Annotated in this window: 50 protein-coding genes (1 of these 50 running past the window's edge); 20 read left to right on the top strand and 30 right to left on the bottom strand. The window is 68.2% G+C overall.

Annotated features, from left to right (window positions below; all coding sequences use genetic code 11):
- Positions 1-119: 119 nt before the first annotated feature.
- The 6 genes from gltX to folC form a co-directional block, all read right to left on the bottom strand.
- A complete protein-coding gene (gltX, locus tag IAE24_RS23335) occupies positions 120-1526 on the bottom strand; it encodes a glutamate--tRNA ligase (protein ID WP_065347882.1) in 1407 nt (468 codons plus the stop codon).
- Positions 1523-2737, bottom strand: coding sequence for an O-succinylhomoserine sulfhydrylase (locus tag IAE24_RS23340; protein WP_063325851.1), 1215 nt, complete (start codon positions 2735-2737; stop codon positions 1523-1525). Before IAE24_RS23340 ends, gltX begins: the two co-directional genes overlap by 4 nt.
- A gap of 214 nt (positions 2738-2951) precedes the next feature.
- Positions 2952-4460 carry an amidophosphoribosyltransferase gene (gene purF / locus IAE24_RS23345; RefSeq protein ID WP_034395856.1) on the bottom strand — a complete coding sequence of 503 codons (1509 nt, stop codon included), beginning with the start codon at positions 4458-4460 and terminating at the stop codon, positions 2952-2954.
- Between the two features lie 133 nt (positions 4461-4593).
- Positions 4594-5085, bottom strand: a complete 492-nt coding sequence (locus tag IAE24_RS23350; RefSeq protein WP_012206569.1) for a CvpA family protein — start codon at positions 5083-5085, stop codon at positions 4594-4596.
- A 49-nt stretch (positions 5086-5134) separates the two neighbouring features.
- Positions 5135-6061, bottom strand: coding sequence for an SPOR domain-containing protein (locus tag IAE24_RS23355; RefSeq protein WP_199961836.1), 927 nt, complete (start codon positions 6059-6061; stop codon positions 5135-5137).
- Between the two features lie 70 nt (positions 6062-6131).
- Positions 6132-7454, bottom strand: coding sequence for a bifunctional tetrahydrofolate synthase/dihydrofolate synthase (folC, locus tag IAE24_RS23360; protein WP_013801586.1), 1323 nt, complete (start codon positions 7452-7454; stop codon positions 6132-6134).
- A gap of 79 nt (positions 7455-7533) precedes the next feature.
- Here folC and IAE24_RS23365 point away from each other — a divergent pair, with 79 nt between their 5' ends.
- The 4 genes from IAE24_RS23365 to argG all read left to right on the top strand — a co-directional run bounded on the left by IAE24_RS23365 (position 7534) and on the right by argG (position 10680).
- Positions 7534-7911 carry an ArsC family reductase gene (locus tag IAE24_RS23365; protein ID WP_199961837.1) on the top strand — a complete coding sequence of 126 codons (378 nt, stop codon included), beginning with the start codon at positions 7534-7536 and terminating at the stop codon, positions 7909-7911.
- Between the two features lie 127 nt (positions 7912-8038).
- Complete coding sequence (locus IAE24_RS23370) at positions 8039-8782, top strand: glycine zipper 2TM domain-containing protein (protein ID WP_199135872.1); 744 nt, start codon at positions 8039-8041, stop codon at positions 8780-8782.
- A gap of 127 nt (positions 8783-8909) precedes the next feature.
- Positions 8910-9227, top strand: coding sequence for a pyrimidine/purine nucleoside phosphorylase (ppnP, locus tag IAE24_RS23375; protein ID WP_012206574.1), 318 nt, complete (start codon positions 8910-8912; stop codon positions 9225-9227).
- 118 nt (positions 9228-9345) lie between these two features.
- Positions 9346-10680: an argininosuccinate synthase gene (gene argG, locus IAE24_RS23380; RefSeq protein ID WP_013801583.1), complete on the top strand. Its 1335-nt coding sequence runs from the start codon at positions 9346-9348 to the stop codon at positions 10678-10680.
- Between the two features lie 201 nt (positions 10681-10881).
- On the opposite strand, the gene IAE24_RS23385 is transcribed toward argG, so the two are convergent.
- Positions 10882-11781 carry a LysR family transcriptional regulator gene (locus IAE24_RS23385; RefSeq protein ID WP_199961838.1) on the bottom strand — a complete coding sequence of 300 codons (900 nt, stop codon included), beginning with the start codon at positions 11779-11781 and terminating at the stop codon, positions 10882-10884.
- A gap of 138 nt (positions 11782-11919) precedes the next feature.
- Here IAE24_RS23385 and IAE24_RS23390 point away from each other — a divergent pair, with 138 nt between their 5' ends.
- Together IAE24_RS23390 and IAE24_RS23395 are read left to right on the top strand one after the other, a co-directional pair.
- A complete protein-coding gene (locus IAE24_RS23390) occupies positions 11920-12789 on the top strand; it encodes an MBL fold metallo-hydrolase (RefSeq protein WP_099751910.1) in 870 nt (289 codons plus the stop codon).
- A gap of 98 nt (positions 12790-12887) precedes the next feature.
- Positions 12888-13253, top strand: a complete 366-nt coding sequence (locus IAE24_RS23395) for an SPW repeat protein (protein ID WP_034395872.1) — start codon at positions 12888-12890, stop codon at positions 13251-13253.
- 96 nt (positions 13254-13349) lie between these two features.
- On the opposite strand, the gene murB is transcribed toward IAE24_RS23395, so the two are convergent.
- Positions 13350-14450, bottom strand: a complete 1101-nt coding sequence (gene murB, locus IAE24_RS23400; protein ID WP_013801580.1) for a UDP-N-acetylmuramate dehydrogenase — start codon at positions 14448-14450, stop codon at positions 13350-13352.
- 104 nt (positions 14451-14554) lie between these two features.
- Between murB and IAE24_RS23405 the strand changes: the two genes are divergently transcribed.
- Genes IAE24_RS23405 through IAE24_RS23415 form a run of 3 tightly spaced genes read left to right on the top strand, consistent with a single transcriptional unit; the run spans position 14555 to position 16769 of the window.
- On the top strand, positions 14555-15040 hold the full coding sequence (locus IAE24_RS23405) for a YajQ family cyclic di-GMP-binding protein (protein ID WP_012206580.1): 486 nt from the start codon (positions 14555-14557) through the stop codon (positions 15038-15040).
- A gap of 33 nt (positions 15041-15073) precedes the next feature.
- A complete protein-coding gene (locus tag IAE24_RS23410) occupies positions 15074-15739 on the top strand; it encodes a retropepsin-like aspartic protease family protein (RefSeq protein ID WP_013801579.1) in 666 nt (221 codons plus the stop codon).
- A 40-nt stretch (positions 15740-15779) separates the two neighbouring features.
- Entirely contained in the window at positions 15780-16769 is a 990-nt protein-coding gene (locus IAE24_RS23415; protein WP_199961839.1) for an HD-GYP domain-containing protein, read from the top strand.
- Positions 16770-16806: 37 nt separating this feature from the next.
- Here the strand turns inward: IAE24_RS23415 and IAE24_RS23420 are convergent, their stop codons facing one another.
- The 7 genes from IAE24_RS23420 to ybaK form a co-directional block, all read right to left on the bottom strand.
- Positions 16807-18573, bottom strand: a complete 1767-nt coding sequence (locus IAE24_RS23420) for an FAD-dependent oxidoreductase (protein WP_199961840.1) — start codon at positions 18571-18573, stop codon at positions 16807-16809.
- A complete protein-coding gene (locus tag IAE24_RS23425; protein ID WP_013801576.1) occupies positions 18552-20096 on the bottom strand; it encodes a polyamine aminopropyltransferase in 1545 nt (514 codons plus the stop codon). Before IAE24_RS23425 ends, IAE24_RS23420 begins: the two co-directional genes overlap by 22 nt.
- Positions 20097-20183: 87 nt before the next feature.
- Positions 20184-22337 (bottom strand): TonB-dependent receptor, encoded by a 2154-nt coding sequence (locus IAE24_RS23430; RefSeq protein ID WP_199961841.1) that lies wholly within the window; start codon positions 22335-22337, stop codon positions 20184-20186.
- Between the two features lie 189 nt (positions 22338-22526).
- The gene (locus tag IAE24_RS23435) at positions 22527-22745 is read right to left on the bottom strand and encodes a DUF350 domain-containing protein (protein ID WP_013801574.1); all 219 of its coding nucleotides are present in this window, start codon (positions 22743-22745) and stop codon (positions 22527-22529) included.
- Positions 22746-22763: 18 nt separating this feature from the next.
- On the bottom strand, positions 22764-24296 hold the full coding sequence (locus tag IAE24_RS23440; RefSeq protein WP_199961842.1) for a DUF4178 domain-containing protein: 1533 nt from the start codon (positions 24294-24296) through the stop codon (positions 22764-22766).
- A 98-nt stretch (positions 24297-24394) separates the two neighbouring features.
- Positions 24395-25075 (bottom strand): glycerol-3-phosphate 1-O-acyltransferase PlsY, encoded by a 681-nt coding sequence (gene plsY, locus IAE24_RS23445; protein WP_013801572.1) that lies wholly within the window; start codon positions 25073-25075, stop codon positions 24395-24397.
- A gap of 168 nt (positions 25076-25243) precedes the next feature.
- Positions 25244-25738, bottom strand: coding sequence for a Cys-tRNA(Pro) deacylase (gene ybaK, locus IAE24_RS23450; RefSeq protein ID WP_012206589.1), 495 nt, complete (start codon positions 25736-25738; stop codon positions 25244-25246).
- A gap of 57 nt (positions 25739-25795) precedes the next feature.
- Between ybaK and IAE24_RS23455 the strand changes: the two genes are divergently transcribed.
- From IAE24_RS23455 to IAE24_RS23465, 3 genes are read left to right on the top strand one after another with little or no spacing between them, the layout of a single operon-like run.
- The gene (locus IAE24_RS23455; RefSeq protein WP_199961843.1) at positions 25796-26344 is read left to right on the top strand and encodes a DUF2975 domain-containing protein; all 549 of its coding nucleotides are present in this window, start codon (positions 25796-25798) and stop codon (positions 26342-26344) included.
- A gap of 2 nt (positions 26345-26346) precedes the next feature.
- Entirely contained in the window at positions 26347-26562 is a 216-nt protein-coding gene (locus IAE24_RS23460) for a helix-turn-helix domain-containing protein (protein WP_013801570.1), read from the top strand.
- Positions 26559-27182, top strand: coding sequence for a hypothetical protein (locus IAE24_RS23465; RefSeq protein WP_199961844.1), 624 nt, complete (start codon positions 26559-26561; stop codon positions 27180-27182). Before IAE24_RS23460 ends, IAE24_RS23465 begins: the two co-directional genes overlap by 4 nt.
- A gap of 17 nt (positions 27183-27199) precedes the next feature.
- Here the strand turns inward: IAE24_RS23465 and IAE24_RS23470 are convergent, their stop codons facing one another.
- The 3 genes from IAE24_RS23470 to IAE24_RS23480 form a co-directional block, all read right to left on the bottom strand.
- Positions 27200-28261 (bottom strand): aldo/keto reductase, encoded by a 1062-nt coding sequence (locus IAE24_RS23470; protein WP_043819649.1) that lies wholly within the window; start codon positions 28259-28261, stop codon positions 27200-27202.
- Between the two features lie 104 nt (positions 28262-28365).
- On the bottom strand, positions 28366-29460 hold the full coding sequence (hppD, locus tag IAE24_RS23475; protein ID WP_063325866.1) for a 4-hydroxyphenylpyruvate dioxygenase: 1095 nt from the start codon (positions 29458-29460) through the stop codon (positions 28366-28368).
- Between the two features lie 21 nt (positions 29461-29481).
- The gene (locus IAE24_RS23480) at positions 29482-30906 is read right to left on the bottom strand and encodes an amino acid permease (RefSeq protein WP_199961845.1); all 1425 of its coding nucleotides are present in this window, start codon (positions 30904-30906) and stop codon (positions 29482-29484) included.
- Between the two features lie 320 nt (positions 30907-31226).
- On the opposite strand from IAE24_RS23480, the gene IAE24_RS23485 reads away from it, so the two are divergent.
- A complete protein-coding gene (locus IAE24_RS23485; RefSeq protein WP_199961846.1) occupies positions 31227-31871 on the top strand; it encodes a TetR/AcrR family transcriptional regulator in 645 nt (214 codons plus the stop codon).
- Here the strand turns inward: IAE24_RS23485 and IAE24_RS23490 are convergent.
- The 4 genes from IAE24_RS23490 to IAE24_RS23505 all read right to left on the bottom strand — a co-directional run bounded on the left by IAE24_RS23490 (position 31847) and on the right by IAE24_RS23505 (position 37090).
- Positions 31847-32755 carry a LysR family transcriptional regulator gene (locus IAE24_RS23490; protein WP_199961847.1) on the bottom strand — a complete coding sequence of 303 codons (909 nt, stop codon included), beginning with the start codon at positions 32753-32755 and terminating at the stop codon, positions 31847-31849. The genes IAE24_RS23485 and IAE24_RS23490 overlap by 25 nt on opposite strands.
- Positions 32756-32838: 83 nt before the next feature.
- Complete coding sequence (locus IAE24_RS23495) at positions 32839-33930, bottom strand: ABC transporter ATP-binding protein (RefSeq protein WP_012206598.1); 1092 nt, start codon at positions 33928-33930, stop codon at positions 32839-32841.
- 6 nt (positions 33931-33936) lie between these two features.
- The gene (locus IAE24_RS23500; protein ID WP_016451410.1) at positions 33937-35676 is read right to left on the bottom strand and encodes an ABC transporter permease; all 1740 of its coding nucleotides are present in this window, start codon (positions 35674-35676) and stop codon (positions 33937-33939) included.
- An 85-nt stretch (positions 35677-35761) separates the two neighbouring features.
- Positions 35762-37090, bottom strand: coding sequence for an ABC transporter substrate-binding protein (locus tag IAE24_RS23505; RefSeq protein WP_013801562.1), 1329 nt, complete (start codon positions 37088-37090; stop codon positions 35762-35764).
- 201 nt (positions 37091-37291) lie between these two features.
- On the opposite strand from IAE24_RS23505, the gene IAE24_RS23510 reads away from it, so the two are divergent.
- The 3 genes from IAE24_RS23510 (at position 37292) to IAE24_RS23520 (ending at position 39085) form a co-directional block, all read left to right on the top strand.
- Entirely contained in the window at positions 37292-37606 is a 315-nt protein-coding gene (locus IAE24_RS23510; RefSeq protein WP_013801561.1) for a type II toxin-antitoxin system HigB family toxin, read from the top strand.
- Between the two features lie 5 nt (positions 37607-37611).
- A complete protein-coding gene (locus IAE24_RS23515; RefSeq protein WP_199961848.1) occupies positions 37612-38004 on the top strand; it encodes a helix-turn-helix domain-containing protein in 393 nt (130 codons plus the stop codon).
- Positions 38005-38107: 103 nt separating this feature from the next.
- Positions 38108-39085, top strand: coding sequence for an alpha/beta fold hydrolase (locus IAE24_RS23520; protein WP_199961849.1), 978 nt, complete (start codon positions 38108-38110; stop codon positions 39083-39085).
- Between the two features lie 49 nt (positions 39086-39134).
- Here IAE24_RS23520 and IAE24_RS23525 read toward each other — a convergent pair whose 3' ends face one another.
- On the bottom strand, positions 39135-41669 hold the full coding sequence (locus IAE24_RS23525; protein WP_199961850.1) for a penicillin acylase family protein: 2535 nt from the start codon (positions 41667-41669) through the stop codon (positions 39135-39137).
- A 185-nt stretch (positions 41670-41854) separates the two neighbouring features.
- Between IAE24_RS23525 and IAE24_RS23530 the strand changes: the two genes are divergently transcribed.
- A complete protein-coding gene (locus IAE24_RS23530) occupies positions 41855-42235 on the top strand; it encodes a hypothetical protein (protein ID WP_012206605.1) in 381 nt (126 codons plus the stop codon).
- A 149-nt stretch (positions 42236-42384) separates the two neighbouring features.
- Here IAE24_RS23530 and IAE24_RS23535 read toward each other — a convergent pair whose 3' ends face one another.
- The 4 genes from IAE24_RS23535 to IAE24_RS23550 all read right to left on the bottom strand — a co-directional run bounded on the left by IAE24_RS23535 (position 42385) and on the right by IAE24_RS23550 (position 47115).
- A complete protein-coding gene (locus IAE24_RS23535) occupies positions 42385-43134 on the bottom strand; it encodes a sterol desaturase family protein (protein WP_065348044.1) in 750 nt (249 codons plus the stop codon).
- A gap of 19 nt (positions 43135-43153) precedes the next feature.
- The gene (locus IAE24_RS23540; protein ID WP_013801556.1) at positions 43154-44146 is read right to left on the bottom strand and encodes an LD-carboxypeptidase; all 993 of its coding nucleotides are present in this window, start codon (positions 44144-44146) and stop codon (positions 43154-43156) included.
- A gap of 313 nt (positions 44147-44459) precedes the next feature.
- Positions 44460-45887 carry a tRNA adenosine(34) deaminase TadA gene (tadA, locus tag IAE24_RS23545; RefSeq protein ID WP_199961851.1) on the bottom strand — a complete coding sequence of 476 codons (1428 nt, stop codon included), beginning with the start codon at positions 45885-45887 and terminating at the stop codon, positions 44460-44462.
- The gene (locus tag IAE24_RS23550) at positions 45856-47115 is read right to left on the bottom strand and encodes a branched-chain amino acid ABC transporter substrate-binding protein (protein ID WP_199961852.1); all 1260 of its coding nucleotides are present in this window, start codon (positions 47113-47115) and stop codon (positions 45856-45858) included. Before IAE24_RS23550 ends, tadA begins: the two co-directional genes overlap by 32 nt.
- Positions 47116-47618: 503 nt before the next feature.
- On the opposite strand from IAE24_RS23550, the gene IAE24_RS23555 reads away from it, so the two are divergent.
- Positions 47619-49625, top strand: coding sequence for a peptidase U32 family protein (locus tag IAE24_RS23555; RefSeq protein ID WP_199961853.1), 2007 nt, complete (start codon positions 47619-47621; stop codon positions 49623-49625).
- Here the strand turns inward: IAE24_RS23555 and IAE24_RS23560 are convergent.
- Both IAE24_RS23560 and IAE24_RS23565 read right to left on the bottom strand, forming a co-directional pair.
- Positions 49589-49870, bottom strand: a complete 282-nt coding sequence (locus IAE24_RS23560) for a hypothetical protein (protein WP_012206611.1) — start codon at positions 49868-49870, stop codon at positions 49589-49591. The two genes, IAE24_RS23555 and IAE24_RS23560, sit on opposite strands and share 37 nt — an antisense overlap.
- A 10-nt stretch (positions 49871-49880) precedes the next feature.
- Complete coding sequence (locus IAE24_RS23565; protein ID WP_199961854.1) at positions 49881-52223, bottom strand: FdhF/YdeP family oxidoreductase; 2343 nt, start codon at positions 52221-52223, stop codon at positions 49881-49883.
- A gap of 128 nt (positions 52224-52351) precedes the next feature.
- On the opposite strand from IAE24_RS23565, the gene IAE24_RS23570 reads away from it, so the two are divergent.
- Positions 52352-52810: a GNAT family N-acetyltransferase gene (locus IAE24_RS23570; RefSeq protein WP_199961855.1), complete on the top strand. Its 459-nt coding sequence runs from the start codon at positions 52352-52354 to the stop codon at positions 52808-52810.
- A gap of 12 nt (positions 52811-52822) precedes the next feature.
- Here the strand turns inward: IAE24_RS23570 and IAE24_RS23575 are convergent, their stop codons facing one another.
- Positions 52823-55597, bottom strand: coding sequence for a LuxR C-terminal-related transcriptional regulator (locus tag IAE24_RS23575; RefSeq protein WP_199961856.1), 2775 nt, complete (start codon positions 55595-55597; stop codon positions 52823-52825).
- Positions 55598-55779: 182 nt separating this feature from the next.
- On the opposite strand from IAE24_RS23575, the gene IAE24_RS23580 reads away from it, so the two are divergent.
- Positions 55780-56489 carry the 5' portion of an SDR family NAD(P)-dependent oxidoreductase gene (locus tag IAE24_RS23580; protein ID WP_034395951.1) on the top strand. The gene runs 73 nt beyond the window's last position, so the window shows 710 of its 783 coding nt (coding positions 1-710); its start codon is at positions 55780-55782; its stop codon lies off the right edge, out of view.

The following is a 56489-nucleotide window of genomic DNA, read 5'->3' on the forward strand; positions in this document are numbered from 1 at the left end:
TGACCTCTTGCATGCCATGCAAGCGCTCTCCCAGCTGAGCTATACCCCCTTCATGCTGCAATCGCTGCTTCTTGTTAGTTGCTGCGTTTGCATCAGAGACTCGAATTATAGACAGGTTTTTAGCGGTTTTTCAAACGGGCCAGAATTTTTTCACGACCCAGCAGCTCCAGCACCGCGTCCACCGAAGGCGTGTGCGCCGTGCCCAGCGTCAGCACGCGCACCGGCATGGCCAGTTGCGGCATCTTCAGGCCCTGGGCCTTGAGCACTTCCTTGATCAGGGCGGCAATGGCTTCCTTGCTCCACTCCACCGAGGCGATGCCTTCGGCGAAGGCGTCCAGGGCGGGCGCCACGGCGTCGGTCACATGCTTGGCCAGGTCTTCGGCGTTGCGGTCGAAGGCGTCCACATAGAACAGGCGCACCCAGCCGGCCAGATCGACCAGGGTTTCGCAGCGGTCCTTGAACAGGGCGCAGATGCGCGGCAGGCGGTCGTCGGCATCGAGCAGCGCCTGGTCCAGACCCGTCTTGAGCACGAAGGGGCGCACCAGCTCTGCCAGGGCCGCATCGTCCAGGGCCTTCAGGTGCTGGGCGTTGACCCAGCGCAGCTTGGCCTCGTCGAACTGGCCTGCGCTGCGGCCCAGGTGGTCGAGGTTGAACCACTCCAGGAACTGGGCGCGGCTGAAGATTTCGTCATCGCCGTGGCTCCAGCCCAGACGGGCCAGGTAGTTGACCATGGCGTCGGGCAGGTAGCCTTCGTCGCGGTACTGGGTGACGGCCTTGGCGCCGTTGCGCTTGCTCATCTTCTCGCCCTGCTCGTTGAGCACGGTGGGCAGGTGGGCGAACACGGGCACGCTGGCGCCCAGCGCCTCGAAGATGTGGATCTGGCGCGGCGTGTTGTTGACGTGGTCGTCGCCACGGATGACATGGGTGATGGCCATGTCCATGTCGTCCACGCAGACGCAGAAGTTGTAGGTGGGCGTGCCATCGGGACGCGCGATCACCAGGTCGTCCAGCTCGCTGTTCTGGAACTCGATGCGGCCCTTGCACTTGTCTTCCCAGGCCACGACGCCGCCCTGCGGCGTCTTGAAGCGCAGCACGGGGCGCACGCCTTCGGGCACGGGCGGCAGCACCTTGCCTTCTTCAGGGCGCCAGGTGCCGTCGTAGCGCGGCTTTTCCTTGTTGGCCATCTGGCGCTCGCGCAGGGCGTCGAGTTCTTCCACGCTCATGTAGCAGGGGTAGACATGGCCCGAGGCCTGCAGGCCTGCCAGCACCTCCTTGTAGCGGTCCATGCGCTGCATTTGATAGAACGGACCTTCGTCATGGTCCAGCTGCAGCCAGGCCATGCCTTCGATGATCACGTCCACCGAGGCCTGGGTGGAACGCTCCACGTCGGTGTCCTCGATGCGCAGGATGAAATCACCACCCGTGGCGCGTGCGAAGGCCCAGGGATACAGGGCCGAGCGGATGTTGCCCAGGTGGATGAAGCCCGTGGGAGACGGGGCAAAACGGGTTCGTACTTTTTGTGTCATTGCAGGGTATCCAGTCCGCGGGACAGATCGTTCTTGATGTCGCCCAGGTATTCCAGTCCGACGGAGATGCGCAGCAGGCCCTGGCCGATGCCGGCGACGCGGCGCTGCTCTTCGCTCAGGCGGCCATGCGAGGTGCTGGCCGGGTGGGTGATGGTGGTCTTGACGTCGCCCAGGTTGGCCGTGATCGAGCACACCAGGGTGCTGTCGGCCACATGGAAGGCATTGGCGCGCAGTTGCTCGGCGCCCTCGCCCACCACGTCGAAGGACAGCACGCCGCCGCCCATGCCGTTTTGCTGGCGCATGGCCAGCTCGTGCTGCGGGTGGCTGGCCAAGCCCGGGTAGTAGACACGGGCGACCTTGGGATGGGCCTCCAGCCAGGTGGCCAGCTCCAGCGCGGCGGCGCTTTGCGCCTTGACGCGCAGGGACAGCGTCTCCAGGCCCTTGAGCACCACCCAGGCGTTGAACGGCGCCAGGTTCAGGCCGCCGCTGCGCAGGAAGGTGCCCATGACCTTGTCCACCAGCGCCGTCGTGCCACAGACCGCGCCCGACATGACGCGGCCCTGGCCGTCCAGCAGCTTGGTGCCGGAGTGCACGACCAGGTCGGCACCGAACTGCGCGGGCCGCTGCAGCGCGGGCGAGGCAAAGCTGTTGTCCACCGCCAGCAGCGCGCCATGGGCGTGCGCCAGTTCGGCCAGCGCGGCGATGTCGCACAGGTCGGTCAGCGGGTTGGTCGGCGTCTCGGCGAACAGCAATCGCGTGTTGGGACGGATGGCGGCCTTCCAGGCCTGCACATCGGTCTGCGAGACAAAGCTGGTCTCGATGCCGAAGCGCGCCATCTCGCCGCCCAGCAGCTTGATGGTGGAGCCGAACATGGACTGCGAGCAGATCACATGGTCGCCCGCCTTGAGCGTGGTCAGCGCCACCAGCAAGATGGCCGACATGCCGGTGGACGTGGCCACGGCGCATTCCGTGCCTTCCATGGCGGCCAGGCGCTGCTCGAAGCTGGTCACCGTGGGGTTGGAGGTGCGGCTGTAGGTGTAGCCGGGCTCTTCGTTGGCGAAGCGGCGCGCTGCCGTTGCGCAGTCGGGCTGCACGAAGCTGCTGGTCATGTACAGGGCTTCGCTGTGCTCGCCCCACTGGCTTCGTTCCACGGCCACGCGCAGGGCCAGCGTATCGGGATGCAGGCCTTCGGGAAGTGTCTTGTTCGTCACGTTGATGGTCCTTGGGGTCGGGCGCGGCCCGCCGATGGCGGCGGTGCCCGGAAAAAAGGAGCTAGAAACACTTGTCACCTGGGGACTTGCTGGGCGTTGCAGCCTGCAGTCCTCCAGCACCAGCGCTTTTAGCTCATTTGTCAAAAAAGGGCGGGCCTCAGGCCCGCCCCCCGTATTGTCACTGAAGCCTAATCGCTCGGACTCAGGCTCGGGCTCAGGCTTCCTGGGCGTTGGGCAGGGACAGGCGCGAGGCGTCGCTGGACTCTTCCTCGCCGCCGCGGTTGCGGCCTTCATTGAGTGCCGTGACTTCGTCCTCGGAGATGTCGCCCGTGATGTAGACGCCATCGAAGCACGATGCCTCGAAGCCCTGCACCTGCGGGTTGATCTTGCCCACGGTCTGCTTCATGGCGGCCACGTCCTGGTAGATCAGCGCGTCGGCACCGATGACCTGGCGGATTTCCTCGACCGTGCGGCCATGCGCCACCAGTTCGGCGCGCGTGGGCATGTCGATGCCGTAGACGTTGGGATGGCGCACCGGAGGCGCTGCCGAGGCCAGGTAGACCTTGACGGCACCGGCATCACGCGCCATCTGCACGATTTCCTTGGAGGTGGTGCCGCGCACGATGGAGTCATCCACCAGCAGCACCTTGCGGCCCTTGAACTCGCTGCCGATGGCGTTGAGCTTCTGGCGCACCGATTTCTTGCGCGAGGACTGGCCCGGCATGATGAAGGTCCGGCCCACGTAGCGGTTCTTGACGAAGCCTTCGCGGTACGGAATGCCCAGCAGCTGGGCCAGCTGCATGGCGCTGGGGCGGCTGGATTCGGGAATCGGGATGATGGCGTCGATCTCGTTGGGCGGCACGGTGGAGACCACGCGCTTGGCCAGCGTCTCGCCCATGTTCAGGCGGGCCTGGTAGACGGAGATGCCATCCAGCACGGAGTCCGGGCGGGCCAGGTACACGTATTCGAACACGCAGGGGTGCAGCTCGCTCTTTTCAGCGCACTGGCGGGTTTCGACCTGGCCGTCGCTGTGCACGAACACGGCCTCGCCCGGGGCGACATCGCGCTCGAGCTGGTGCAGCGTACCTTCCAGGGCCACGGACTCGCTGGCCAGCATCACCGAGCCGTCGGCACCGCGGCCCATGCACAGGGGGCGGATGCCGAACGGGTCGCGGAAGGCCAGCAGGCCGTAGCCGGCGATCAGCGCGATCACCGCATACGAGCCCTTGATGCGCTTGTGCACGGCGCTGACGGCCTGGAACACGTCTTCGCTCTTGAGCGGCGCGCCACTGCTGGCGCGGGCCAGCTCGTGGGCCAGCACGTTGAGCAGGACTTCGGAGTCGCTCTCGGTGTTGGTGTGGCGGTGGTCGGTGTCGGACAGCTCCTCGCGCAGCTGCTTGGCATTGGTGAGGTTGCCGTTGTGCACCATGACGATGCCGAAGGGCGCGTTCACGTAGAAGGGCTGGGCCTCTTCCTCGCTGGTCGCGTTGCCGGCCGTCGGGTAGCGCACCTGACCCAGGCCCACCGTGCCCGGCAGGGCACGCATGTTGCGGGTGCGGAACACGTCGCGCACCATGCCCTTGGCCTTGTGCATGAAGAACTTGCGCTCCTGCTGGGTCACGATGCCTGCGGCATCCTGGCCACGGTGCTGCAGCAGCAGCAGGGCGTCATAGATCAGTTGATTCACGGGCGCGGTGCTGACTACACCAACGATTCCACACATAGTTGCGTTCCATCCGTTTGCGAAGGTCGCCCTTCGCTGTCTGGGCCGTAGCAGCCACCCATTGGCCACGCCTGCGCCCGATTTCTCTATCCAAACTGTTTCTGCCAGCCGACTCCTGCGCTGCAGCGCCTTGTCATGCAGCCGGCAGATAGCGTCCCCATTCCTGCGGCAGCTGTGGCAAAACCACAGCCAGCGCCTGCATCAGCCATGGCGCCAAGGCTGAATCCTGCCACCACTGCCCCTGGTGCAGCGGCGTGTAGCTGATCACCATCGTTGCCACCAGGGCCAGCAGCGCCCCGCGCAGCACGCCGAACAGCGCGCCCAGCGTGCGGTCCACGGGCCTCAGGCCCACCGCCTCGATCAGCCGACGCGACAGCCAGGACACCAGGCCCCAGCCGAACAACGCCAGCACGAACAACAGCACAAAGCCTGCGGCGTAGCGCAGCTGCATGTCCCAGTCCTGCATGGGCAGCCACAGCGCCACGTCGGCCGCCCAGATGCGGGCCACGACAAAGGCCACCAGCCAGCCCAGCAGAGACAGCACCTCGTACACCAGCCCGCGCCAGGCGCCAAGCAGCATCGAGGCCAGCACGCAGGCCAGCAAAACCCAGTCCACCGTGGACATACGCTATTTCTGTGCGCCCGTGCTGCTTTGCAAGATGTACGTCACCGCGTCAGAGCTTGATCACCGACGCCGGCAGGCCCTGGCCCTTGACGCGCGCCGCCGCCTTGTCGGCTTCGGCACGGCCGTTGAACGGGCCCACACGCACCCGCGTGCGCTTGCCGTCCTTGGTGTCCACCACCTGCGTGAAAGTCTTCAGGCCCGCCAGCTCCAGCTTGGCGCGGATTTCCTGGGCCTTGCCGGCGTCGGAGAAGGCACCGACCTGCACGATGAAGCGTTCGTCCGTCGCCGCGGCCGCCGTTGAAGCGGCGGGCGCGCTGCGTCCTTCCAGCAGGGCCCGGGCACGCGCGGCATCGTCGCTCCTGGACGGCTCGGGCTTGGGTTCGGGCTTTGGCTTAGGCTCGGGTTTCGGCTCGGGCTTGGGCTCCGGCTTGTGCTCGGGTTTGGCCGGCTCAGGCTTGGGCTTAGGTTCCGGCTTGGGCTCGGGTTTGGTCTCAGGCTTGGCCGCGGGCTTGGGCTCCGGCTTTGCCTCAGGCTTCGCTTCAGGCTTGACCGGAGCCACCTGGGAAACGGGAGGCGCCACAGGCACGGACGGCGTCGAAGGCCTGCCCATGGGAACCTCTTCCTCATCAGCACCCAGCGAGGCCTGGGCCGACACGCGGCCCGTCGGCGCAGCCGCGCCATGCGAATGGGCGTCCACGGCATTGGCGCCGGGCACGACCAGGGGCGCAACCTTGTCGCGGTCAGGAATCTCGATGGGGATGTCTACGGGAATCGGACGCGGCTGGGTGTCGAACAGCAGGGGGAAACCCACCACGCCCGCCAGGACCAGCACGGCAGCGCCGATGAGGCGGTGGCGCGCCCGGCGGCGCATGACATCGACGCTTTCCGCCTGTCCCAGCCGTGTGGGCCGCCTCGATGCGGACGACGAATCACCGTCGTCTTTTTTGCCGGGCCAACGAAAATTGAAAAATGCCATGGAGTGCGGACTCGTTCATATCGGCCACCACAGCGGCCACGATGGCCGCCTGCGGTGCGGATCACTGGATTCAGGTGCCCAGATGCTTGGCGTTCAGCCGGGGCGGGCCGTCCTGCAGCACGCCGCCCACCGTGAAGAACGAGCCAAAGACCACGATTCTATCAGTGGGACCTGCGGCCAGAACCGCTGCATCCAGCGCCAGCTGCGGGTTTGCGAAGGTGGCCACCGACAGCTCGCGGGGCACGCCGGGCGCGGGCGGCAGGGCTTCGATCTTCTGGCGCAGCACTTCGGCGCTTTCGGCACGCGGCGTGGGCAGGTCAGTCAGGTACCAGCGGTCGATCAGCGGTGCGATCCTGCCCAGCATGGGCGCCAGGTCCTTGTCGTGCATGGCGCCGAACACCGCATGCGTGCAGGGGAAGTAACCCATGGCATCGAGGTTGGCCGTCAGCGCCGCCACCGAATGCGGGTTGTGCGCAACATCCAGCACCAGCGTGGGCTGGCCCGGAATGATCTGGAAACGCCCCGGCAGCTCGACCATGGCCAGCCCCGTGCGCACGGCCTGGGCCGTGACCGGAAGGCGGCTGCGAATGGCTTCGAGCGCGGCCAGCGCACCCGATGCATTGACCAGCTGGTTGGCGCCGCGCAGCGCCGGATAGGCCAGGCCCGCATAGCGCCGCCCGCGTCCGGCCCAGCCCCACTGCTGCTTGTCGCCCGAGAAGTTGAAGTCCTGGCCCAGGCGCCAGAGATCAGCGCCAATGGCCTGTGCATGGTCCAGCACGCTTTGCGGCGGCATGGGATCGCTGACCACCACCGGCCGACCGGCGCGCATGATGCCGGCCTTCTCGCGGCCGATGCTCTCGCGGTCCGGGCCCAGGAATTCCACATGGTCGATGTCGATGCTGGTGATGACGGCGCAATCGGCGTCGATCACATTGGTCGCATCCAGCCGTCCGCCCAGCCCCACTTCGAGAATCGCCACATCCAGCCTGGACTGGCTCATCAGCCGCAGGATGGCCAGCGTGGTGAATTCGAAATAGGTGAGCGCCACTTCCGTGCCCTGCACGCGCGCCTGCTCCACGGCCTCGAACTGCGGCAGCAGCTCGGCGGCCTTCACGATCTCGCCGCCCACGCGGCAGCGCTCCTCGAAATGCACCAGATGCGGCGATGTGTAGACGCCGGGACGAAAGCCCGACTGCAGCGCCACGGCCTCCAGCATGGCGCAGGTCGAGCCCTTGCCATTGGTGCCCGCCACCGTGATCACGGGGCAGTCGAAACGCAGGTCCAGGCGCTGGGCGACTTCGCGCACGCGATCCAGGCCCAGCGCGATATTCTTGGGGTGCAGGCGCTCGCAATATGCGAGCCATGCATCCAATGTGGGAAATGAGGTGTGCATACTGCGCGCTATTGTTACCCAGGGACAGTGTCCTTATGGGGTCCTCGCCATCCATTGACTGCGGCAACTGCAACCAATCATGACCACCTCACACACTGTGACGCTCTACGGCATTCCCAACTGCGACACCGTCAAGAAGGCCCGCGCCTGGCTTGCCGACCAGGGCATCGCCTACGAATTCCACGACTTCAAGAAACAGGGCGTCCCTGCCGCTCAACTGCCTGCCTGGATGCAGGCCGTGGGCTGGGAAAAGCTGCTCAACCGCCAGGGCACGACCTGGCGCAAGCTCGACGCCGACACCCAGGCCGGCGCCCAGGATGCGGCCGGTGCCGCAGCCCTCATGCAGCAGCAGCCCAGCGTCATCAAGCGCCCGGTCGTCCAATGGCCGCAGGGACGCATCACCGTGGGTTTTGCGCCCGATACCTGGGCAGAGCTGGCCCACGAGGGCAAGCGCTAACACTGCCGTCAAGCCTGGAACAGCTTATTACGTGGATTTACGCGGCCGCAAACTGCTTTTCGGGCCCGAGGAATACACTTGCATGGAGCCTGGCAGGAAGTACCGCCAGCGCAACAGGAGTGCAATCATGAAATCCCTGGTTCTTTTGACGCTGGCGGCCACGACCGCCACCGTAGCCCTGGCCCAGGAGCAAGGCCGGGTGCTTTCCGTGACCCCGGTGACGCAACAGGTGGCCGTACCACAGCAGGTCTGCCGCGATGAGAACGTCTACTCGGGCCAGCGCAGCACTTCGGGCGCGGGCGCCGTGCTGGGTGCGCTGGCGGGCGGCGTGGTGGGCAACGCCATTGGCCACGGCGGCGGACGCGCTGCGGCCACGGCAGCCGGCGTGATTGGCGGCGCCATGCTGGGCAACCAGGCTGAAGCCTCGGGACAGCAGCCCCAATACCAGACGGTGCGCAACTGCACTACCCAGACCTACTACCAGAACCGCGCCGTGGCCTACGACGTGGTCTATGAGTACGCGGGCCGCAACTACACGACGCGGACCGCAACGCCGCCTGGCGACTGGATTGCACTGAGCGTGCAGCCCGCAGCCAACAGCGGCGCCTACGGCAGCAATGGTTACTACAGCACCAACCAGCCGCCCCAGGCCGCGTACTCCACCACGCCCGTGCCGCCGCCCGTGGTCTATGAAAACAATTACTACGACGGTGGTTACTACCCAGTCCAGCCGGTGCAACCGGTGTATTCGGCCGGTGACTATGTGGCGCCCGTGGTGATTGGCGCAGCCCTTGCTGCCGGCGTGTACTACGCCTCGCGCCCCAGCTATCACGGCTGGCGCGGCGGCTACCGCCATGGCTGGCGCCGCTGAGGCCGCCATGCGCTCGCCCCGCAAGCCCCGACAAGGGGCTTTTTGCATGGCGGCGGCCAGCACGTACGGGCAGCGGCCGGGTGCTGGCCTAAAATGGGCGGTTTAGTCCACCCTCTGCCCAGCTTCCATGACCACCGAAACCATCTCTGGCATCACCCTGACCACCAAGGCCAATGTCTATTTCGACGGCAAATGCATCAGCCACGGCTTCACGCTGGCCGATGGCACGAAGAAGTCTGCCGGCGTGGTGCTGCCCAGCCAGCTGACTTTCGGCACGGCCGCTGCCGAGATCATGGAATGCGTGGCCGGCTCCTGCGAGTACAAGCTCGACGGCTCGGACCAGTGGCTGACCTCCAAGGCCGGCGAGTCCTTCCAGGTGCCTGCGAACTCCAAGTTCGACATCCGCGTGACCGAGGCCTACCACTACATCTGCCACTACGCCTAAGCGCCTGAGCGCCTGAGCAGACCGACGCATTCGACCTGACGGCGCCCAGGCGCCTTCCGTGTTTTCCGGCAGCCGCGTCCCGCACGCCAGCCGCCATCGTTATTGAGAGAAGCATCGTATGGAAACCATCCTGCAAAACGTTCCCGTCGGCCAGAAGGTCGGCATCGCCTTCTCGGGCGGCCTGGACACCAGCGCTGCCCTGCGCTGGATGAAGAACAAGGGCGCCCTGCCCTACGCCTACACGGCCAACCTGGGCCAGCCCGACGAGGCCGACTACGACGAAATCCCCCGCAAGGCCATGGAGTACGGCGCCGAGCAGGCCCGCCTGATCGACTGCCGCTCGCAGCTGGCCGGCGAAGGCATTGCCGCCATCCAGGCCGGCGCCTTCCACATCTCCACGGGCGGCATCACCTACTTCAACACCACGCCCCTGGGCCGTGCCGTGACCGGCACCATGCTGGTGGCCGCCATGAAGGAAGACGACGTCAACATCTGGGGTGACGGCTCGACCTTCAAGGGCAACGACATCGAGCGCTTCTACCGCTACGGCCTGCTGACCAACCCCGCGCTGAAGATCTACAAGCCCTGGCTGGACCAGACCTTCATCGACGAGCTCGGCGGTCGCGCCGAGATGTCGGCCTTCATGACCAAGGAAGGCTTCGGCTACAAGATGAGCGCCGAGAAGGCCTACTCGACCGACAGCAACATGCTGGGCGCCACGCACGAGGCCAAGGACCTGGAGTTCCTGAACAGCGGCATCCGCATCGTCAACCCCATCATGGGCGTGGCGTTCTGGAAGCCCGAAGTCGAGGTCAAGGCCGAGGAAGTGTCGGTGACCTTTGACGAAGGCCGCCCCGTGGCCATCAACGGCAAGGAAATCGCCGACCCCGTGGAGCTGTTCCTGGAAGCCAACCGCATCGGCGGCCGCCACGGGCTGGGCATGAGCGACCAGATCGAGAACCGCATCATCGAAGCCAAGAGCCGCGGCATCTACGAAGCCCCCGGCATGGCCCTGCTGCACATCGCCTACGAGCGCCTGGTGACCGGCATCCACAACGAGGACACCATCGAGCAGTACCGCATCAACGGCCTGCGCCTGGGCCGCCTGCTGTACCAGGGCCGCTGGTTCGACCCGCAGGCCATCATGCTGCGCGAAACCGCCCAGCGCTGGGTGGCACGCGCCGTGACCGGCACCGTGACGCTGGAACTGCGCCGCGGCAACGACTACTCCATCCTGAACACCGAATCGCCCAACCTGACCTACGCTCCCGAGCGCCTGTCGATGGAAAAGGTCGAGGACGCGCCTTTCAGCCCCGCCGACCGCATTGGCCAGCTGACCATGCGCAACCTGGACCTGATGGACACGCGCGACAAGCTGGCCATCTACTCCAAGGCCGGCCTGCTGTCACTGGGCACCAGCACCGCCCTGCCCCAATTGGGCGGCAAGGAATGACCTACACCCCCTGAGCGGCTGACGCCGCTTCCCCCTCTCTACTCGCTTCGCGAGGGAGGGGGACGACGCCCTCGCTGCGGGGCGGCCCTTGCTCGGCGTCCCTGGCATGGGACGCGCCCGCCAAGCACGCGACGCCATGGGCCAGAAAATCGCACACTTGCATCCCACAAGCCGCCGCAAGGCGGCTTTTTTACGCCCCTGCTACCAGCGCGCGCCCTCGAAGCGCTGCACGAGAAAATCCAGCAGCGCGCGCACGGCCACCGGCAGGTGGCGGCGGGAGCTGTACAGCGCATGCACGGTCAGCGGCTGCGGGCGCCAGTCGGGCAGCACCAGCTCCAGCTGGCCGGCCTGCAGCATGGGCTGGACCAGGTAGGTGGGCTGGAAGGCGATGCCCGCACCCTCGACGGCAGCGGCGGCCAGCACGGTGGCTTCATTGGCGTTGAACCAGGTGGTGACGGCGATCTGCTGCTCATCGCTCTCATCGTCACGCCGAGTCAATTGCCAGACATTGCGGCCCACGCGCATATGGCCCAGGCAGCGGTGGGCCTGCAACTGGGCCGGTGTCTGCGGCCGCCCTGCCGCGTCCAGGTAGGCGGGCGAGGCCACCAGCACCGATTCGCACACGGCCAGCGGCCGGCCGATGAGTGCGGCGCCCGGGTCGGCGCTGATGCGTATGGCCAGGTCGATACGCTGCTGCACCAGGTCCAGCGCGCCGTCGTCCACCAGCAGGTCGATCTTGAGGTGCGGGTGCAGCCGCATGAACTGCGCAATGGCCGGCGCCATCTGCGCATGGCCGAAGGACATGCTGCAGGTCACGCGCAGCAGGCCGCGCAGCTGGCTGTCGCCGGCGCGCATCTCGCCTTGCACCTCATCGGCCAGGGCCAGCATCTGCTGGCTGTAGCGCAGGCACTGCGCACCGGCATCGGTGAGCGAGACGCGGCGCGTGGTGCGGTGCAGCAGGCGTGCGCCCAGCCACTGCTCCAGCGACTCCACATGCCGCGTAGCCATGGCGCGCGACAGGTCCAGCCGCTCGGCCGCCGCCGTGAAGCTGCCGCATTCGGCCACCGTGGCAAACACCTGCATCGCCAGCAATCGGTCCATGGATCTGCTCGATTTCTGCAACAAACAAGCGCATATTCTGCGGTTTATCTGCTCGATTTCAAAAACTAAAGTACGACACATGGCAGCACGGCGCTGCCACCCGTTTTCTGTCTTGTGCTTTTTTCAAAGGAAATCGACATGCTTCGCACCACCGTGCTTTCGCTCACCCTGGCCCTGTCGGCCGGCCTGTCCCATGCCCAGGCGCCCGCCCCGCTGCAGATGAAGGTCTACCAGGCCGACGAACACAGCTTTGCCGTGACCTCCACCCTGATCACCGGCGCCAAGGAGGCCGTGGTCGTGGACAGCGGCTTCACCCGCGCCGACGGCCTGCGCATTGCCGCCAATGTGCTGGACAGCGGCAAGCAGCTGACCACCATCCTCATCAGCAATGCCGACCCCGACTACTACTTCGGCGCCGAGGTGCTCAAGAACCTGTTCCCGCAGGCCAAGGTCGTGGCCACGCCTGCCGTGCGCGAGAAGATCGAGTCCAAGCTGCAGGGCAAGCTGGCCTTCTGGGGCCCCAAGATGGGCGCCAACGCCCCCAGCCATCCCGTGCTGCCCGAGGCCCTGCAGGGCAATACAGTGACCGTGGACGGCCAGACGCTGGAGCTGCGCGGCACCACCGGCCCGCTGGCCCATCGCCCCTATGTCTGGGTGCCTGCGCTGCATGCCATCGTCGGCAACGTGGGCGTGTTCGGCAACCTGCATGTCTGGACGGCGGACACGCAAAAGAGCGCCGAGCGCAAGGCCTGGCTGGCGCAGCTGGACGAGATGCAGGCCCTCAAGCCCGCCGTCGTCGTGCCCGGCCACATGCAGGCCGGCACCGCCATGGACGCCAGCGCCATCGCCTATACACGCGACTATCTCCAGCGTTTCGAGGCCGCCGCCGCCAAGGCCGCAAACAGTGCCGAGCTGATCGGCGCCATGAAGCAGGCCTACCCGCAGGCCGGCATGGCGCTGTCGCTGGACATTGGTGCCAAGGTGAACAAGGGCGAGATGCCCTGGTAAGCAGGCACTTTCACAAAAATCCTCATGGAACCTGCATGCTGCGGCCTTGATCCAACGAGTTGCCGCCCTCATTCGTCGTGGCGGCAGGAGGTGCAGCCATGAAATACATGAAGCATTGGCAGGACCCGATCAATGTCCTGCTGGGAGCCTGGTTGGCGGTCTCGCCCTGGGTGCTCGGGTTCCAGGACCAGATGGCGCCCACGGCCAATGGCGTGGTCATCGGCCTGGCGCTGATTGCCGCTGCGCTGGGGGCCATCTTCATGCCCCGCGCGTGGGAGGAATGGACCGAAGGCCTGCTGGGGCTGTGGATGGTGATCTCGCCCTGGGTGCTGGGCTATGCGGGCCAGATGGACGCCATGCGCAATGCCGTGGTGTCCGGCGTGGTGGTCATGGTGCTGGCGCTGTGGGTGCTGATGACCGACAAGGACTACATGAGCTGGCGCAGCAGCCACTCCGCCCACTGATGCGCTGAAGCACTGAAGCGCTGATACAAGGCAAGCAAAGCGGCCCGCAGGCCTTCATGGTCTGCGGGCCGCTGTTTTCTTGAGGCCGTCGATCGATCAGACCACGACGGGCTCGGGCTCCAGGCGGATGCCGAATCGCTCGTAGACGCTGGTCTGTATCGCGCCGGCCAGCGTCATGACCTCGCCGCCGGTGACGCTGCGATCCACGCTGTGCCGGTCGCCCCGATTGACCAGCACCAGGGCCTGCTTGTCATACACCCCGGCGCGGCCCATGGATTTGCCCTTCCAGCCGCAGGCATCGATCAGCCAGCCGGCGGCCAGCTTGATGGAGCCGTCGTCCATGGGGTAGTGCACGATCTTGGGCTCGCGCGCAATGATGTCGGCGCACTGCTCGGGCGTCACCGTCGGGTTCTTGAAGAAGCTGCCTGCGTTGCCGATCTGATCCGGGTCCGGCAGCTTGGCGCGGCGGATCTCGCAGACCCAGTCGAAGATCTGGCGGGCCGTGGGCTCGGCCACGCCGGCCTCGGCCTGGCGGCGCTGCAGGTCCAGGTAGCCCAGGCCGGGCTTCCAGTCCTTGGGCAGGGCCAGGCGCACGCGCGTGATCACGGCGCGGCCCTTGAGGCCCATGCCGCGCGGCGGCACGCCGCTCATGCGCGCCCGCGCCACGGGCGTGGGCTCGGCCGGGGCGTGCTTGAACACCGAGTCGCGGTAGCCGAAGGCGCATTGCGCGGCATCCAGCGTGAAGGACTCGCCCGTGGCCAGGTCGATGGCATCCAGCGATTCGAAGCGGTCCTGCAGCTCCAGCCCGTAGGCGCCGATGTTCTGCACCGGCGATGCGCCCACGGTGCCGGGAATCAGCGCCATGTTCTCCAGGCCGCCATAGCCCTGCGACAGGGTCCAGGCCACCAGGTCGTGCCAGCGCTCGCCGGCACCGGCCTCGACGATCCAGTGGCGATCGGTCTCGCGCAGCAGGCGCATGCCCGCTATCTCCATCTTGAGGACCACGGGATCGACATCGCCCGTGATCACCACGTTGCTGCCGCCGCCCAGCACGAACACGGGCTGGCGGCCCCACAGCGGATCGGCCAGGAAATGGCGAATATCCTCATCGCTGCGCACACGCACCAGGGTGTGGGCACGGGCGGCGATGCCGAAGCTGTTGCAATGCTGCAGCGGAACATTTTTCTCGACTAACATCAGCCGGATTGTCGCACCGCGTCCCCACGCCTCCGGCACCGTGCCCGCATCGCCCGGTCCCGCGCTGCGATACTTTTTCAGAACATTTACAGGAAATATTTGCCATGCCTTCTTTTGACACCGTGTGCGAAGCCGACTTCGTCGAAGTGAAGAACGCCGTGGAGAACACCGCCAAGGAAATCGGCACGCGCTTCGACTTCAAGGGCACCTCGGCCGCCATCGAACTTAAGGACAAGGAAATAACGCTGTTCGGCGATGCCGACTTCCAGCTGCAGCAGGTCGAGGACATCCTGCGCAACAAGCTGACCAAGCGCAGCGTGGACGTGCGCTTCCTGGACATCCAGAAGGCACAGAAGATCGGCGGCGACAAGCTCAAGCAGACCATCAAGGTCAAGAACGGCATCGAGGCCGAGCTGGGCAAGAAGCTGCAAAAGCTGATCAAGGACAGCAAGCTCAAGGTGCAGGCCGCCATCCAGGGCGACGCCGTTCGCGTCACCGGCGCCAAGCGCGACGACCTGCAGGCGGCCATGGCCCTGATCCGCAAGGACCTGGCCGACCATCCCCTGTCCTTCAACAACTTCCGCGACTGATCGCCCGGCATCCGCCCCTGCACCACAAGCCCCATGCGCCACCTGCGTGCCGTACTTCTGAGCCTGGCCGGCGTGGCCGTGCTGGCTCCGCCACCGGCGACAGCGCAGTCCGTGGCACTCCGCGGCGTGCTGGGCAGCAAGGCCCTGCTGGTCATCGACGGCGGCACGCCACGCGCTCTGGCGGCCGGCGACAGCCTGCAGGACGTGCGCGTGCTGCAGGTATCGGGCGACACGGCCGAGGTGGAAATCAAGGGCCGCCGCCAGACATTGCGCCTGGGCGAAGCGCCCATCAGCCTGGGCGGCCGGGGCGCGGCAGCGGGCGATCCCGCGCTCGGCCGGCGCGTGGTGCTCAAGGCCGACAACCGGGGCCACTTCATCGAACGCGGCCAGATCAATGGCAAGACCATGGTCTACATGGTGGACACGGGCGCCAGCTCGGTCGCCATAGGCCGGTCCGACGCCGAACGCATGGGCCTGCCCTTTCTCAAGGGCCAGCCCGTGATGATGCGCACCGCCAACGGCGACGCCCAGGGCTGGAGCCTGCGGCTGGACTCGGTGCGCGTGGGCGATGTCGAGGTCTTTGGCGTGGACGCCGTGGTCGCCCCTCTTGCCATGCCCTATGTGCTGCTGGGAAACAGCTTTCTGGCCCACGTCCAGATGACCCGCCAGGGCAGCGAGATGGTGCTGGAGCGGCGCTGATGCGGCCTGCACGCGCCCCGTTTTCCGCACCCCGCCACCGATGAGCCGACGCCCCGACGATTCTTACGAAGACCTGCTGGGCCTGTGGTCCGACCTGGAGGCCGCGCTGTCCGTGCTGCTGTCCGCGCCGCTGCAGGTGCAGGGCTTCCTGGTCAAGCTGCAGCAGATCGACCTGTGGCTGCAGGAGTTGATCGCCCACGACAGCGATGCCGCGCTGTACCTGATGTTCCAGCGCGCCTGCTCCTCCACCGTGGGCTACAGCGCCTCCCATGCCCTGGTCTGCGCCTGCCTGTGCCATGTGCTGGCGCGCGAGCTGCGCCTGAACGAGACCGAGCACCGCACCCTGGTACGCGGCGCGCTGACCATGAACATCGGCATGAACGCGCTGCAGGACGAACTGGCGCTGCAGCGCGAGCCGCTGACCCCCGCCCAGCAGCAGGCCGTGCAGCGCCATCCGCTGCAAAGCCAGGCCCTGCTGGCGCGGCTGTTCGTCAACGACGCGCAGTGGCTGGAACTGGTGGCCCGCCACCATGAAGCCGTGCCCCAGCAGCCCTTGGCCACACTGCCCCCGGTGCAGCGCCTGGTGCGCATCCTGGGCACGGTGGACCGCTACGCGGCCCTGATCAGCCCGCGCAAGTCACGCGAAGGCCGCAGCGCCGCCGAGTCGCTGCGCGCGCTCACCCAGCAGCAGCGATACTCCGACGAGGTGGGCTTTGCGCTGGTGCGGGCCGTGGGCCTGTGCCCGCCCGGCACCTACGTGCGGCTGGACAACGGCGACATCGCCGTGGTGCTGCGCCGTGGCGAGCCGCCGCAGCCGCCGCTGGTGGCCAGCGTGATCGGCGCCGATGGCGCCAGCCTCTACCCGCCCGTCATCCATGAAGGCGAGGACGGCCCCCGCATCCGCTCGGCACTGGCACGCGCCGCCATCACGCTGGAGCTGGACCCGCGCACGCTGGCGCAGCTGGGCGTGCTCGCCGCACGCGGCAGCCAGTCGCTGTACCGCATGGTGCAGGTGCCGGGCAACATCTGAAGCGCCTGCCACGCGCATGTGGCCACCGCGAACAGCCTCAGGTTCGCGCGCCGGCCCACAGGCCCGCATGGTGGCCGCGCGTGAAGGCCTCTTCCAGCACCGAGTAGCCGGCCCAGTCGGAATGCGCGAACCACAGGCGGCGCGTGCCCGGCGTGGGCAGCAGGGCCACGCGCTCGCCGGCGCACTGCGCGCTGCGGCCCCGGTGGTGCGACTGCAGCGCCACCTGGCTGAGCAGTTGCTGGTCGCCAGGCCGGGGAATGGCCATGGCGTGGCCGTAGCGCGTGATCTCCATGCGCGTGGCCTTGTGCAGCAGGTCGGGATGGGGGACGAGCAGGCTGCCGACGATGCGGTCCCGCCAGAAGCCGAAGGGCTGGCCCAGCAGTTGCGCGCGCCCGTCAGGCCAGTCGCCCAGCACCTGGTAGTAACTGAGCACCGTGGGCCGGGGCGTGAGCCGGTCCAGGCCCTGGTGGCCCGCGTCCACGTAGCCCAGACCGCCCGCATTCGGATCGGCAAACAGCACGTTGTCCCAGGCCGGATCGGCGCCGGGCCGGTCGGCCAGCGGCCGCTGCAGATGGATGTTGGCCACCAGCCAGGGCGCCCAGTCCAGCCGGCCCGCCACCGCGCGCAGGAAATCCGGCGCATCGCGCACCACGCGTGCCGCGATGAAGCTGGGCAGGGCCACGACGCAGCGCGCGGCCAGCCAGCGCTCGTGCTGCTGGCGGCCATGGTGGTAGACGTCGATCTCCACACCGTCGGCACCTTCGGCAATGGATAGCACACTGCAATCCGTCTGCAGGTCGGTGGAGCCCAGCCCTGCCACCAGCTGCTGTGACAGCCAGCCATTGCCCTGGGGCCAGGTCAGCACGGCATCGCCGGCCTCTTCTGCCGTTCGCTCGTCCTGGCGGCGCGGGGCCGAGAAGCCATGGCGGCTGGCGAAATAGTGAATGCCTGCCCAGGCCGATACGCGCGCCAGGCCCGCGCCAAAGTCGTCGCGGCAGCAGTACTCCAGATACCAGATCAGCTGCGCATCATCGATGCCCTGGCTGATCAGCCAGGCCTGCATGGTCTGGCCATCCAGCGCGGCATGGGCGGCGGGCAGACGGCCCTCGCGCTGCCAGACACGGATGGACGGCATGGCAAACGCCGCCCTGTCCATCTCCTGGGCCACGCTGCGCGCAAAGAGTTCGTACTGCTCCAGCGTGCGCGGCGCCACGCCATCGACGGGCAGAAGGCCCTCATGCCAGGCGCCCTGCCAGAACAGGCGCTCCTGCGGGCTGTGGCACAGATGGCGCTCGTCGTACTGCCAGCGGCCCGCGCGGCGCTGGCGCAGGCCCAGAGCCTCCAGCCAGTCCTGCACCTCGGCCGCATCGTCGCCGGGCAGGGGCAGATAGTGGGCACCCAGCGGACAGGGCAGGCCCGCAATGCTGCCGCCCTGGCTGTTGCCGCCCATGGCCTGCTGCGTGTCCAGCAGGGCCACGCCCTGCACTCCCGCCAGCTCCAGTGCGCGCGCGGCGGCCAGGCCCGCCATGCCGCCGCCGGCAATCACCACCTTGGCACGGTGCACCACGGCCGGCGGCGGCAGCGCCAGGCCCTGGGCCAGGCGCTGCCAGAACGCGCGCAAGGCATGGCCGCGCTCCAGCGCCACGCCGCTGAATCCGCCGGGCAGGTCTTCAAGCCGCGGTGGCGTTGGCGTACAGCCGGGCAGACCCAGGCCCAGGGCCGCTCCGCCGGCCAGGCCCTGCAGCCATTGGCGCCGGCTCCACAGGGGCAAGAGGCCGGTGCTCAACGCTCCACCCGGCCCCATTCGCGCTCGTAGGTGTTGACCAGCACCTGGTTGGACAGGCGGTTGACCTCGGCCGGAACGCGCGCCATGTCCAGCGGGAAGTCGAACATCAGCGCCATGGTCTGCGCGCTCAGAAAGCGCAGGCCCGCAGGCAGGGCATCGGGCTCGCGCCAAGGGCGGTGGCTGGCGATGACGAAGCCCCATTCGCCAAAGCTGGGCACATGGGCGTGGTAGGGCGTGGCCTGCAGGCCGATGGATTCGATGGTCTGCACCACGGTCCAGTAGCTCTTGCGTGCGATCAGGGGCGAGGTGGTCTGCACCACGGCGTAGCCGCTGGCCGCCAGGCGCTTGTCCAGCAAGGCATAGAAGCTGTTGGTGAACAGCTTGCCGATGGCGAAATTGGTCGGGTCGGGGAAATCGACGATGACCACGTCGAAGGTCTCCCCGCCCTGCTGCAGCCAGTGGAAGGCATCGGTATTGAGGATGTGCACGCGCGCATCGCTGAGCGCTTCGCCGTTGAGCCGGCGCAGCATGGCGTTGTCCTTGAACAGGTCCGTCATGGCCGGGTCCAGCTCCACCAGGGTGACCGACTCCACCGAGGGGTACTTGAGCACCTCGCGCACGGCCATGCCGTCGCCGCCGCCCAGCACGGCCACGCGCTTGGGCGCGCCATGCGCGGCCATCACGGGGTGGACCAGGGCCTCGTGGTAGCGGTACTCGTCGCTTTGCGCGAACTGCAGGTTGCCGTTGAGGTACAGCCGCGCGCCCTGGCGCCCCTGCGTCACCACGATGCGCTGGTAGGGCGAGCTGCTGGAGAGCACGATGCGGTCCTGGTAGAAATGGTCGTCGGCCAGGCGCGTCAGATGGTCGGCGCCCCAGATGCCCGTGCCCAGCAGGGCCAGCACGGCAGCGCAGGCCAGGGCATGGGCGCGCGGTCGCCGCAGTTCATGGCGAAACAGCAGCAGTGCCCAGACCGCTACCGCCGCATTCATGAAGCCGAACAGCAGCCCCGTGCGCACCAGGCCCAGCTTGGGCACCAGCAGCAGCGGAAATGCCAGCGACACGGCCAGCGCGCCCAGGTAGTCGAAGGTCAGCACCTGGGACACCAGGTCCTTGAGCGTCACATTGCGCTTGAGGATGCGCATCACCAGCGGAATCTCCAGCCCCACCAGCGTGCCCACCACCAGCACCATGCCGTACAGCAGGAACCGGAACGCGCCGGGCGCGTAGGCGTTGGCAATGAACAGCGTGGCCGGCAGCGCGCCGCCGACCAGGGCCACCATCAGCTCGATACGCAGAAAGTGCGCGGGCAGATGGTCCTCGAAATAGCGCGACAGCCATGAGCCGATGCCCATGGCGAACAGGTAGCTGCCGATGATGGTGGAGAACTGCAGGACCGAGTCGCCCAGCAGATAGGAAGCCAGCGCACCCGCAGCCAGTTCGTAAAGCAGGCCGCAGGCCGCGATCACGAAGACGCTGACCAGCAGGGCGATGTCGATGGGACGCGCCGGCTGCGCGCCGGCAAGAGGGGCTGAGGTTTGCACGGCCGGTATTGTGCGCGATGCGCCCCTTCCCGCGTGCAACGCACACCGTGCAAAGCGGGAAGGAGCGCAGCGCCTCGGGCGCCGCCGTCAGAACTGGTAGTTGGCGCTGACCAGAACGCTGCGCGGTGCGCCTGGCATGGAGCTGGAGCGCCAGTACTGCTTGTCGAACAGGTTGGACAGCGCCACGGTCACGGTCCAGGCGTCCTGGCGCCAGCCCACCAGCGCATCCCAGCGCGAGTAGCCGGGCAGGATGGCCGTGTTGGCGGCGTTGGTGAAGCGGCTGCCCGTGTAGGTCACGCCGACTTCGCCGTACCAGGGTCCCTTGGGCGCATAGCGCAGGAACAGGTTGCCGTTGCGCTTGGCCGTGTCACGCAGGTACAGGCCCACGTTGGCGGGGTTTTGCGCGTCTTCAGCCACCTTGGCCTCCATGAAGGCCACGCCGCCGCGCACATACCAGGAATTGGCCACGCGGCCGGCCGCGCTGAACTCGATGCCGCGCGAACGGTCCTTGCCCCGGATGGCCCAGGTGTAGGGATCGTTCTCGGGATCGGGGCGGTAGCGGATGTTGTACTTCTCCAGCTGGTAGACGGAGACCTGGGTGGACAGCGCGCCGCCCAGCCAGTCGCTCTTGACGCCGACCTCGGACTGGCGCGAGTACTGGGGCTCATCGTCCGGCACCGCGCCCACGGCGGTTTCCACGGTCAGGATCCCGCGGCCGCCATAGGGCGAGTAGCTCTTGTTCCAGGACGCATAGAAGCTGTGCTCACGCACCGGCTGCCACACCACGCCCACGCGCGGGCTGAAGCCGTTGCCGTCGGTCTTGCGCGTGAGATTAGCGATCCTGTTGGTGCTCTGGAAGTCGTAGCTGTCGTAGCGCAGGCCCAACAGCAACTTCCACTGCTCGGTCAGGCTGACCAGGTCCTGCATGTACAGCGCCTGGCCCTTGCCCTTGTGATAGTTGTCCTGGGTCGGATTGCCCTGCACCGGACGGCTGGGCCAGACGATGGGCTGGAACGGATCGTAGGAGAAGGTGCTGCCGGGCTGGCCGACGCGCGGCGCGCGCTCTTCCTCGCTGGCCTCCAGGCCCACCAGCAGGTCGTGCTTGATGCTGCCCGTGCTGAACTTGCCCGTCAGGTCCAGCGTGTTGGACAGCGTGGTGTTGCGGGTCTGCTGCCAAGCGTAGTTGGGCGTGATCTTGCCGGTAGCGGCGCGGTAGGTACCGGCGAAATAGTGGTCGAAGTCCTGGCTGGCCTCGCGCTTGCTGGCCACCCAGCGCAGGTTCCAGCGGTTGTTGAAGTCATAGGACAGGTCGGAGCGCAGCACGCGCAGGCGATCTTCCACGTAGTCGCCCGGCGCCGCGAAGCCCTTGCGGATGGAAACGCCGGCTGGCAACTGGTCATAGACCGGACCACGATCGGGCACGCGCCAGACGTTGTCATAGGTGTACTGGCCGGTCCAGCGCCAGCCCGTGCGGGTGTCCACCAGGATGCTGGGCGAGACCATCTCGTTGCGGTTGCGTATGCCTTCGCGGAAGCTGTGGGCCTGCTCGCGGTCGGCCGTCAGGCGCACGGCCACGTTCTCGTTGAGCACGCGGTTGATGTCGATGGTGCCGCCCACGTTGTCCCAGGAGCCGCCGCGCAGCGTGATGCTGCTCTTGGCGTCGAAGCGCGCCTGCTTGCTCACCATGTTGACCACGCCGCCGCCCGCGCTGCGGCCGTAGAGCACCGAGGCCGGTCCCTTGAGGATCTCGATGCGCTCCACATTGGCCGTGCTGCGGCGCACCTGGCCGCTTTCGCGCACGCCGTCGCGGTAGATGTCGCTCTCGTCGGCCTTGAAGCCGCGGATGTACACGCCCTCGCCACGCATGTCGTAGGTGGTGTTCACGCCCGGCACGCCGTCCAGCATGGTGGCCAGGTCGTTGATGCCGTAGCTCTTGTACTTGTTGACCTCCAGCGTATCGATGGTCTGCGGGATGTCCTTGGGCGCCAGGTAGGTCTTGGTCGCCGTGGTCACGCCTTCGGGGCGCACGTCGTCAGGGTCGTACTGGGAGGCGTTGACCTGCAGCGTGGGCAGCGTGTGGGCCTGTTGAGGCTGCGGCTGCGTCTGTGCCTGGGCCGGATCGGCTGGAACGGCTGGAGCGGCCTCCTGGGCATGGACCGCGCCCGCCAGCGCGGTGGTGATGATGCCAGCGGTCACACCCGCTGAAAGCCTTGCCCTGCGGGCAGCTTGATGGTCTGTCATGGAAACCCTCTCTTCGAATGAAGGGGGCGATTCTATTTAGAATGCAAACGAATATCATTTGCAAACTCACTATCAACAAGGAATTTGTTGCGACGCAGCAACGCCGCCATGCGCAGCGCAGCCGCACCTTTTCAGGCGGGCTGCGTGTCGGCGGGAGATGGGGAGTGCGGGGGGGCCAGGCGGCCGCGTTCAATGGATGGCGGCAGCGACGATGATGCTGATGCCCAGGCACATGGCGGCCACCACCATGGCCAGCGCCTTGTTGTGCTTCTCGACGATCTCGGCCCACATGTCCACGGGCGTGATCTTGTCGATGATGATGAAGCACAGCCAGAACACCACCACGCCCACCAGCGCATAGAGGATCGAGCCGAAGAAGGCGGCGGGGTTGAACCAGTCGAAGTTCATGATCAGTTTCTCCGTTGTTTACTTGTGGCTGCCGCCCGAGGTGTAGCCACCCCAGGAGCCGCCGCTGCTGCGGGTGTAGCTGTTGCAGTTGGGATCGGTGTTCGGGTTGCAGTTCGGGCGCGACATGCAGCCGCGCAGCATGACGAACACCAGCCACAGGATGACCACGCCGATGACGATGGTCCACAGGCCGAAGCGGCTGCCCGACATCACGCCGACCTGCGAGCGGTCCCGCAGCTGCTTGAGGCCGAAGGCCGTGGCCAGCGTGGTGGCCGAGACGGCGCTGCCATGCGACCAGGTGGTCTCGCCGTTCTCGGTCTCGCTGGCCAGAAAGGCCTTGTTCTGCGCGCCTGCGCTCACATAGTCCACATTGCGCGTGGTCTGGCCGCGCTGCACGGGCCAGTAGAACTCGCCCAGCGCATAGGTGGTCTCGGCCGTGTAGCGCGATTCAAGCTGGTACTGCCGGCCCATGTACTTGGCCGTGCTGCGGTTCTTGGAGAGCTTGGGCACGCCCGTGGTCACGCGGGCCATGCTCCAGCCATCGGAGGAATCGACCAGGAAGGCGAAGCCGGCCTTCTGGCTGAACAGCAGGTATTCCTCCCAGCCAAAGCTCTCGTCGTCGCCGGCCTCCTCGCCCATGCGGTGCTGAAAGCCCACCACCTGCCACTGCAGGCCTTCCAATGCGCCCTTGCTGCCCAGGGGGATGGCGGGGCGCACGGGCTCGTTCTGTTCGGCATAGGACAGTTCCTTGCCAATGCCCTGGCTCAGGTCCACCAGCGATCCGCAACTGGGGCAGCTCAGGCTCTTGGTGGTGGAAAAGCGCACAGGCACCACGGCGCCGCACTTGGGGCAGTTGAAGTGCCTGCCCTGCTCGCCCTTGAGCGAGGCGCCGTCGCGCAGGCCCTGCAGCCTGAGGTCGTCCAGCACCACGCGTTCGCCCAGGCTCAGCGCAGGCGGCTGGGACGAGAAGTCCACGGACAGGACCTGGCCCTGCTCGCTGCGCAGCTCCACCAGCCAGTACGGCGTGCCGGGCTCGGGCAGCTGCGCCAGCTCGCCCTGGGCCGATACCAGCCGCGCGTTCTGCACGCTGCTGACCGTGAAGCTCTTGCCGCCGAGCACGCGCTGCGAGCCCAGCAGCCAGTCGGAGGCCTTGAACGGCCCGTTGCGCAGGGCCTCGGCCTCCCAGGGCCAGGACCAGACGAACTGGCCGTTGTCCTCGCTCAGAAAGCCCAGCGCACCATCGCTGAACGCGGCCACCCATTCGCTCCAGGCGCCCGCCTCGCTCTTGAGCTGCAGCCGCCCGACCAGGGTGAAGTGCTCGGGCTTGCCGTTGCGCAGCATCTGGCCCGTGGCGCCGATGCGCAGGGGGCTGTAGTCCTCGAAGACCTCGGCCATGGAGCCGCGGCGCTGCAGCACATCGCCCTGGCGCACCACGGTGCTGCGGCAGAACTCGCAGACGGCGTAGCTGGCCTGGGCGCTGGAAAATTCCACGGGCGCGCCGCAGCCGGGGCAAGGTGCGCGGTAGACGCGCTGCGATGGACTCGATGCCATGTAAGAAGGTCGTCAGTGGTGAGAGGGCCTGGAGCGCGGCTGGCCGGCCACGCCATTCACGCAAGCTGCGCCCGTGGAGCGCAGCGCGGTGGCGGCGGTCAATGCGGCTTGCCTTTGGCCGTGCCGGGCTTGGCCGCGGCGGCTGCCGGGTCGGCCTTCTTGCTGCCCAGCCTGGATTCCTTGCCGGCCATCAGGCGCTGGATGTTCTCGCGGTGGCGCCAGATCAGCAGGGCCGCCATGGCGACGATGGCGGCGGCAATCGGCGTCTCGGCATACCAGACCACGCCACTGCACAGGAGGTAGTAGACGGGGGCGAACACGGAGGCCACCAGGGCCGCCAGCGAGGAATAGCGGAAAAACACGGCAATGATCAGCCAGGTCAGCGCCACCGCCAGGCCCAGCCAGACGCTGATGCCCAGCAGCACGCCCAGGGCCGTGGCCACGCCCTTGCCGCCCTTGAAGCGGAAGAACACCGGGTACAGGTGGCCCAGGAAGGCGGCCAGCGCCACCATGGCCACCGTGCCGTCGCCCAGGCCGAAGCGGCTGCCGAACCATTGCACCAGGGCCACGGGCAGCCAGCCCTTGGCGGCGTCCAGCAACAGGGTCACGGCCGCTGCCGCCTTGCTGCCGGAACGCAGCACATTGGTGGCACCGGGGTTGCCGCTGCCGTAGGTGCGCGGATCATTCAGGCCCATGGCCCGGCTGACGATGACGGCGAACGACAGCGAGCCGATCAGGTAGGCCGCCACGGTGGCGAGAAGGGGGTAGAGCGCGTTCAATTGAAGTCCTTGGCCGGTCTGTGGAGCGCCGGCGCGCGATCCGGCCGGCCATGATGGCCCGCCCTCCCTGATCGCCGACACATGTTTTTCATCAGGACCTGCGCGAACCCGTTGGAGGCGGTGGCCGCCTTCCCGTGTGCGCAAGTCATGTTCATTTCTTCAGGGCATCTATTCTGCCAGCGCGCAGTGCACGGGCCGTGCATCCAGCAGCTGCACGCAGACCTGCGGGTCCAGCTGCACCAGAAAGCCCCGGCGCCCGCCGTTGATGGCGATGCGCGGCAGCGCCAGGATGCTCTCTTCGATATAGACCGGCATGTCGCGGCGCGTGCCGAAGGGCGAGGTGCCGCCGACCAGGTAGCCGCTGTGGCGGTTGGCGACTTCGGGCTTGCAGGGCTCCACGCTCTTGGCGCCGATCTGCCGCGCCAGGTTCTTGGTGGAGACCTTGCAGTCGCCATGCATGAGCACGATCAGCGGCCTGGCGTCCTGGTCCTGCATCACCAGGGTCTTGACCACCATGTGCTCGTCCAGGCCCAGGCTGGCCGCGCTGTGCTCGGTGCCGCCGTGTTCCAGGTATTCATAGGGGTGCTCGGTGAACTCCACCTTGTGGGCGCGCAGCAGCTGCGTGGCCGGTGTCTCGCTGACATGAGAGTTTTTCTTGGACATGAATTTTTTATCGTTTTACAATAATTTTTTATCGATTCATCAATACAAGGCTGTGCCATGAACTATACGCCCCACGCCGCGGGCAACGCCCTGAGGCGCCACTCCCAGGCGGCGCGCATCCTGATTGCGCTCGGTGCCGTCGCGCTGCTGGCCCTGCCGGCAGCCGCCCTGCTGTCGCCGCAAGATCTTTCGGGCCAGGCGGAAGGCCTGCTGGGCATGCCGCCCAGCCAGCCGCTGGACATGGCTGCGCGCTGGCGCACCGCACTGGTCAGCCTGCTGCCCGTGGGCTGCGGCCTGTATGCGCTGCGCCAGTTGTGGACACTGTTCGGCGAGTACCTGCAGGGCCGTGTCTTCGGCCAGCAGGCGCAGCACGCCCTGATGCGCTTTGCCTGGACGGTGCTGGCGGGCGCGCTGGCCCTGCCCTTCACGCGCGCGCTGATGTCGGTGGCGGCCAGCATGGGCAATCCGCCAGGGCAGCGCTTCGTCACGCTGGGCCTGTACTGGCACGATGGCCTGCTGGTCCTGCTCGGCGTGGTGCTGGTCTCCATCGCCCATGTGATGCTGCAGGCGCGGCGCATCGCCGACGAGAACGCGGGATTCGTCTGAGCATGCCCATCATCGTCCACCTCGATGTGATGCTGGCGCGCCGCAAGATGCGCTCGCGCGAACTGGCCGAGATGGTCGGCATCACCGAACAGAACATTTCACTGCTCAAGAGCGGCAAGGTGCGCGGCGTGCGCTTCGACACGCTGGAGCGCATCTGCGAGGCACTGCAGTGCCAGCCCGGCGACCTGCTGGAATGGGTGGCAGGGCCCGAGGCTTGAGCAGCGGGCGGCTGCGGCTGATCGCGGGCCTGCTGCTGTCGCTGCTGCTTCATGGGGCGCTGCTGTGGCAGGGTCTGGCCCCGGACATTGCGCGGCCCGGCACCGGGCAGGCCGAGGAGCACCGCCTTCAGGTGGTCTGGGTCGAGACGCCGATGCCGATGCCGACGCCGACGCCGGCCCCCTCTCCTGCTCCAGCGGCTGCCCGGCCCGGACCGGCGCCCGCGTCCCCGCCTACGCGACGGCCGGACACCGCCGCCGTCGCACCGCCATCAAGGCAAAGCGCAGGGGCGGCAAAGGCCATGGAGGAAGCCGCAACAGCCGCCGCGCCGCAAGCGCCTGTGCCCGCCGACACCGAGGCCGCTCCGGACACCGCGCGCAGCGCCAGGGCCATGGGCCGCCTGCTGGACTCGGCCGCAGGCCGCGAGGCCGTGCAGTCGGCGGCCCGGCAGGGCCTGGTCAGGCCCCAGATCCATGCGCAGCGCGAGGACCCGCTGGCCAGCGGCATGCGCGAGGCCGCCCAGGGCGATTGCATGAAGGGCGAGTTCAAGGGCGGCGGCATGAGCCTGCTGAGCCTGCCCATGCTGGCGGCTGCTGCGCTCAAGGGCGAGTGCAGCCGCTGAAGGCGCGGGGCTGAGGCCTATTGCGCAGGGTCGCGCACTTCCCAGCGGATGGCGTCGATGGCCGACAGCAGTTCGGGCGACAGTTGCGTGCCCCAGGCGTTCAGGTCCTCATCGAGCTGGGCCACCGAGGTCACGCCGATGATGGTGCTGGCCACCTGCCACTTGGTGTAGCAAAACGCCAGCGCCAGCTGCGTGGGCGTCATGCCATGCTCGCGCGCCAGCGCGTTGTAGCGGCGCGCGGCGGCCAGGGCTTCGGGCCGGCCCCAGCGCTGCTTGCGCACCGATTCGTAACGCGCAATGCGTGCGGCCTGCGGCGCAGCGGGATCGGTGGGCGCATGCACGTCGAACTTGCCCGTGAGCAGGCCGAAGGCCAGCGGCGAATAGGCCAGCAGCGAGACACCCAGGCGGTGGCAGCTTTCGTCCATGCCGTTTTCCCAGCTGCGGTTGAGCAGGCAGTAGGCGTTCTGCACCGAGGCCACGCGCGGCAGGCCGTGCTGCTCGGCCAGGCGCACGAATTCGTGCACGCCCCAGGGCGTTTCATTGGACAGGCCGATGTGGCGCACCTTGCCTTCCCGGACCAGGCGGCCCAGCGCCTCGAGCTGCTCGTGGATGCCGGTCTGCGAGCCTTCCTTGGACGGGTCGTAGTACAGCTGGCCGAAGGCCGGCACATTGCGCTCGGGCCAGTGGATCTGGTAGAGGTCGATCACGTCCGTGCCCAGGCGGCGCAGGCTGCCTTCGCAGGAGGCGGCGATGTCGGCCGCCGTCATGCCCTTGCCCTCGCGCACCCAGGGCATGCCCCGCGAAGGACCGGCCACCTTGGTGGCCAGCACGACCTTGGCCCGCGCGCCGGGGCGCTGGGCGAACCAGCGGCCGATGATGGTTTCGGTGGCGCCGCAGGTTTCGGCGCGTGCGGGCACGGCATACATCTCGGCCGTGTCGAAGAAGTCCACGCCGCGTTCCAGCGCGCGGTCCATGATGGCGAAGGCCTCGGCCTCGCCGACCTGCTCGCCGAACGTCATGGTGCCCAGGCAGATGGGGCTGACTTGCAATGCGCTTTGACCGAGCGCCACCGGTTGCATCGAGGGGGAATTCATGGGCACCGAGTGTAGGGCCGCCCGTGTTTACCCTGACGACAGCGCGCCCACCCGGCCAGGGCCGGGCAGGCGCGCTGCGTCCGTCGGGATCAGGCGCCCTGCGGTGCCTCGGCCTGCAGCACGCCGCGGTTGATCTGGTCGCGCTCCATGGACTCGAACAGGGCCTTGAAATTGCCTTCGCCGAAGCCCTCGCGGTAGTTGCCCTTGCGCTCGATGAACTCGAAGAACACGGGGCCCAGCATGGGCTGGGAGAAGATCTGCAGCAGCAGGCGCGGCTGGCCGCCCTCGGTCGTGCCGTCCAGCAGGATGCCGCGTGCCTGCAGCTCGCCCACGGGCTGGCCGTGGCCGGGCAGGCGGCCTTCCAGGTTCTGGTAGTAGATGTCGTTGGGCGCGGTCAGCAGCGGAATGCCGGCCATCTGCAGCTGGTCGATGGAGTCCAGCAGGTTGTCCGTCAGCAGCGCGATGTGCTGGATTCCCTCGCCGTTGAACTGCATGAGGAACTCCTCGATCTGGCCGCCGCCCTGGCGCGATTCCTCGTTCAGCGGAATGCGGATCAGGCCGTCGGGCGCGGTCATGGCCTTGGAGGCCAGGCCGGTGTACTCGCCGGAGATGTCGAAGTAGCGGATCTCGCGGAAATTGAACAGCTTGCTGTAGAAGTCCGCCCAGTAGGTCATGCGGCCGCGGTAGACGTTGTGCGTCAGGTGGTCCACCACATGGAAGCCGTGACCCTTGGGGTTGCGGTCCACGCCGGGCAGGAACTCGAAGTCGATGTCGTAGATGGACTTGCCTTCGTCGAAGCGGTCGATCAGGTACAGCGGCGCGCCGCCGATGCCCTTGATGGCCGGCAGGCGCAGCTCCATGGGACCCGTGGGGATCTCCACCGGCTGCGCGCCCAGCTCCAGCGCGCGCTTGTAGGCCTGGTGCGCGTCCTTGACGCGGAAGGCCAGGCCGCAGGCCGAGGCGCCGTGCTCGGCCGCGAAATAGGCGGCCTGCCCCGGCTCATTGTTGATGATGAAGTTGATGCCTCCCTGGCGGTACAGCAGCACGTTCTTGGAACGGTGCTTGGCCACCAGGGTGAAGCCCAGCTTCTCGAACAGCGGCTCCAGCACGCCGGGCGCGGGCGACGCGAATTCCACGAATTCGAAGCCCATCAGGCCCATCGGGTTGTCGAACAGGTCTGCCATGGTTGGTTCTCCTTGAAGGTTTCAACGGGGGATGTGCGCGGGTTCCAGTACGGATTCCAGCACAGGCGTGGGACGTTGGCGGAACACGAGGCGATAGGCCCCGTAGACCACCAGGACCCAGATCGGAATGGCCAGCGCGGAGGACCGCACCGACGGTGTCAGCAGCATCACGCCCACCACCAGGGCCATGGCGGCCAGGCAGATGGCGTTGGTCAGCGGCGCGGCCGGTGCGGGAAAGCCCAGCACGGTCTTGCGCGCCACATGCGCCCGGCGAAAGCGCCAGTGCGCCACGATGATGATGGTCCAGGTGATCACCAGGGCCGCCACGATCAGCGACATCAGCAGCTCGAGCACGCCGGCCGGCGCCACATAGTTCAGCACGATGGCCAGCGCCGTGAAGATGGCCGGATAGACGATGGCCCGCACCGGCACGCCGCGGCGGTTGACCTGCATCAGCGAGCGCGGCGCATTGCCTTCGCTGGCCATGCCGTACAGCAGGCGGCTGTTGCTGTAGACCATGCTGTTGTAGACCGACAGCGTGGCCGTGAGGATCACGAAGTTCAGCAGGTGGGCGGCCGTGTTCTCGCCCAGGCCCGAGAACACCAGCACGAAGGGGCTGCTGCTGTAGGTGTCGCCGCCGGCCTTGAGCTGGCCCAGCAGGTCGGTCCAGGGCATCAGCGACATCAGCACGGCCATGGAGCCGATGTAGAACACCAGCACGCGGTAGATGAGCTGGTTCACGGCCTTGGGGATGACGGTGCGCGGCTGGTCGGTCTCGGCCGCCGCGAAGCCCAGCATCTCCACGCCGCCGAAGGCGAACATGATGAAGGCGAAGGCCATCACCAGGCCGGACAGGCCGTTGGGGAAGAAGCCGCCGTGCGTCCACAGGTTGCGCACGGTCTGCTCGGGACGGTCGGCGTTGGCCAGCAGATACACGCCCGCAGCGATCATGGCCAGCACGGCCGCGATCTTGATCAGCGCGAACCAGACCTCGAACTCGCCATAGGCCTTGACGTTGATGAAGTTCACGCCGTTGATCAGCACGAAGAACACCGCCGCCGTCACCCAGGTGGGTATGCCGGGCCACCAGAACTGGATGAACTTGCCTGCGGCCGTCAGCTCCAGCATGCCCACGAGCACATACAGCGCCACACAGTTCCAGCCCGCCAGAAAGCCCGCGAAGCGGCCCAGGTAGCGGTTGGCGAAATAGCTGAACGAGCCCGCGTTGGGCTCCTCGACCAGCATCTCGCCCAGGAAACGCATGATGAAAAAGATGATCAGCCCGCCAATGGCGTAGCCGAGCAGCACGGACGGGCCGGCCAGCTCGATGATGCCGGCCGAGCCCAGGAACAGGCCCGTGCCGATGGTGCCGCCCAGCGCGATGAGCTGGATATGGCGGTTCTTGAGCCTGCGCTCCAGATGGCCCTGCGAAGAAGAACTGTGCATCAAGGGGGTGCTCCGACTCTCAGCAAGGCGCGCGGCGGCGCAGGGGTTGGAACACTTCGGTGGTCTTCACGGCAATGTCTCCTCGTGGGGTGCCTGTTGGAATGCGGGGCGTTGTGCGCCCCTTGTTGATGGGTATCAACTATAAAAAACAATAAATTATTATTTCTTGTAATTTATCCCTATGGACAAGCCCAAGAAGAAGGAGTAGCGAAGGCGATCGACACATTGCCGCCCGCCATGCCGCACTCCGGCAACGGTTGAACGCCCGCAACAAACAAAAACAATCTACTATTATTTTTTTGCCCTCTGGAGCCCAGAACATGACGACGTCCGCCACGCAGCGGCGCGCACGCACGCCGCAGACCGAGCGTGTGGAGACAACGCAACGCAAGATCATCGACTCCGCCCTGGCGCTGCTGCGCGAGGGCGGCTTCAAGAGCGCCACGCTGCAGGCCATCGCGCGCGGCGCCGATGTGTCGCTGGGCGCGCTGCAGCACCACTTCGAGAGCCGCGATGCGCTGATGGAGCGGCTGGTCATCGAGGTCATGGAGCCGCTGAGCGACCAGGGCACGGTCTGGCCCGACAAGGCCCTGCCCCTGCGCGAGCGTGCACAGACCTTCGTCACCCTGGCCTGGGACAACATCTTCGGCGCGGCCAACTACCAGGCGGCCTGGAGCATGTTCTTCGGCTGCAAGGCCTCCCCCTCGCTGTTCGACCGCGTGGACGCGCGCCGCGTACATGTGGACAGCGTGTTCTACACCCGCTTCCTGGACGTCTTCCCCGAGATCGCGGCCCACCATCCCCGCCCCCAGGGCTTTGCGGCCATGGCCTTCGCCATCCTGCGCGGCACCGGCGTGCTGGAGCTGTTCGAGGTGGGCGAGCAGGAACGCCAGGGCAGTCTCGATGCGCTGGTCGAGGCCATCGTCCAGGCAGGCACCCCTCAGACCGGCGGCGCCGCCGCCTGAACCTCGGTCAGCCCCCAGACCCTGCGCAGCTGCGACAGCGTGGCCACCAGGGCCGGGTCGTGCTCGGCCTCGCGCGGGTGGATGAAGCCCAGCTGTGCCGACACGCGCGCGTGCGGCCAGATGGCCACGCAGCCATGCTCGGCCGCGGCCAGGGCGCGGTCCTCGCGCAGCAGCGCCAGGCCCAGGCCGGCGCGCACCAGGCTCTCGGGCGCGGCGGCCGCATCGCTTTCCACGATCTGATTGGGGCTCAGCCCCTGGCGGGCGAACAGCGCCAGCAGCAGGGCCTGCTCATGGTGCTGCGCGGGCGCGCCGATCCAGGGCAGTTGCGCCAGGTCCTTCCAGCCCGATTGCAGGACGCGCTCGCGCAGCGCGGGCGGCGCCGCCACGCGGTAGTGCAGTGTCTGCAGCACCAGCGCGCCCAGGTCGCGCGGCATGTGGGCGCCGATGTAGAACGCGCCCTGCAGGCCGCCGGCCGCGACCTGCGCGCGCAGCTCCTCGGCCCAGCCCTGGCGTGTCTTGATGTCCAGCAGCGGCAGCGCCTCCACCAGGCCGTGCAGCAGCGAGCCCAGGCGCAGCGCCTCGGGGTCGGCCACCGTGCCCAGCAGCAGCTGGCCGGTGATCTCGCCCTGCAGCTCGCGGGCCTGGCCCTGCAGGCGTCCTGCCGCATCCAGCACCTGCCGGGCGGGCTCCATCAGAGCCTCGCCGGCTCGCGTGAGGCTGATGCGGCCCGGGCGCCGGTCGAACAGTGCCACGCCCAGCTCTTCCTCCAGCGCCTTGATCTGGGCCGTGATGGCGGGCTGCGTCAGGTGCAGGGCCTCGGCCGTGCGCGTGACGCTGCCCAGCGTGGCCGCCGTGACGTAGGCGCGCAGCTGATACATCTCCATGGGCGGCCAGCCTAGCGCAGGCGCCAGGGCCTGCGGCCCGGGCAGGCCCGGGTGTCAGGGAACATCCCTAGCCGTCTCATCGTTCACTCATCGAGGTAGCGCAGCTGCGTGGGCTCGATGCCCAGGCGCACCGGCATGCCCATGGGGAACATGGCAATGCCCGCGTAGTGCGCCTGGTCGGCGACCACGGCCACCTCGCCCACGCGCACGCGGTAGCGCGAGAACTCGCCCAGGAATTCGGCGCTCTCGATCTGCCCTTCCACCCACACGCGCGAGGCATCGCCCGCATCGTCGCGCACCGCAATCTGCACCTGGTGCGGCCGGAAGGCCAGCGCCGCGCGCCCCGGCACGGGCGGCTGGGCCGGGCGCGGCAGGGTCAGCGTGCCCAGGCCAGGCACCTTGAAGACCAGCGACTCGCCTATCGTTGGCAGCACCTCGCCCTCCAGCACATTGGCCGTGCCGACAAAGCCCGCCACGAAGCGGTTGGCCGGATAGTCGTACAGCCCCGCCGCCGAGCCCACCTGCTGCAGCACTCCCTTGTCCAGCACGGCCATGCGGTCGGCCGTGGTCATGGCCTCTTCCTGGTCGTGGGTGACGAAGATGGTGGTCAGGCCCAGCTTGCGCTGCAGGCTGCGCAGTTCCTCGCGCATCTGCACGCGCAGCTGCTTGTCGAGGTTGGACAGCGGCTCGTCCAGCAGCAGCAGCTTGGGCGCGATCACCACGGTGCGCGCCAGCGCCACGCGCTGCTGCTGCCCGCCCGACAGCTGGCCCGGGCGGCGCTGCGCGTACTGCGACAGGCCCACCAGCTCCAGCACCTCGCCCACCTTGCGGCGGATGGTGTCGCGGCTTTCGCGGCGCTCGACCAGGCCGAAGGCCACGTTGTCGTACACCGTCATGTGCGGCCACAGCGCGTAGTTCTGGAACACCATGCCGATGTTGCGCGCATGCGGCGGCACGCCCGTGATGTCCTGCCCGCCCACCAGCAGCTCGCCACGCTGGTGCCGGTTGAAGCCCGCGATCAGCCGCAGCAGCGTGGACTTGCCCGAGCCCGAAGGCCCCAGCAGCGCGAAGAACTCGCCGGGCTCGATCTTGAGGTTGACGTCGCGCAGCACTTCGTTGCTGCCGTAGCTCAGGCTGATGTGCCTGCATTCGAGGGAGACAGGGTCCAGGTGCATGGCGTTTCACTCCGAAGTCGATTGCACGGTGGCGCGCGAGCGCTCCACGAAGCGGTGCGAGAAATACGTGCCCAGGCCGACCACGACCACGGCCAGCACGCCCAATGCCGCACCGGGCCCGCGCCCCGAGATGCTTTGCATGTACAGGTAGATGCCGTAGCTCATGGGCGCCTGGCTCTGGGCCGAGGCCAGCATGATGGTTGCCGACAGCTCCACGGCCGCCGTGATAAAGCTGGTGACGAAGCCGGCCAGGATGCCGCCGGCCATCAGCGGCACCATCACGCGCCGTATCACGCTGGTGCGGCCCGCGCCCAGGCTTTGCGCGGCCTCCTCCAGCGAGATGTGCACCTGCTGCAGCGCCGCCATGCACGAGCGCAGCGCATACGGCAGCCGCCGCACCGCATAGGCCAGCATGATCAGCACCCAGGTCGTGACGATGGGTGTGTCGGTGAAGGGCAGGTTCACGCCCTTGAACAGCCGCAGGTAGCCGATGGCCAGCACCAGCCCCGGAATCGCCAGCGCCACCGAGGCCAGGTAGTCCAGCCACTGCCGGGCAGGCAGCCGGGTGCGCAGGATCAGGTAGGCGATGGCGGTGCCGATCACCACGTCGATGCCCGCCGCCATCAGGCAGTACAGCAGCGTGTTGCCGATCATGTAGCCCGAGTCGGTGAACACCGTGGCGTAGTGCTCCAGCGTGTAGCTGTCGGGCAGCACCGAGAAGCTCCAGACCTTGGAGAACGACATCAGCAAGATGCCGATGTGCGGCGCCAGCACCACCAGCAGCACCAGGGCGATCCAGCCATAGGCCAGCAGCGCCTCCCAGGCCGACAGCCGGCGCTTTTGCAGCGCGCTGCCGCCCTTTTGCAAGGTGGCGTAGTCCTTGCCCTTCATCACCCGCGCGGCCAGCCACAGGGCGACGATGGAGAACGCGATCATGATCACGCTGATCACATAGCCCAGCGGATCATCGAGCCCCACCGAGGTGATGCGCAGATAGGCCTGGGGCGCCAGCATATTGGTCACGCCCATCACCAGCGGCGTCCCCAGGTCGTCGAACACCTTGACGAACACCAGGGCCGCGCCCGCCAGGTAGCCGGGCATGGCCAGCGGAAAGATCACGCGCCGAAACAGCCGGAAACCGCGCGAACCCAGGTTCAGCGCCGACTCCTCCATGGCCCCGTCGATATTGCGCATGGCCGCCACGAGGTTGAGCAGGATGAACGGGAAGTAGTGGATGCTCTCCACGAAGATCACGCCCGTCAGCCCCTCCATGATGGGCACGGTGAAGCCGAACCAGTCGTCCAGCAGCAGGTTGACCGAGCCGCTGCGCCCGAAGATCAGCTGCAGCGCCACCGCCCCCACGAAGGGCGGCATGATCAGCGGCAGCACGCCCAGCGTCTGTATCAGCAGCGCGCCCCGGAACTCGAAGCGCACCGTCAGGTAGGCCAGCGGCACGGCGATCAGGCTGGCGAAGAACACGCTGGCCAGGGACACGCCCAGGCTGTTGAAGAACGACTCGCGAAAGACGGTCTGGCCGAAGAAATTGCCGAAGTGCCCCAGCGTGAGCCCGCCGCCTTCATTGATGAAGGCGGTGTAGACCACCATGCCCACGGGCACGATGAGAAAGGCCAGCAAAAAGGCCAGGATCAGCGCGAAGGCCAGCCACGGCCCCCAGCCCGACGGAATGCGCCGCGCGCGCGCAGCAAGGGGGGCGGCGCCGGGCGCCGCCATGGAATCGATGCTCATGCGAATGCTCCGCAGCGAAAGAGACTGTCAAGGGGTGTGCATGCAGGCGCCCGGTGCCGGGCCCCTGCGCCACCTACCACGCCACCTACCGCGCCAGGCCGCGCGCCTCGGCGGCCAGCTTGCCTGCGCGCTCGTAGTTGGCACGCGCCTTGTCGGCCCACATTTGCTCCAGGCCCGTCAGCTCCTTGGACACGGCCACGTCGCGCCGGCTCTTGCGGAACAGCTCCAGGAACTGCTCGTCCTTCACATTGGCTTCGCCCACCAGCGGCGAGTAGGCGATGTCGCGCGCCTGCGCCAGCAGCTCCTGCCCCTTCGCATTGGGCTTGGCCTGCAGGGCCTTGTGCGCCTCCTGGATGGCGCGCGTGGCGGCCTGCAGCTCCTTGAGGCGGAAGGTCACCATCTGGTCGAACAGGCTGATCACCACGGCATAGCGCGACTCGGACAGGTTGGCGTCGAACTGCACCTTGGCGCGCTGCGCCACCTCCTGCGGCACGGGGTAGCCGGCCGGCGCCTTGAGCTGGCTGTAGGGCAGGATGGGCAGGCGGCTGATCTTGGGGTCGAACAGCAGCTGCTGGCCCGGCACCGACATGGTGAAGGCCATGAACTTGCGCGCCTCATCGGCATTCTTGGCGCCCGCGATCAACGCGATGTTGGCCGGCACCACGGCCGTCATCGCCGGGTAGGCGAAGTCCACCGGAAAGCCCGAGTACTTGCCCGCCAGCCCGAAGAAATCGATCACGATGCCTATGCCGTACTGGCCGTTGTTCACGCCATCGGGCACGGCAAAGCTGCGGTCGGTCACGGCGGCGGCATTGCCCATCATGGACAGCAGCTGGCGCCAGCCCTTGTCCCAGCCCTCGCCCTGCAGGATGGTCTCCACCGTCAACTGCGTGGTGCCCGAACGCGAGGGCGAGGAGATGGCGATGTGGCCGAAGTACTCGGGCCGCGTCAGATCGCTCCACTCCTTGGGCGCCGCCAGCTTGTGCGCCTTCAGGTAGCGCGTGTTCCACATGATTCCGTAGCCTGCCAGCGCCTGGCCGTAGTACAGGCCCTGCGGGTCGTTGAGCGGGTAGTTGCCGATCTTGGCGGGCGCGGCCGGATTGCGCGTCTCGGGCGCGGCGGTCAGCAGCTTGTTGCGCGCCAGCACCTCGAAGGCATCGGGGGCGCTGGCCCACATGATGTCGGGCCGCTGGCCCTCGGGCAGCTCGCGCACATAGGCCACGGCGGCCGTGGTGTTCTTGTTCAGGATCTCTATCTTGATCCCCGGGTTGGCCGCCTCGAAGGCCTTCTGGTAGGCCGTGGTCAGCTCCTTGGGAAACGAGGTCAGCACCGTCACCGTGCCGGCCTGGGCCGCCATGGCGGCGCCCCACAATCCTGCGGCCATGGCGGCCGTCAGCCATCTGCGTTGCTGCATTGCTGTCTCCTTCGGGTTGTTGTGCGGTCAATCTGCAACCCACTGTAGGCAGCGCCGGCCCTGCCGGCCAATCATTGTTTCTGATGCTGTGCATCAGCGGCGGCGGCGCTCGGGTTAACCCGGCGCGAAAGCACAAGCACGGCAAAGAGCACAAAGACCATGCCGGCAGCCTCAGTCCCAATTTGGGACTAACATCCACCCATGCACATCGTGGCCCGTTCCACCCTCGTCAATTTCTACAGCAGGCCGGAGCATGCGGATGCCAAAGGGCCGCTTGAGGCGTGGTTCGACATGGCCACCCGCGCGCAGTGGACCTGCCCCCAGGACGTGAAGGACCAGATCGGCAATGCCAGCATCGTGGGCAACAACCGGGTCGTGTTCAACGTCAAAGGCAACGACTACCGCCTGATTGCCGCCATCGCCTACAGGCAGCAGTGGCTGTACATCAAGTTCATAGGCACGCACGCGCAGTACGACAAGGTGGATGCCGCCACGGTGGACCAGAGCCTGCAATGAAAGGAATGACCATGGAAATCCGCCCCATCCGGACCGAGCAGGATTACAGGACAGCACTGACCGAGATCTCGCAACTGATCGACAAGGACCCGGCCTCGGGAACGCCCGATGGCGACAGGCTGGACATTCTCGGAACGCTGGTTGAGGCCTACGAGGCAAGGCATTACCCCATCGCTCCCCCCGACCCTATCGATGCGCTGCGCCTGCTCATGGAGTCCCGGGGCATGACGGTCAAGGACCTGGTGCCCTACATCGGGCAGACCAACCGCATCTACGAAATACTCAACCGCAGCCGCCCCCTGACGCTGAACATGCTCTACAGGCTTCATGACCTGGGCATACCGGCCGAGAGCCTGCTGTCCCGCCCGCGCACCGCCGCCTCGAAAAGCCACGGCTGATGCCCACCCCGGCCGGGAGCCGTGCTGGCGCACCGGGAAATCCCCAGCCACCGCTGTCCCGCCCCTGACTGCTGCACAGCAGCAAACCGGAATAATCGGCGGGATGCTGCAAGCCCCCTCTTCCCTCTCTGCCCCGGCCGCTGAAGAAGCGCCCATCTACGCTCCCACACGCCCCTGGCGCTCGCGCATGGTGCCGGTGCGCACCATGGAGTACCACGTGCGCGAGTGGGGGCCGGTGGATGGCGATCCCGCGCTGGCGCCGCTGGTGCTGGTGCACGGCTGGATGGATGTGGCGGCCTCCTACCAGTTCGTGGTCGATGCCTTTGGCGAGGCCTTCATGGCGGGGCGCCGCATCATCGCGCCGGACTGGCGCGGCTTCGGCCTGAGCCGGCCGGCCTGGCCTGCCGACCGGCATGACTTTGCCGACTACCTGGGTGACCTGGACCACCTGCTGGACACCCTGGTGGGCGATACGCCCGTGGACCTGGTGGGCCACAGCATGGGCGGCAACGTGTCCATGATGTATGCGGGCGCACGGCCTGCGCGCATACGCCGGCTGGTCAATCTGGAGGGCTTCGGCATGCCGGCCACCCGGCCCGACCAGGCGCCTGCGCGCTATGCGCAGTGGATGGACGAGCTGCGCCAGCTGCGCAGCGGCGGCATGGAGCTCAAGAGCTATGACAGCGTGCAGGACGTGGCGCGCAGGCTGATGAAGACCAACCGCCGCCTGCCCGGGGACAAGGCGCTGTGGCTGGCCCATCACTGGGCGGCGCCCGATGCGAACGGACGCTGGGAAATCCTGGGCGACACGGCGCACAAGCTCATCAGCGCCCAGCTGTTCCGCGTGGAAGAAATCCTGGCCCTGTACCGGGCGATCACGGCGCCGGTACTGGCCGTCGAGGCCAGCGACGACAGCCTGGGCATGTGGTGGAAGGACCGCTACACGCTGGCCGAGTACCACGAGCGCATCGGGCAGATAGCCGACTGCCGCACGGCCGTGGTCCAGGACGCCGGCCATATGCTGCACCACGACCAGCCGGCGGACGTGGCCGGGCTGATCGAGCAATTCCTCAGCACCTGAGTCCTGCGCGCGCCGCTACTGCAGCCTAATGCCTAATGCCTAATGCAACCTACTGCGGCCGCAGCATCATGGAATGGCGCCAGCGCGCGGGCGCCATCTGCAGCGGCCGGTAGCGGCCGTCTGCCCATTCGGCAGACATGTCCGCATAGCGGCTGGACAGGGCCACGCCGCTTTGGCCGGTCTGGTAGATGAACAGCGAGCGCTCGGGCTCGGCCAGGTCGTAGATGGCGCGCAGCGATGCCGCATGGCGGTTGGCGAACGGCGCCCTGGCATCACCGGGCAGGTACTGTCCCACGTTGACAGTGTAGCTGTCACCGCCCGAAGGCACGCTGACATTGAAGATGCCTGCCAGCAGTCCCACGCTGCCCAACGGCCGGTGGCTGCTCAGGGCCGCATGCGCCGTGCCCCAGCGCCAGCGGCCCAGATCGCTGCCCTGCATGGACTGCAGGCGCACCAGCGCCCGGTCCAGCGCCTGGCTGACCTGGGCACTGCAGCCTGCAGCGGCGCACCACCAGCCGTCGCGGCGTTCCAGCATGCCTTCGATGCCTGCGCGATAGTCGCGCTTGCCATAGGTGGCCGCAAAGGTCTGCGCACCAATGCGAGGGATCACCAGGCCGCGCGTCAGTTCGTCCACCCAGGCGGCAAAGATCAGGGGCGCGGCCTGCGCAGCGTCCATGCGGCCATCGAACTGCGCCATCACCCGGCGCGCCTGCGGGGCCAGCGGATGTGTGGCCGGCGCTTCGTCCAGGGCCTTGAGCATTTGCGGCAGCAGGGCGCGGGCGGCCAGCGAGGTCTGGTCGTTCTGGATGGAGGCCATGCTGACCATGTCGTGCCTGTCCTTCGCCTCGATGAGCTCGGAGATGCGGCGGTGCCGGTATGGCAGGCTCCAGTCCTGGGTGAGAAAGTGGGCATAGCCCTCCCGCGTGATGCGCTGGTTGGCGGTGGCCAGATAGCCCAGCGCCGTTCCATCGTCCTGAGGAGCCTGGTCGTAGGGCAGCCAGCCCTGCCAGTCGTAGCGTGCCTCCCAGCCCGGCGCGGGCGCCACGCCGCGCAGGTCGTTGTCGGCCGCGCGCAGCGGCACCCGGCCTGCGGCCTTGAAGCCGATGGCGCCATGCACATCGGCCGCGACGATGCTCTGCATGGGCGAGTGGTAGTCGGCAAAGGCCTCGAACAGCTGGGCCACGCTGCGCGCCTCGTTGGCCCGCAGGCCCGCCTGCACGGTGAGGTTGTCGGTGTCCAGCGCGGCCCAGCGCAGAGCCACGGCGTAGCGGCGCTTGTCGAGCACGGCCTCGTACTGGGGCTGCACATCGCTGATCACGGGGCCGTGGCGCGTGCTGCGCAGCGTGAGCTGCACATCGGCCCGGCCCTTGACCCTGATGCGCTCGCTGCGCTCGGTGAAAGGCGCCCAGCCGTCCGGCGTGCGGTAGCGGCCCGGGTTGCCTGGATCGATCTGCTCCAGGTACAGATCCTGCACATCGGGATTCGTGTTGGTGAAGCCCCAGGCCACCTCGCGCGTGCGCCCCAGCACCACGAAGGGCAGGCCCGGCAGGGTGGCCCCCACCACGTCGATGGGCGACAGCGGCGTGCCGTCCTGCGCCTGGCCGGCAGGCGACTGCAGGCGCGCGTAGTACCAGATGGCGGGCGCGCTCAGGCCCAGATGCGGATCGTTGGCCAACAGCGGCTTGCCGCTGGCCGTGCGGCTGCCCGACAGCACCCAGTTGTTGCTGCCCTTGCCGTCGTTGGTGCCCGCATCGCGCACCATGTCGCGGGACCAGCGGGCCCAGGCATCGCTCGCCTCGCTGGCGGCAGCCACCTTCGGCGCAGACGCAGCCTGTGCCTCCTGGCGGTACACGCCCAGGCCCCGGTAGAGGGCCGCAAGGTCGGTGGAGGTGGCCGGCGCCTCGCCCGGATAAGGCGGCATCAGCTGCCACAGCTGCTGTGTGTCCAGTTGCGAGAGCGCGGCCAGCCGCGCGAATTCATTGCCCCAGTTGCCGCCCAGGTCCAGCGCCATCATCAGCGCCCAGCCCACGCTGTCCTCGGGCGCCCAGGCCGAGTTGTCGCCGCCGCCCGGCGACGTGTCCAGCAGCATGAACTCGGGCACCTGCGGGTGCTGGCGCATGGGCAGGGCCGCATAGAAGGCCGCGATGCCCTCGCTGTAGGCCTGCAGCGCCTCGCGCGCGTTGGCGGGCAGGGATGCGTACTGGCGCCGCGCCGCGCCGCGTATGTCCAGCGCGCGCATGAGCTTGTCGGTGTCCAGCGTGGCCGGCCCGAGGATCTCGGACAGCGTGCCATGCATCAGGCGGCGGTTGAACTCCAGCTGCCAGCCGCGCTCCTGCGCATGCACATGGCCCAGCGCGCGCCACAGGTCCTGCGGCGAGAAGGCGCTGATATGGGTGACGTCGGCATCATCGCGCCGCACGCGCACGGGCTGCTCCAGCCCGGCCAGCGTGAGCTGTCCGTCAAGCACCGGCTGCACGCGCACGGCATAGATGGCCAGCGCGCTGCCGGCCAGCAGGGCCGAGCCGACCACCGCCACGGCGCCCACACCCCACCACCGCGAGTTCAGGATTCGCATGATTCCCATTCTTTTCCCCACCCTCTGCTTTTTTCGTATCGTAGTGTTGCAGTTTGTAGCATATGCGCGCGCGACATGCTCACATTGCTCACGACAGAAAGCCGCGCCTGCAGGGCGCAGGCTTCAGGCGACAATCACTGCCGGCCCTGCGCGCATGGATGCAGGGCAACCGACAGAAACAGGAAGTACGTGGAATGTGGCCTTTCAGCCTCTTGAAGAAGCTCACCCAGGACCCGCCCGTGGGCCAGCCCCGTGGTGACTACATCGGCTGCTACCTGCTGGGCACCGAGGCGCCGGGCCAGGCCGGCGTCAGCTACGTCTCTCTGGCCACCACGCGCGAGCAGCTGGAGGCCGACGCCCGCGCCTACCTTGAAGGCTTCGTGCGCGACCACCCCGAGGCCGCCGACACCGACCTGTCCGCCATTCGCTCCCTGCTGGAGAACCTGCCCCAGCGCCTGGACGCCCACCTGTCCGGCGACACGCGCGTGCCGCTGGCAGAGCAAGGCGGCACCGTGCTCTTCCTGCGCACCGGCATGCGCGCCCGCCGCAAGGAAAACGGCCGGTATCTCGAATAGCAGTCAGCCCCCACCGCCACCGTACAGAGCCTCAAAAACTGGCGCGGCCAAGAACAAGGGACAGCGAGCAAGGGCCTACGCCGGCCGCGCCGCCCCGCAGCGAGGCTGTCTTCCCCCCGCGAAGCGAGAGGGGGAAGGCGCGCAGCGCCTCAGGGGGAGTTCTGCTTGTGCACGTCTTGCCAGCGCAGCATGTCGGTCACGCGCTCGGCCTTGTCGTCATCGAAGCCCAGGCGCTCCACCCGCTCGGCCGGATTGGCCCAGGTGCCGAACAGCAGGTCCCAGACGGGCAGGCCGTAGTTCTGCGCATGGTGGCCGTACTGGTGGTGCACGGTATGCATCTCGGGCCGCTGCACGATGTATCCCAGCCAGCGCGGCGTGCGGATGTCGGCATGCAGGAACAGATCGAACGCCCCCGTGAGGCCGATGGCGAAGGCGGCAGCCAGCGGGCTGGCCCCCAGCACCCAGTAGCTGGACAGCGCGCTCAGCAGCACGGCGGCCGCCGTGTCCATGGGGTGGGCGAAGAAAGCCGTGAGCGCCTCCACGCGCGGCGCGCTGTGGTGCAGCTGGTGGAACAGGCGCCACAGCGTGTCCGACCGGTGCGTGGCGCGGTGCCACCAGTAAAAGACAAAGCTGGTCAACACAAAGCTCAGCGCGCCCACGGCCCAGGCCGGCCATTGCCGGCCCACGTCCAGCAGCGCATGGCGGCGGATGCCGTCCGAGAACAGATGGCCTACCGCCAAGGTGGTGGCCAGCGTGCCCAGGCCCAGCAGCGTGGACAGGATCAGCCAGCGCCGGTCGCAATGGTTGCGCGAGGCCGGCGCGATCACCTCGCGCGTGAAGATGCCGACGAACATCAGCGCCAGCAGCGGGTAGGCCGCGAACTCCCACATCTGCAGCATGCCGTCCGCTCCTTGCCGCTCAGTGCACGTGGCCCCAGTAGATCAGCGCATCGCGCCCTTCGACCGACAGCGACACGGGCGCGCCCACGGGCAGCATCACCTTGGTCGGCACATGGCCGTAGGGCAGGCCCTGCAGCACGGGGCACTTGACCTGGCTGCGCAGCCAGTCGATGACGGTCTGCAGCTTGAAGCCCTTGTCGTGCGAGCTGAGCTTGAACTCGCTGAACTGGCCGAACACGATGGCCTTTTGCTGGGCCAGCACGCCGGCATGCAGCAGCTGGGTCAGCATGCGTTCCACGCGGTAGGGATGCTCGCCCACGTCTTCCAGGAACAGGATGCCGCCCTTGATCTGCGGGAAGTAAGGCGTGCCCAGCAGGGAGACCAGCACGGCCAGGTTGCCGCCCCACAGCGTGGCGCCGCCGCTGATGTAGAAATCCTTGACGGCAGGCTTGCCGTCTTCGCGCAGGCCGATCTTCGGCATCTGCCAGCCCGCGCCCTCGCCCTGGCCGCTGAGCAGGTCGTTGAAGCAGTCCAGCATGATGTCGTCCACGCCGCCCTCATCGTCGGGGCGGCCGAAGTCGTGCACCAGCAGCGGGCCGGCCCAGGTGGTGGCGCCGGTCCTGGCCAGCAGGGCCAGCGACAGCGCCGTGAAGTCGCTCAGGCCCACGAAGCGCGTGCCGCCTGCGATGGCCTTGGCCACGGCCTTGTACTTGATGCCCGGCAGGATGCGCGTGAGGCCGTAGCCGCCGCGCGTGGGCAGCGCCAGGTCGGCACCGCTGGCCGCTGCGCGCTCGATGGCCGCCAGGCGCGTGGCGTCGTCGCCTGCAAAGCGCTGGTGGCTGCTCAGTGCATCGGCATCGATCTCCACCTGATGGCCCATGGCCTCCAGGCGGCGCACGCCGCGCTTGAAGCCGGCCTTGTCGCGCACGGCACCGGCGGGCGAGTAGATATAGATGTGGCGCGGACCCTGGTCATGCGCATGGCCGCAGCAGCTGCCGTCGGCGGCATGCACATGGCCATGATCGTGGTCGTGGCTGTGGCTGTGGGCAGCGCCATCGTCATGTGGATGCTCGTGCCCGTGGGCACAGCAGGTGCCGTCGGCGGAATGCACATGTTCGTGCGCGTGATCAACGGGTGCAGGCGCGGCAGCGGCTGCCTTTTTGCGGGGCGTGCCGGGTGTGCCGGGCGTGCTGGAAGAGCGGGAACTGCGCGAAGTGGCCAAGGTGGTTCCATGCCGGCCCTGGCCGGCATGCTCCATATTGCAAGGGGAGTGAAGACGGGGACCTGCCGCTGCGCAGCCCCGGCAAGGGGCCGGCGGCGCAGGCCTACGGGCGGAAGTATTCCACAGCGTCGGCCACCATGCCGGCAGCGCACAGGGGAACCCAATGGCCGCACGGGGATAGGCGCAGCTGCGCTGGCGACAGCTGTGGCAGCGCCTGCAGCCAGGCCTGGCGCCATGCGGGCGCAGGCATCAGCGCATCGTGCTCGCCGCCCTGCACCCACAGGCGCTGCTGTTGGCTCCACTGCGCCAGCAACGCCATCGGCAGGGCCGGCATTTCGGCCTGCACGCGGGGCCATGCCTGCAGCGCGGCGCGGTGGCCGGGCTGGGAAAACGGCAGGTTCCAGGCCTGCGGCTGTGCACCGGCCTCCTCACCCACCTCGTGCATGGCGCGGCCCACGGGCCATGACGGCTTGCGCGCCGCCTGCGCAAACCATTGCACGCAGGCATCGGGCGCCGGGCCTGCGGGCCAGGCATTCATGAGCCAGGCGCCGCAAAAACGGGCGGGCTCGGCCTGCGCCACGGCCAGGCCCAGGTGCGCGCCATCGTCATGGCCGACCAGCACGATGCTCCGCAGGTCCAGCGCCAGCACCAGCTCGCGCAGCACCTGCACATGCCAGGCCGCGCTGTGCGCCTTCTCCTTCTTGGGCTGGTCGCTGCGGCCAAAGCCCGGCAGGTCGGGGACCACCACGCGATGGCCGGCCTGGAGCCAGCCGGGCAGCATGGGCTGGAACAGCTGGCCCCATGAGGGGCTGCCGTGCAGGCACAGCCAGGTCAGCGGCGCATCGTGCGGTCCTTCATCGACCACGGCCAGGCGCAGGCCTGCCAGCGCCGGCAGATCGCTGCGCCACTGCGGCTGGGCAAAGCCGCCAAAGGTGGAATCCGCATGGCGCAGCGCCGTGTCCTTGAGCGGATGGGGCTGGGCCGCGCGCTGCTCGGCGCGGCGCGTGCGAAAGAAGTCCGACATCAGGGCCGCGCATTCGCCGGCCAGCACGCCGCGCGTCACCTGCGTGTGGTGGTTGATCTGCGGCAGCGCAAACACGTCCAGCACCGATCCGGCCGCGCCCGTGCGCGGCTCGGCCGCGCCATAGACGACGCGGCCCAGGCGCGCATGCAGCATGGCGCCGCTGCACATGGTGCAGGGCTCCAGGGTCACGTAGAGCGTGCAATCGTCCAGCCGGTAGTTGCCCAGGCGCGCGGCCGCGTCGCGCAGCGCCAGCACCTCAGCATGGGCCGTGGGGTCGCCCTGGGCCACGGGCGCATTGCGGCCCTGGCCGACGATGGAGCCGTCCTTGACGATGATGGCGCCCACGGGCACCTCGCCTGCCTGGGCGGCGGCACGCGCCAGCTCCAGGGCGGCGCGCATCCAGGCCTCGTCGTCGGCCTGCGGCAGTGGACGGTGCTCGGCAGTCAAGGTGTCACAGTGTCCAGGCGACTGGGGGTCAGGGCAGCGGCTTGCGCACGCCCTGCGCATAGTGGTAGAGCGTGACGACCGGCGCCTGCAGCTCGCCCTGGGGCGTGAAGGCAATCGGCGCCGTCACGCCGTCATGCCGGGTCTGGCGCAGATAGGGGATATAGGCATCGGGCCGGATGGAGTCGGCCCGCAGCATGGCCTGGGCCAGCACCATGGTGGCGTCGTAGGCGTAGGGGCTGAAGACCTGGTACTGGTCGGGAAAGCGCTGGTCGTAGCGCTGCTTCCAGGCAGCGCCGCCCGGCATGCGCTCCAGCGGGCTGCCGCCCACGGCGCAGGTCACATTGCGCAGCGGGGACGTGTTGCCGGCCAGCTCGGGCAGGCGCAGCGTGCACAGGCCGTCGCCGCCCAGCAGGCGCACCTTGTCCATGGCCAGCTGGGCCATCTGCCTGAGCATGGGGCCGGCCTGGGCGTCCAGGCCGCCGAAGAAGATGGCGTCCGGCTTTTTGCCCTTGATGGCGGTGAGGATGGGCACGAAGTCGGTGGCCTTGTCGCCGGTGAACTGCTTGTCCACGATCTCGATGCCCTGCTCGCGCGCCTCGGCCTCGAACAGCGCCACGATGCCCTGGCCGTAGGCCGAGCGGTCATCGATGATGGCCGCGCGCTTGACGCCCAGCTTGCCCACGGCGTGCGCGACCAGCGCATCGACCATGGCGCGGTCGTCGGCGATCACGCGGTAGGTGGTGTCGTAGCCCGCCTGGGTGATGGCCGGGTTGCTGGCTGCGGGCGTGACCATGACGATGCCGCAGTCGTGGTAGATGGATGTGGCCGGCAGCGTGGTGCCCGACTGCAGGTGGCCGACCACGGCCGCCACCTTCTTGTCGCACAGGCGCCGGGCCAGGGCCACGGCCTGGCCGGGGTCGCCGCCATCGTCGCCGGCCTCCAGCTTCCAGCGCAGCTTGCGCCCGCCGATCTCCAGCCCCTTGGCGTTGAGATCGTCCAGGGCCATGCGCACGCCGTTTTCCTCATCCTTGCCCAGGCTGGCGATGGGGCCGGACACCGGCCCCGCATGGGCAATGCGCACCACCAGGGGCGCATCGGCTGTACCGGGAGCAGCAGGCGCAGCGGGTGCAGCGGCCGTACCGGGTGCAGCCGCCGCAGCGGAAGCCCCTGCCGACTGCCCGTTGGCCGGGCCGCTTCCCGGCAGCGCCCAGGCCAGGCCGCCGCTGCCCAGCAGGGTGCACAGCAGGGCCGGGCCGGCCCACGGGAAATGGCGAATCGAGGCGTGCATGGCAACTCCTGGAAAAAACGGTCAATCTGTGAAACAGGCGCCCTGGCAAACGAAATCCGCTGCGGCGTGGCCCACTCGGGCGCTGCCCGGCCGGGCAAGGCCTGGCGCAGAAAGTGCGCATCAGGCCCGGGGCGGAGCAGGCACGGGCCGGGGTATCCGGCATGGCGGCCCGGCCCGTGCAGTGCGCATCCTAAAGGATAGGCAAAAACCGGCGCCGCCCGCCAGGGCATCGGGCGCATACCCCCTGGCGCGCGTTTTTTCGGGGCTGCGGCGATAATGCTGCGCCTCACCGCAAGCGGGCTGCGAGGTTTTCGTCGCCGGACCGCCCCAAGAGTGGGGGCCTTTTTTTGTCGCCGGGCCGCCCCAAGACAAAAAGCGGCCCCCTTGGGGGGCAGCGGACCTTGCGCAGCAAGGGTAGCGTGGGGGCCAGTTTCCCCCGCATTGCGCCCGACGCCCGGCCCCCACGCCGGTGCGGGTACGAACACAGAACACCACAAAGCCCCATGTCCCTCCTGCCCCACCAGCTCGAACTCCTGTCACCCGCGCGCGATGCCGACATCGGCATCGAGGCCGTGAACCATGGCGCCGACGCCGTCTACATCGGCGGCCCGGCCTTCGGCGCACGCGCCACGGCAGGCAACGACATCCGCGACCTGCAGCGGCTGATCAACCACGCGCACCGCTTCGGCAGCCGCATCTTCATCACGCTCAACACCATCCTGCGCGACGATGAACTGGAGGCCGCCCGCAAGATGGCCTGGCAGATCTACGAGGCCGGTGCCGACGCGCTGATCATCCAGGACATGGGCCTGCTGGAGCTGGACCTGCCGCCCATCCAGCTGCACGCCAGCACCCAGACCGACATCCGCACGCCCGAGAAGGCGCGCTTCCTGCAGGACGCCGGCCTGTCGCAGATCGTCGTTGCGCGCGAGCTGGACCTGCAGCAGATCGCCGCCGTGCGGGCGGCCACCGACCCGGCGCGCACCACCATCGAATTCTTCGTGCACGGCGCGCTGTGCGTGGCCTACTCTGGCCAGTGCTACATCACCCACGCCCACACGGGCCGCAGCGCCAACCGCGGCGACTGCAACCAGGCCTGCCGCCTGCCCTACGAGGTGCTGGACGCGAGCGGCCGCATCATCGCCCACGAAAAGCACGTGCTGTCCATGAAGGACAACAACCAGAGCGACAACCTGCGCGCCCTGATCGACGCCGGCGTGCGCAGCTTCAAAATCGAGGGCCGCTACAAGGACATGGGCTACGTGAAGAACATCACGGCCCACTACCGCAAGCTGCTGGACGAAATCATCGAGGAGCGCGAGTTCTCCGACACGCCCCTGGCGCGCTCATCCTCTGGCAGCACCACGTTCAGCTTCACGCCCGACCCCGACCAGAACTTCAACCGCGAGTTCACCGACTACTTCGTCAATGGCCGCAAGGAAGACATCGGCGCCTTCGACACGCCCAAGACGCCGGGCCGCGCCATCGGCTGGGTCACCAAGGTGGGCGAGAACTTCGTGGAGATCGAGACCTCGAGCCGCGACACCGAACTGCACAACGGCGACGGCCTGTGCTACTACGACCTGCAAAAGGAACTGGTGGGCCTGCAGATCAACCGCGCCGAATCGGTGGATGCGAAGAAGTCGCTGTGGCGCCTGTTCCCCAAGGACCCCATCGCCGGTTTCAAGGACCTGCGCAAGGGCCTGGAGGTCAACCGCAACCGCGACATGGCCTGGGTGCGCACGCTGGACAAGAAGTCCAGCGACCGCCGCATCGGCCTGTGGGCCGAACTCAAGGAAACGCCCGACGGCTTTGCGCTCACGCTGACCGACGAGGACGGCTTCACCGCCACTGCCGCCATCGCGCAGGAACACCAGGCCGCCACCGACGCAGCCCGTGCCGAGGCCACGCTGCGCGAGCAGCTGGGCCGTTTCGGCGCCACCATCTTCTCCGTGCATGACATCGGCCTGCAGCTGAGCCAGCCCTGGTTCGTGCCGGCCTCGGCCCTGAACCAGCTGCGCCGCGACGCCGTCGCCGCGCTGGAGGCCGCGCGCCAGGCCGGCTTCATGCGCCTGCCGCGCGCCCTGCCCGTGGAGCCGCCCGTGCCCTTCCCCGAGGACACGCTGACCTATCTGGCCAACGTCTACAACCAGAAGGCGCACGACTTCTACATCAAGCACGGCGTCAAGGTCATGGACGCGGCCTACGAGAGCAAGGAAGAAGAAGGCGAAGTCAGCCTGATGATCACCAAGCATTGCGTGCGCTTTTCCATGAGCCTGTGCCCCAAGCAGGCCAAGGGCGTCATCGGCGTCAAGGGCACCATCAAGGCCGAGCCGCTGCAGCTGATCAACGGCAAGGAAAAACTCACGCTGCGCTTCGACTGCAAGCCCTGCGAGATGCATGTGGTCGGCAAGATGAAGCGCGCGGTGATCAACCAGCACGCCAAGGAAATGCAGGAGTTTCCGATGCAGTTCTACCGCACGCGGCCCGTGCCTTCGGCCAGCGCCTGACAGGCCTCGGCCTCCACCCACAAGCGCCCGCGCTCCGTCAGGGCCGCCAGCCACCGCCCCTCTTCCTGCTCCAGCCTGACCCAGCCCGGCCCCGGTGTGCCGGCAATGGGCGCATCGCCCATCAGCGCCAGGCAGCGCATGAGCACGCTGGCGCCCTGCCCCAGGCGCTTGCCCAGCCTGGGCAGGGACATGGGTGCGGGCTCGGTGGCCAATTCGCGCAGGATGGCGGCGGCCAGTTCTTCCATGCCTTGCACTTCAGGCCGCCATTTCTTCCAGCGCGGGAGACGGCACGGCAGGCAGCCTGTGCGCCACCAGCTGCACGGGAATGGACTTGGAGCTGGGCGTGCCCGCCACGATGGCCGTGGCCGACAGCGGCACCAGCGGATTGGTCTCCGGATAGTAGGCAGCGATGCAGCCGCGCGGAATGTCGTAGGCCACGAGCTTGAAGCGCTCGGCGCTGCGCTGCTGGCCGTCATCCCACACCGTCTGCAGGTCCACCCAGTCACCATTCTTCATGCCCAGGGCGCGGATGTCCTCGGCATGGATGAAGACCACGCGGCGCTGTCCGAAGACGCCGCGGTAGCGGTCGTCCATGCCATAGATGGTGGTGTTGTACTGGTCGTGCGAGCGCGTGGTGAACAGCGTGAACACCGGCGATGCGCCGGGGCTGCGCGCGGCGCGCGCGCGGTGCACGGGCGTGTCGCGCGGCACGGCGTGCACGAAGAAGCCGGCCTTGCCCCGGGGCGTCTCCCAGATGCGTTCGCTCGCCGCATTGCGCAGCTTGAAGCCGCCCGGCACGGCCACGCGCGCGTTGAAGTCGTGGAAGTCGTCGAAGACCTGCTCGATCAGCTCGCGTATGCGCGCATAGTCGCCAGCCAGCTCCAGCCAGGGCACGGGCCGCTGCGCGCCCAGCGTGGCGGCGGCCAGGCGCGCGACGATGGCGATCTCGCTGAGCAGGTGCTCGGACGCAGGCGGGTTGATGCCGCTGGAGATGTGGACCATGCCCATGGAGTCCTCCACCGTCACGCCCTGCGGGCCGGTGGCCTGCATGTCGATCTCGGTGCGGCCCAGGCAGGGCAGGATCAGCGCCTCGCGGCCGTGCACCAGGTGGCTGCGGTTGAGCTTGGTGGTCACATGCACGGTCAGGTCGCAGCGGCGCAGCGCCTGCCAGGTGGCATGCGTGTCGGGCGTGGCCGCCGCGAAGTTGCCGCCCAGCGCAAAGAAAACCTTGCCCCGGCCCTCGAGCATGAGGCGTATGGACTCAACCACGTCCACGCCGTGGGCGCGCGGCGGCTCGAAGCCGAAGACCTGCTGCAGCCGGTCCAGCAGCGCGGCCGGCGGCTTTTCCCAGATGCCCATGCTGCGGTCGCCCTGCACATTGCTATGGCCGCGCACCGGGCAGGCACCTGCGCCGGGGCGGCCTATGTTGCCGCGCAGCAGCAGCAGGTTGACCAGCATCTGCACGGCGGCCACCGAATGCATGTGCTGCGTGATGCCCATGCCCCAGCAGACGATGGTGCTGCGGGCGGCGATGTAGACCTCGGCCGCCGTCTGCATCTGCGCGCGGCTCAGGCCGGATTCGGCCTCGAGCAGGCCCCAGTCCTCGGCCCGCAGGTCCTCGGCCAGGGCCTCGAAGCCGATGGTGTGTTCGGCGATGAAGGCATGGTCCAGCACGCCGCCGCACCCATGCCCCAGTGCATCGTCCTGCGCGATCACATGCTTCATGATGCCCTTGACGGCCGCGATGTCGCCGCCCACGCGCAGCTGGAAGTAGTGCGTGCTGATGGGCGTGGCGCCCAGGGTGGCCATCTCCAGCTTGCTTTGCGGGTCCTGGAAGCGCTCCAGCCCGCGCTCGCGCAGCGGGTTGAAGCTCAGGATGCGCGCGCCGCGCTTGTGGGCTGCGCGCAGCTCGCCCAGCATGCGCGGGTGGTTGGTGCCGGGGTTCTGGCCGAAGATGAAGATGGCATCGGCCTGCTCGAAATCGGCCAGCTGCACCGTGCCCTTGCCCACGCCGATCTGCGGCTTCATGCCGCTGCCGCTGGGCTCGTGGCACATGTTGGAGCAGTCGGGGAAATTGTTGGTGCCGTAGGCGCGCACGAACAGCTGGTACAGAAAGGCTGCCTCGTTGCTGGCGCGGCCAGAGGTGTAGAAGATGGCCTGGTCAGGGTCGGGCAGCGCGTTCAGGTGGCGGGCGATCAGCACAAAGGCGTCGTCCCAGGCGATGGGCCGGTAGCGGTCGCTGGCCGCGTCGTACGCCATGGGCTCGGTGAGCCGGCCCTGGTCTTCCAGCCAGAAATCGCTTTGCGCCATGAGCTCGGCCACCGTGTGCCGGGCAAAGAATTCGGGCGTCACGCGGCGCGCCGTGGCCTCGGCCGCCACGGCCTTGGCGCCGTTCTCGCAGAACTCGAAGGTGGAATGGTGGTTGCGGTCGGGCCAGGCGCAGCCCGGGCAGTCGAAGCCGTCGGGCTGGTTGGCCGACAGCAGCGTCTTGGCGCCCTTGACGGCGATATCCTGGCGCATCAGAGCCTGGCTCACGCTGCGCAATGCGCCCCAGCCGCCAGCGGCCCCCTTGTAGAACTCGATCTTTTGTTCGGACATGGGCCGGAAGTGTTCCGTCTGTCCATGATCCAGGTCAAATCACATCTCCAAATGGAGAGATTCAGCAAAGATATGAGCACGGCATCCTTGCCCTGCGCCATGCTGGCACCCTCCGCCCCGGACCACCGATGAACTCCACAGCCATACACACCGCCATCCCCGAAGACGCCGCGCTGATCGCCCCGCTGTTCGATGCCTACCGCCAGTTCTACGAGCAACCTGCGGATGCCGACACGGCGCTGGCCTTCATCACGGCGCGGCTGGAGCGCGGCGAATCCGTCATCCTGCTGGCCCGCCGACCGGACGGCAGGGCCCTGGGCTTTTGCCAGCTCTATCCCTCGTTCTGCTCTGTACTGGCCGCGCCCATCTACGTGCTCTACGACCTCTTCGTGGCGCCCGATGCTCGCCGCCTGGGCGTGGGCCGCGCCCTGCTGCTGGCGGCCGAAGCCCATGCCCGCGCCACGGGCCATGCACGCATGGACCTGACCACGGCCCGCAACAACCTGCGCGCCCAGGCGCTGTACGAGTCGCTGGGCTGGGTGCGTGACGAAGTGTTCCTGACCTATGCGCGCCATCTGCAGGCTTGAGCCGCCAGCGGCCTAGCGCAAAACCCGCAGCTCCCGCGCCAGCGCCACGGCCTGGGTGCGGCTGCGCGCGCCCAGCTTGAGGTTGATGCTGCGCAGGTGGGTGCGCACCGTGCTGTCGGAGACGAAGAGCTTCTCGGCCATGGCCGCATTGGAGTAGCCCGAGGCCAGCAATTCCAGCACGCGCAGCTCCTTGCGGGTCAGGGGCTCGGCAAGCGCCGTGGCCGGCGCCGGGCCCTGGGGCGCATCCGCTGCCTGCAGCTCGGGGGGATCGGCGGGCTCGGCAGGCTCGCCCAGGGCAGACAGCAGCCGCTGCGCATGGGCGGCCGCCTCCGGCTCCGCCGCTTCCGTGCGGCGCGTCAGTGAAGGCGTCTGTGAAAGCGACAGTGAGGGCGACAGCACACGCTGCAGCACGGGCGCGAGCAGCGGCCCCTCATCGAGCATCAGGCGCACAAAGCCTTCGCTGGCACCGTGGCGCAGCGGCTGGGCCAGCCTGGCGGCGGCGGCGTCCAAGTCGCCGCAGCCCGCCTCGGCCAGCGCGCACAGCACCTGCAGCTTGAGGCTGCGGTGGCGGCGCCCGCGCAGTTGCGCATCGGCCAGCAAGGGGGCGATGGCATCGCGCACGGCACGGCAGTCGCCAAAGTGCAGACCCCAGCGCAGCCGGGCGATGGCGATGTCCTCCACCTCGTGCGGCGGCAGGCGCAGGCGTTCCACGCGCGGCCATACGCCGGGATCGTCGGCACGCTCCAGCGCCTCGGACGCGGCGGCCCGGTTGCCCTGCAGCACGAAGATGCGCGCATGCTCCAGCCGCGCGCTGGCCGTCACACGGGGCAGCTGGCGTTCATGCCCCAGGTACTCCAGTTCGGTCAGCAGGCCGAAGGCCGCATCCACATCGCCACGCACGAAGGCAATGCGCGCACGCATGCGGTAGCTGGAGATCACATGGTCGGGCAGGCCCACGTCGCGGGCCAGCGGCAGGTAGACGTTGAGCAGGTGGTCGGCGCCATCGAGGTCGTTGGTCTCGTAGAGCACGCCGGCATGCAGCACGCCGGCCCAGGCATTGCCGTTGGTGGGGTTGTAGGAGGCGCTGCGCGGCGTGGCGGCCAGCGCCACGCGAAAGCGCGATGCCGCCTGCCGCAGCCGTCCGCCCGACAGGTCCAGCACGCCCTCCATGGCCTCGGTGTACATGCGGCTGAACAGGCTGCCGGCCTGGGTGCTGCGCGCCGCGTCCAGCAGGCGGTGGGCCTCCTCGGCATCGCCCAGCACCGACACCACGTAGGCCATGGCATTGGTCAGCGAGCTGTCCGCGAACGGCCGGCAGCTGGGCAGGCAGGCCAGCGCCTGGCGGCCCAGGGGTGCTGCCTCTTCCACGCGGTCCATCATGGCCAGCAGCAGCGGCTGCAGGGCCATGACCAGCGCCTGCGCGGCGGGGTCCGCGGCCATGCGGGGCCGCAAGGCGTCCAGCCGCTGCTGCGCCTGCCAGGGGCCGCGCGTGAAGCAGTCGGCATAGGCGGCCACGGCCTGCAGCAGCGGCTCGCGCGCCATCAGCGGCGCCGGCATGGCCGAGAACCAGCGCGACAGCAGGCGCATGCGGCCCTGCTCCATCAGCGCCTCGGCGTGGCGCGCCAGCAGGGACAGGGCATGCGGCAGGTCGCCGCCTTCCAGCGCATGCTCGATGGCGGGCACGGGCCGGCCGCAGGATTCGTACCAGCCGCTGGCCGCCAGGTGAAGGCGCGTCAATTCACCGGGCTGCTCGCGCAGCAGCTGTGCGCGCAGGAAGTCGGCAAACATGCTGTGGTAGCGCCAGCTGTGCCCGCCCTGGCCCCCCTGCGCCTCGTCGGCCAGCGGCACCAGGAACAGGTGGGCCTGCTCCAGCGCCTGCAGCATGGCGGCGCCGTCGGCACGCGGCACCAGGGCCTGGCAGACCTGGGCATCCAGCGTGCGCAGGATGCTGGTGCGCAGCAGGAAGTCGCGCACGGACGCGGGCTGCTGGGCCAGCACATCCTCGGCCAGGTAGTCGGCCACGGCGCGCTCCGAGCCCGAGAAGCGCTCGATGAAATCGCTGTGCGGGCCATGGCGCTCCAGCGCCAGCGAGGCCAGCCACAGCGCGCCTATCCAGCCTTCGGTCTTGTCCAGCAGCCGCGCCAGGGCCTCGCGCGGCAGCGGGCAGCCGCGCAGGCGAAAGAACTCCTCGGCCTCGCCCACGGAAAAGCGCAGCAGCGCCGCATCGATCTCCAGCAACTGGCCGCTGGTACGCAGCCGCCCCAGTCCCAGGGCCGGCAGCGCGCGCGAGCCTATGACCAGGCGCCCGCGCTCGGGCAGCTGCTCCATGAGCTGGCGCACCAGGCCGAGCACGGCATCGTTGTGCAGCACCTCGAAATCATCGATGAACAGCGCAAAGGAGCGGCCCTCGCCGGCCAGCGCATGCAGGGCCTGGGACAACTCGCCGGCGCCTTGCGACGGCCCCACTCCCAGGGTGCGCACGGCCGCACCCAGGCACTGCAGAAAGCGCGAGACATCGTTGTCGGCGGCATCCAGCGTCAGCCACGCCGTGGCCTGGCCCTCGGCCTGCAGGCGCTCGCGCATCTGGCGCATGGCCGTGGTCTTGCCGAAGCCGGCAGGGGCGCGCACCAGGACCACGCGGGCGCGCAAGGCCTCGGGCCAGCGCGCGGCAACGGCCAGCCGGGCCACCTGGGCGGCAGCGGCGCGCGGCGGGCTCAGCTTGGCCTGCGGCACGTAGCCGGAACCCGGACCGGGGCCGGAGGAAGGGGTGGGCGCTGGGGGCTGCATGCAGGCAGGGGGCACTGTGAAGGGGTGAGGCACCGGGCACTTTCGTCGGTTTCGACGATGGCGGCAAGACGGGGCGATTCCTAGACTTGGAGGCAGATCATAGGTGGCGGACCGCCGCCTGTCCCGATCCAAGGCGACAGGCAACGGCGCGCCGCCAACGCACCAACCAAGGAGACCTTCACATGCAGCTTGACGCAAGCATCAGCGCCGTCGTCACGGGCGGGGCATCGGGCCTGGGCGCGGCCACCGCGCGCCGCCTGGCCGCAAAAGGCGTGCGCGTCGCCCTGTTCGACCTCAACGAGACGGCCGGGCAGGCGCTGGCGCGCGAGACAGGCGGCCTGTTCTGCCGCGTGGACGTGACCGACGAGGCCAGCGTGGACGCGGGCTTTGCCCAGGCCCGCGCGGCCCATGGGCAGGAGCGCATCCTGGTCAACTGCGCGGGCACGGGCAATGCCGTCAAGACGGCCAGCCGCGACAAGGCCACGGGCGAGATCCGGCACCTGCCCGTGGCCAATTTCGACCGCATCATCCAGATCAACCTGGTGGGCACCTTCCGCTGCATCGCCAAGTCGGCCGCGGGCATGCTCACGCTGGAGCCGCTGGCCGACGGCGAGCGCGGCGCCATCGTCAACACCGCCTCGGTGGCGGCGCAGGACGGGCAGATGGGCCAGGCCAGCTACTCGGCCAGCAAGGCCGGCATCACGGGCATGACCCTGCCCATCGCGCGCGACCTCATGGGCGAAGGCATCCGCGTGAACACCATCCTGCCCGGCATCTTCGACACGCCGCTGCTGCAGGGCGCGCCCGACAACGTGAAGGCCGCGCTGGCCGCCTCCGTGCCCTTTCCCAAGCGGCTGGGCCAGCCCGACGAATACGCCCACCTGGCCGAGAC

Origin of the sequence: Delftia sp. S65, from assembly GCF_016516495.1 — a bacterium.
GTDB lineage: Bacteria > Pseudomonadota > Gammaproteobacteria > Burkholderiales > Burkholderiaceae_C > Comamonas > Comamonas acidovorans.

Bases quoted from the DNA above. Each gene is read 5' to 3' on its own strand.
- gltX (WP_065347882.1), bottom strand. From the start codon at position 1,526: ATGACACAAAAAGTACGAACCCGTTTTGCCCCGTCTCCCACGGGCTTC.
- purF (WP_034395856.1), bottom strand. From the start codon at position 4,460: ATGTGTGGAATCGTTGGTGTAGTCAGCACCGCGCCCGTGAATCAACTG.
- IAE24_RS23350 (WP_012206569.1), bottom strand. From the start codon at position 5,085: ATGTCCACGGTGGACTGGGTTTTGCTGGCCTGCGTGCTGGCCTCGATG.
- IAE24_RS23355 (WP_199961836.1), bottom strand. From the start codon at position 6,061: ATGGCATTTTTCAATTTTCGTTGGCCCGGCAAAAAAGACGACGGTGAT.
- folC (WP_013801586.1), bottom strand. From the start codon at position 7,454: ATGCACACCTCATTTCCCACATTGGATGCATGGCTCGCATATTGCGAG.
- IAE24_RS23365 (WP_199961837.1), top strand. From the start codon at position 7,534: ATGACCACCTCACACACTGTGACGCTCTACGGCATTCCCAACTGCGAC.
- IAE24_RS23370 (WP_199135872.1), top strand. From the start codon at position 8,039: ATGAAATCCCTGGTTCTTTTGACGCTGGCGGCCACGACCGCCACCGTA.
- ppnP (WP_012206574.1), top strand. From the start codon at position 8,910: ATGACCACCGAAACCATCTCTGGCATCACCCTGACCACCAAGGCCAAT.
- argG (WP_013801583.1), top strand. From the start codon at position 9,346: ATGGAAACCATCCTGCAAAACGTTCCCGTCGGCCAGAAGGTCGGCATC.
- IAE24_RS23385 (WP_199961838.1), bottom strand. From the start codon at position 11,781: ATGGACCGATTGCTGGCGATGCAGGTGTTTGCCACGGTGGCCGAATGC.
- IAE24_RS23390 (WP_099751910.1), top strand. From the start codon at position 11,920: ATGCTTCGCACCACCGTGCTTTCGCTCACCCTGGCCCTGTCGGCCGGC.
- IAE24_RS23395 (WP_034395872.1), top strand. From the start codon at position 12,888: ATGAAATACATGAAGCATTGGCAGGACCCGATCAATGTCCTGCTGGGA.
- murB (WP_013801580.1), bottom strand. From the start codon at position 14,450: ATGTTAGTCGAGAAAAATGTTCCGCTGCAGCATTGCAACAGCTTCGGC.
- IAE24_RS23405 (WP_012206580.1), top strand. From the start codon at position 14,555: ATGCCTTCTTTTGACACCGTGTGCGAAGCCGACTTCGTCGAAGTGAAG.
- IAE24_RS23410 (WP_013801579.1), top strand. From the start codon at position 15,074: ATGCGCCACCTGCGTGCCGTACTTCTGAGCCTGGCCGGCGTGGCCGTG.
- IAE24_RS23415 (WP_199961839.1), top strand. From the start codon at position 15,780: ATGAGCCGACGCCCCGACGATTCTTACGAAGACCTGCTGGGCCTGTGG.
- IAE24_RS23420 (WP_199961840.1), bottom strand. From the start codon at position 18,573: ATGGGGCCGGGTGGAGCGTTGAGCACCGGCCTCTTGCCCCTGTGGAGC.
- IAE24_RS23430 (WP_199961841.1), bottom strand. From the start codon at position 22,337: ATGACAGACCATCAAGCTGCCCGCAGGGCAAGGCTTTCAGCGGGTGTG.
- IAE24_RS23435 (WP_013801574.1), bottom strand. From the start codon at position 22,745: ATGAACTTCGACTGGTTCAACCCCGCCGCCTTCTTCGGCTCGATCCTC.
- IAE24_RS23440 (WP_199961842.1), bottom strand. From the start codon at position 24,296: ATGGCATCGAGTCCATCGCAGCGCGTCTACCGCGCACCTTGCCCCGGC.
- ybaK (WP_012206589.1), bottom strand. From the start codon at position 25,738: ATGTCCAAGAAAAACTCTCATGTCAGCGAGACACCGGCCACGCAGCTG.
- IAE24_RS23455 (WP_199961843.1), top strand. From the start codon at position 25,796: ATGAACTATACGCCCCACGCCGCGGGCAACGCCCTGAGGCGCCACTCC.
- IAE24_RS23460 (WP_013801570.1), top strand. From the start codon at position 26,347: ATGCCCATCATCGTCCACCTCGATGTGATGCTGGCGCGCCGCAAGATG.
- IAE24_RS23470 (WP_043819649.1), bottom strand. From the start codon at position 28,261: ATGCAACCGGTGGCGCTCGGTCAAAGCGCATTGCAAGTCAGCCCCATC.
- hppD (WP_063325866.1), bottom strand. From the start codon at position 29,460: ATGGCAGACCTGTTCGACAACCCGATGGGCCTGATGGGCTTCGAATTC.
- IAE24_RS23480 (WP_199961845.1), bottom strand. From the start codon at position 30,906: ATGCACAGTTCTTCTTCGCAGGGCCATCTGGAGCGCAGGCTCAAGAAC.
- IAE24_RS23485 (WP_199961846.1), top strand. From the start codon at position 31,227: ATGACGACGTCCGCCACGCAGCGGCGCGCACGCACGCCGCAGACCGAG.
- IAE24_RS23490 (WP_199961847.1), bottom strand. From the start codon at position 32,755: ATGGAGATGTATCAGCTGCGCGCCTACGTCACGGCGGCCACGCTGGGC.
- IAE24_RS23495 (WP_012206598.1), bottom strand. From the start codon at position 33,930: ATGCACCTGGACCCTGTCTCCCTCGAATGCAGGCACATCAGCCTGAGC.
- IAE24_RS23500 (WP_016451410.1), bottom strand. From the start codon at position 35,676: ATGAGCATCGATTCCATGGCGGCGCCCGGCGCCGCCCCCCTTGCTGCG.
- IAE24_RS23505 (WP_013801562.1), bottom strand. From the start codon at position 37,090: ATGCAGCAACGCAGATGGCTGACGGCCGCCATGGCCGCAGGATTGTGG.
- IAE24_RS23510 (WP_013801561.1), top strand. From the start codon at position 37,292: ATGCACATCGTGGCCCGTTCCACCCTCGTCAATTTCTACAGCAGGCCG.
- IAE24_RS23515 (WP_199961848.1), top strand. From the start codon at position 37,612: ATGACCATGGAAATCCGCCCCATCCGGACCGAGCAGGATTACAGGACA.
- IAE24_RS23520 (WP_199961849.1), top strand. From the start codon at position 38,108: ATGCTGCAAGCCCCCTCTTCCCTCTCTGCCCCGGCCGCTGAAGAAGCG.
- IAE24_RS23525 (WP_199961850.1), bottom strand. From the start codon at position 41,669: ATGGGAATCATGCGAATCCTGAACTCGCGGTGGTGGGGTGTGGGCGCC.
- IAE24_RS23530 (WP_012206605.1), top strand. From the start codon at position 41,855: ATGTGGCCTTTCAGCCTCTTGAAGAAGCTCACCCAGGACCCGCCCGTG.
- IAE24_RS23535 (WP_065348044.1), bottom strand. From the start codon at position 43,134: ATGCTGCAGATGTGGGAGTTCGCGGCCTACCCGCTGCTGGCGCTGATG.
- tadA (WP_199961851.1), bottom strand. From the start codon at position 45,887: ATGCGCAGGGCGTGCGCAAGCCGCTGCCCTGACCCCCAGTCGCCTGGA.
- IAE24_RS23550 (WP_199961852.1), bottom strand. From the start codon at position 47,115: ATGCACGCCTCGATTCGCCATTTCCCGTGGGCCGGCCCGGCCCTGCTG.
- IAE24_RS23555 (WP_199961853.1), top strand. From the start codon at position 47,619: ATGTCCCTCCTGCCCCACCAGCTCGAACTCCTGTCACCCGCGCGCGAT.
- IAE24_RS23560 (WP_012206611.1), bottom strand. From the start codon at position 49,870: ATGGAAGAACTGGCCGCCGCCATCCTGCGCGAATTGGCCACCGAGCCC.
- IAE24_RS23565 (WP_199961854.1), bottom strand. From the start codon at position 52,223: ATGTCCGAACAAAAGATCGAGTTCTACAAGGGGGCCGCTGGCGGCTGG.
- IAE24_RS23570 (WP_199961855.1), top strand. From the start codon at position 52,352: ATGAACTCCACAGCCATACACACCGCCATCCCCGAAGACGCCGCGCTG.
- IAE24_RS23575 (WP_199961856.1), bottom strand. From the start codon at position 55,597: ATGCAGCCCCCAGCGCCCACCCCTTCCTCCGGCCCCGGTCCGGGTTCC.